The sequence below is a fragment of the Flavobacterium branchiophilum NBRC 15030 = ATCC 35035 genome, assembly GCF_002217205.1.
Classification (GTDB): Bacteria; Bacteroidota; Bacteroidia; order Flavobacteriales; family Flavobacteriaceae; genus Flavobacterium; species Flavobacterium branchiophilum.
On the sequence record NZ_MUGT01000006.1, the window covers coordinates 1 to 57338 of the forward strand.

A 57338-nucleotide genomic window follows, 5' to 3' on the forward strand; every position below is an offset into this window, starting at 1 on the left:
ACTCGATATTTTTATTTATAATCAATTGATTGACAGATGCCAATGTTTTTTTAATGGTTTTGACAATATTATTTTTGGATAAATATATTTTTTGTTTACCCGTTTCAAATTTTTCCAAATCCAATATTTTATCAATCAATCTATTCAAACGATCAGATTCTGAAATGATGTTTTGCAAAAATTGTTTTCTTACTTCCTCTGGTACATCATCATCGTCATGCAAAATTTCGCTGGCTGCTCTTATGGCTGTTATGGGGGTTCGCAATTCGTGTGTTACAGTATCTAAAAATTCGTCTTTTTGAATGTCTTTGTTAATCAATTCTTGATTGGCAATTTTCAACTGATTGGAAATTTTAGTCAATTCATTTGAAGCTTCAATCAATTTTTTGTTTACTATAATATTTTCCTTGGACTCTTCCAATATATTCAAAACCTCTGTAAAGGAAATTTTATCTTCTTTGACAACGCTTGATATCAATATTCTGGCCGAGGCAGTTCCAATGTGTCCTGTTAGTAAATTTTCGGCAAATTTAATAAAACGAGCATCGGCCATAGTTTCGCCTTTATTGATGTTGTACTTTACATTAAAAATGCTTAATGCCCTTTTGGTTCTTTCTACACCCAAAAAACGTTCTAAAACTTTCTGAATATCAGATATATAAGCGGTTCCTTTCCAAATAAATGCATCTTCGTGGTTTGATATATAACGGTTGATATCTACAAACATTTCGGCATAATTTCGTTCTCTATAATTGCCTTTAAAACTTACAGAAATGGCTAAATAGCTCAATATATTAAAGAAAAAACTCCAAAATACTGCATGTGGGATAGGATCTAAATAATTTAACCCAAACAATTGAAATGGTTTTAACAAAGCAATACTCCAAGGCCCATCCTGAATAAAGTGACTCGTTGATTTTGAAATGCCAATGGTGTATGGTACAATTAAGGTATAAACACATATTAAAAAACCTAAAAGAATACCTATTATGGCACCTTTTTGAGAACCTCTTCGCCAAAACAAAGCTCCAAAAAAAGAAGGAGCTAGTTGTGCAATAATTACAAACGATACCAATCCGATTGATACCAACGAATAATCAACAATATAAAACCTATAAATGATATAGGCTAGTATTATTAACGAAAAAATACCTACTTTTCTACTGATGATAATTCGTTGATTGTTTTTGTCTTGCGATACATTTTCTAGCGATCCTATAAAACCATAAGGAATTAAAAGATTGTTTGTAAGCATAGTTGAAAGTGCAATTGACGAGACAATAATCATTGAAATAGCCGCAGAAAAACCACCCAAAAAAACCAATATAGTTAAAATATTGTTGTTAAAATGTTGTGGGATAAGCAACGAAAATGTATCAGAGTTGAACCCTTTGCCTTCAAATAAAATGTTGCCTCCCCAAGCAATTGGAAAAACAAAAATATTAAACAATAGCAAGTACAAAGGAAACAACCAAATGGCAGTTTTGATGTGAGATTCTTTATTGTTTTCGACAATTGTAGTTTGGAATTGTCTGGGCAACAAAAAAATGGCAAACATAGAAAGAACACACAAGAAAAACCAATTGATTGCGTTGGATAGTCCTCCAATTGTGTTTTTTTTATCAAAATTTTTAAGAACGGAAGCTTTGATGTAAATGTCTTCAAAGCCATCATATACAAAATAGGTTACATAAATACCTATGATTAAAAAAAAGACCAATTTCAAAATAGATTCCATGGCCACGGCCGTTACAATACCACGACGTTTTTCGGAAGCATCCACATATCGAGTGCCATAATACGAAGCAAAAAGTGCCAAGGTTAGACAAACATAAGTGGTGGTATCACTAAATATCAATGAATTAGATTGTGTTTTGGTAACTATATGAAATGTTTCAGATATAGACTTGAGTTGCAATGATATGTATGGAAGAATTCCAACGATACATATCATGGTAACTAAAGCGCCAAGAAATCTGCTATTTCCATATCGTAACGAAATAAAATCGGCAACACTAGATATTTTATTTACTCTCGAAATTCGGATAATTTTTTTTAATACAATCAACCAAACAGGAACAATCATTATGGGACCCAAATAAATGGGTAAATAATTTAAACCCGAATTGGCAGCTACTCCAATACTTCCATAATATGTCCAAGCAGTACAATATACGGCAAGCGAAAAAGAATAGATATATGGATTGTTAGTCCATTTGGTTTGACTTCTTTTTTCTGCCCAATAAGCTATATAAAATAGAATAGACAGGTATAAAGCCAAAATAATTAAAAGGCCAAGGCTACTCATTGTATTTTTTGATAATTAAAAAAGTAAAACCAATAGAAAAGAGCCAAGCCGAAAAAATATAAATGATGACAACAGGAAAACCTAAAAAAGGTTTTGAACTGTCAAATAACAGTACAAGAGGCATATTCAATGCTAAAATAACGAGCACTGATAAAATAATGAGCTTTTGTTGGTGTCTTTTTTTCATTTATATTAAATAAAACAATCCCTACATTGCTGTAGAGATTGTTTTGTGATAAAAATTTATTCTTCTAAGTTGTTGTATTCTCCAGATAATGAGTACCATCCAAAGATTCCTAATCCACCAACAATAATTGGTGCCAATACAAAACTGTAGATAATTGCAGGAATCATGTCTTCTGGTTTTCCTGATTTGAATTTTGGAATTGCTTGATCAACTAATAAGAAGTAGGTAGCAGCTAATCCAAGGATAATCCATACGATGCCTAATAATTTTTTTATGGAGTTCATAATTTTTTAATTTTATAAGTTATAAATATTTTTTTGATTAGTTTTTATGAGCAGAACTTTTACCATCTACATAAATAACTCCGATTACAAAACATACAGCACCAATGATGATTGGGTACCAAAGTCCTTGTAAATATGGTTCGGCTACTGGCAATGCTTCACCAGCTGCAGTGGCTGCTTCGTTGGCTTTTGTAGCGGCTGCCACAAGAGATGTAGCTACTGCTGGCAATAATCCTCCAAAAATTCCATTTCCGATGTGATATGGTAATGACATAGAAGTGTAACGGATTTTTGCTGGGAACATTTCAACCAAGAAAGCTGCAGTTGGCCCGTAAACCATAGTTACTAAAAAGATTTGAATGAATACTAACCAAACCAAAGTCCATTTGTCTGAATCATTGATTTTAACAGTTTTTTTGGTAACTGCTTTTACTTTTCCATCATCGCCCAATTTGGCTTTTCCATTTTCTAAAGTTACAGTTTTAACTTCTTTATAAGTAGCGCCATCGGTAAACTCTTTTGTAGTTGTATAAACAGAATCCATTGCTTTGTCTTTGTTTTCTTTCAACTCAGCTAATTTAACTGTTTTTTCAACGATTTCAGTTTTGTTTTTGATGTTTGAAGTTTCGTACATCGCTCTATAAACAGGTCTGTATATTACCACAGCAATTAACATTCCTGTAAGCATCAACCATTTTCTTCCAATTTTATCAGATAACCATCCAAATACTACAAAGAAAGGAGTAGCCATCAAAATAGCATACATCATAATATCTCCAACTTGGTCTGATACACCCATTACTTTTTCGATGAAACTCATGGCATAAAATTGTCCAGTGTACCAAACAACACCTTGCCCCATAACGATTCCAAATAAAGCTAATAATACAAATTTGAAGTTCAATTTGTTACCAAAACTTTCTTTTAATGGATTTGTAGAAACTTTACCCTCTGCTTTTACTTTTGCAAACTCAGGAGATTCTCCCATGTTTTTACGAATCAAGTACGATACAAAAATCATTAAGATAGATACCCAAAACGGTACTCTCCAACCCCAATCTTCAAAAGCTTCTTTACTCATAGAGGCTTTGGTACTCATGATTACTAAAAGAGAGATAAACAATCCGATAGTAGCCGTAGTTTGAATCCAAGAAGTCCAATATCCTCTTTGACCTGTTCCAGCATGTTCTGCCACATAAGTAGCAGCACCACCATACTCTCCACCAAGAGCCAAACCTTGAAGCAAACGAAGGATTAATACTAATGTAGGAGCCATAAATCCAATAGTAGCATAACTAGGAATACATCCAATTAAGAAAGTAGCACCCCCCATTAACACTAATGTTACCATGAAAGTATATTTACGTCCAATCAAATCGCCTAAACGACCAAAGAACAATGCCCCAAACGGACGAACTACAAATCCAGCAGCAAATGTTGCTAGTGTTGATAAGAATCCCGCAGTTGGATTGTCTGTTGGGAAAAACTTAGTTGAAATAATAGTAGCTAAACTACCAAAGATGTAAAAATCATACCATTCGATCATGGTACCTACCGAAGATGCCCCGATTACTGACCACAAGGAGCTTTTTTTATTCTCTTCCATAATGTTAATGTATTTAATTTAATTTAGTTGGTTTATTTTTAATATTTTTATTAGAAAGTATATACACAAGATAACATAGTTCTAAAATTGCTTACTGATGTAGTAGCACCTGTTACTTTTCCAAAAGCATCTGAAGCGCCCCAATCTGCTGAAGTTAATTCTAATTCTGGTGAAATTCTAAATTTATTTTTCTTAAAATCTACTCTTCCAGAAAGTCTCCATACGTTATCTACCATTCTGGCACCGTTTACACCAATTCCTCTTCCATAAGCCACTGTTCCTGCGTTGTCTGCACCATTATTTTTTGTTGTACCAAAGAACAATCCTGGAGCCACAGATTTACCATTACTTGCAATATCAATCCAAAAAGCAGTTGCTTTTGTAGCTTCGTATGTTTCAATTCCATTAGTTGTAGAACCAATATATCCACCAAGCATTACCATATTGAACATGTTGCCACCAGATATTCCATAAGCTTTGATGGTAATTTTGTCGTTTGCATACTTTCCATATCCATAAAATGTAGTGCTATTGGCTTTTTTAGTAGTCATCATTTTACTTGTACCAGTTAAACCATTGTCGGTTCTTGGTTGTAATGATTTGTATTCAATACCAGCTCCTAAAAATAAGTTTTTATTTTTATATTGCAATTGTGCATTTAAAGATGGAAGTGCAGAATTGATAGATGCCGAGTTTTGTGTTCCAGGGCCAGAAATTGTAAATTCTCTTTCTTTATAAGCTGTAAACACAGCAGCAACATCTTTACTTAAACTTTGTTTCAATCTTACTTGTGATGCCCATCCAAAAGGATTAAACATAATTCCTGTACTAAAGTTAGCTACTCCAGGAAATACTTCAGGAATAAAAGTCGGATACCAAGTTTGACCCATTGTCAAAGAGGTTTTTTTCCAATCTAATTGAGCATACGCATGACGTAATCTTAATAAACCAACAGATGAAGAATTTGCAGCTGCATTTTCAAAGTTACCAAAGAAATCTCCTTCTAAAGTAGCACTCACTTTTGCTCCCCATACATCTGGTCCTTTGGCTTTTACTCCTAGTCTTGATACAACAGATAAAAAGTTTGATTGCCCAACAGCATTAGCGTCTTTACCATCTCCACCATTGATTGACTCGTCCAATGGATATAAATTCAAATGATCCTCTCTTACTTGAGCAGATTTTCGGGTATCCCAAATATAGTCTGTGCGAACAAATCCATACCAAGAAAGGCTATAATCATTTGCCGCAGGTGCAGCAGCTGTAGCAGCTGGAGCTGTTTGCGAAATTCCTTTTAGAGACGCTAAACCTGCTAAAAGTACTAAGTAACGTTTTTTCATTTTAAAAATTTTTAGTTATTGTTTTGGTTTGTTTTAACAGTGCCAAATTCAACATTTTTATTTATTAAAAAAAAAGATATATATTATTTTGTAAAATGATATAGTTAATCCTTGAAACGTTCCCATTTTATTAGCATAAACTTGTCCCCAAGCTCTGTAATAATCATCCCCGCACCAGACAATTGTTCCTTCTTTTTGATGAATTCAACCAACTCTGTATGGTTAAATATCTTATAAGTGGGGTGGTAGTTGCCATGAGACGGTTTTTTGATCTTAAAAGCCTTTACCCAATTGCTTATCGTAACGTGTGAAACCCCTATAATACGCTCAATTTCACGGTAACTAAGCCCCTCCAAATAGAGTTGTAACGATTTTGTAACATAGTAATCATCTATCTTTTTTCCTAGTTTATTTACTGTAAAATAATAATTACACTTTTTGCATAAGTACCTTTGTTTGCTATTAATTACACCACTTTTAGACAACGTAGTGTTTTGACATTTTGGGCAGGCTAAAATCTCCATGTATATAAATTTTGCATAAATATATTAATTTTGCAAATATACAAAAATAATATTCTCAATGATTTAATTTTATTTTTATTGAACAATTAATTTTTTGTGCTTTTTATTGAATATTGTTAAATAATTTTGCAAAAATATCAAATTACATCGTTTATGACGTTCCTTTATTAACAATAATTGATTTTTATGCAATATTTTTTAAATCCTTATTTTTTTTCATTTTATTTTTATTATCAAAAATTAATTCGACTATTCATTTCATTTTTATCAACCGAAATCGTTTGAATTGTTGCAATTATTTAAAAAACATCTTTATATTTGTTGTTACAATAATATATTTTATGGAAAAAATTTTTGATAACACCCAAGTTGCCTTTGCACTAAAGAGTGATACAGCACTCGAAAGAGCTTATTTTTTATTCAAAATGATCGACAGCCAACCACTAGTTCGCATTGGAACTGCTGTAACAAACTTTGCCTTAAAAGCAAATTTACCCGTAGAAGGTTTGATTAGAGCCACCGTTTTTGACCATTTTTGTGGTGGAGTAAATGAAAATGATTGTTTGCCCGTTGTCGATAAAATGTATGCTAAAGGAGTTTCATCTGTTTTAGATTATTCTGTTGAAGGCAAAGAAGACGAACAGCATTTTGACGATGCCATGAATATGACCCTCAAAATCATTTCTTTTGCCCAAGAAAAAAAATCCATCCCATTTGCCGTTTTTAAACCAACAGGCTTTGGAAAATTTGAATTATATGAAAAAAAAGGGGCCAATATTCCTTTTTCTGACGAAGAAAGTGCGGCATGGGATAGGGTAGAAGCCCGTTTTCAAAAAGTTTGTCAGGCCGCATTTGATCATGATGTTGCTCTATTGATTGATGGTGAAGAATCCTGGATGCAAGATGCTGCAGATGCATTGGTCGAAAAAATGATGGTACAATTCAATAAAAATAAAGCATTGATATTCAATACTTTACAAATGTACCGTTGGGATAGAATGGATTATTTAAAACAATTACACGAAAAAGCAAAAACACACCATTTTCATATAGGTATGAAACTCGTTCGAGGTGCTTATATGGAAAAAGAAATCCAACGTGCTTTAGACCATCAATATCCATCGCCAATTTGCAGCTCAAAAGAAGCCACAGACCAAAATTATGATGCAGCAGTTGCTTACATGATGGCACATTTGGATACGATGGCTATTTTTGCAGGCACCCACAACGAAATTTCGTCCTATAAATTAATGGATTTGATGCAACAAAACAACATTCCAAGCCAATCTACAAAAATTTGGTTTGGACAATTGTATGGTATGAGCGATAATATTTCTTATAATTTAGCTGCAAATGGCTATCATGTAGCAAAATATTTGCCTTTTGGCCCCGTAAAAGATGTTATGCCCTATCTGATCAGACGGGCAGAAGAAAATACATCGGTGGCAGGTCAAACCAGTCGTGAATTGAATTTAATTAAAACAGAACGCAATAGGCGTAAAAAATAAACACCAACAATTATAGAGCCTTTGTATATCAAAGGCTTTTTTATTGTAAATTTCTGTTGTTTCTTTGTGATTTATTCTGAATTATCAAAATATGCAATTTTCTACCAAAATACAAATCCAGCCCAATACTTTTCAAATAGAGTATCACTCCAACTTGTTATTGTTGGGGTCTTGTTTTGCTCAAAATATAGCTCAACAATTAGATTTTTATAAATTCAAATCGGTTTGTAATCCATTCGGCATAATTTTCAATCCCATTTCAATTCAAAATTTATTAGAAAGAGCGATCAATAATGTAGAATTTACAGAAAATGATGTGTTTTTTCAAAATGATTGTTGGCATTGTTATGAAATACATTCGGAACTAAATCATCCAAATGCCATGGATTTTTTAAAAAATTGTAACCAAAAACTATTGGATTTGAAAAACCAAGTGCAATTTGCAAATCATATAGTAATTACTTATGGCACATCATGGGTATATCAATTGAAAGAAACAGCCACTGTGGTTGCCAATTGTCATAAAATGCCTCAACAACTTTTTGAAAAAAAAATATTATCCATTGCAGATATAGCACAAAGCATTCATAAAACATTAGAAATGATCCGTTTTTTAAATCCTAATTGTAATTTTATATTTACAATATCGCCTGTTAGGCATTTGAAAGATGGATTTATCGAAAATCAAATCAGTAAATCGCATTTAATTGCTGCCTTGCACCAGGTATTGTTTGAAACAAACAACCCCAAAAACTATTATTTTCCAGCATTTGAAATCCTTTTGGATGAGTTGCGGGATTATAGATTTTATGCAAATGACATGCTGCATCCCAATGAATTAGCTATTGAATATATTTGGAATCATTTTGTAAATACTTGTATATCAAAAAGTTGTGAAAAAACGATGCAACAAGTATATAAAATTCAAAAAGGCTTATTTCATAAACCATTTAATATCAATTCTGAATCGCATCAAAATTTTTTAAAGAAATTATCATCCGAAATCAAACAATTGCAAACAATATACGGATTTATTGATTTTGAAATGACATCAAATAAAAAAATAGTGTAAATTTGCAAAATTAATAATCAGATAAAATAATCCCAATGACCAAATTTATACTAAAATTTACATTAATGCTAGTTTTTATTACACCAAAATACTTTGCACAAGGTTCTGGAGACCAGGGTGTTACGAGTATGGGGTCGATAGTACCATCCAATAGTTTTCAAAATGACGAGCATTTTGTAAGTGTCGATTTAGGCTATGCAACAGGTAAGAACAATGTAACATTAATTAGCCAATCATTTACATATTCAAACAATTTTCAAGAAAATTTTGCTACACAATTCAGACTAAAAACAAGCTATACATCTGGTGTTTTGGCAAAAGTATTTACTTTGAACGAGATCAATTTTAATAGTGATTATCATTTGAATAAAAATGGTGATTTTATTAGCGATATTAATTTTGGAACGCTTATTACTTTGAACTTTGCCAAAAAAGAAGTAGAAAACCCAGCTAATGGTAAAAAAACCATTTTGCCTATGGAATACCAAGGGAATAGAGGTACATTAGACATTTTTGTGGGTTATACATTTGCAAATGACTATTTTAATGCCAGTTTTGGATACATTCAGCCTTTGACTATTAGAAATCGAAATTATTTTTTTCCAAGCTATTGGGGACTTGGGTTGGATAAAAATAATCCTGAAGATCAAGCCATAGTTTCAAATTATTATCACGCTACAAACGAAATTAAATATTCTAGCGATTTTTATACCAGATTAGGATATAAAGTCATCAATACTAGCGACATGTTTTTGAACTTGGGTATTACTGGTTTTTATAGACTGAGAAATGATCGGTACAACAATACAAATAATGGAACCAATCCCTATTATCCAGGAAATGGCTACCACGATGTTGAAGGCACAAAAGGTTTATCAGCAAATGGGGTGGTTCAATTTAATTATCAATTGAAAGATCAAATAGAAATTAGAGTATATGCTGGTGTACCAATTGTAAAGAAAGATTTATATACTGATAGTTTAGAGCGAAAATTTTTCATCACTCCTTCATTGATTTGGAAGTTGAATTAAAAAAAAGATTTGCCTTAAAATTATATCGAAAAAAGAATATTTATTTGATACTAATAACTTTATTATATACGTTCAATAGCGTTAGGGATAGCAGTGGAAATCCTTTTTTGCCCCTCTTTTTGGGGCAAAAAAGATTATNNCCTTGGGGAACGCCCCAAAATATAATAGATAAGACGTACTGAATTTTTGAATGTTTGGCAAAAAAAAATCCCAATTTTACATAAAAATTGGGATTTTTTTTTAAATGTCTTTATTCTTGCATGGTATGATAAACGTTCATAACATCATCATCTTCTTCTATTTTTTCTATAAGTTTTTCTACGTCAGCAATTTGATCTTCTGTCAATTCTTTTGTAATTTGAGGAATTCTTTCAAAACCAGAAGATAAAATTTCTATTTTTCGGTTTTCCAGTTCTTTTTGAATGGCTCCAAAACTTTCAAACGGGGCATAAATCAAAATACCATCTTCGTCTTCAAATACTTCTTCTGCACCAAAGTCAATTAATTCTAATTCTAATTCTTCGGGATCTAAATTATCTTTAGGCACTCTAAAATTGCAAGTATGATCAAACATAAATTCAACGGAGCCTTGAGTTCCCAGTGTTCCATTACATTTATTAAAATAGCTTCGAATATTGGCTACAGTTCTATTATTATTGTCAGAGGCGGTTTCAATTAATAATGCAATACCGTGTGGAGCATATCCTTCAAAAAGAATTTCTTTATAATTGGCAGTATCCTTGTTGCTGGCATTTTTAATGGCTCTTTCTACATTGTCTTTTGGCATGTTTGCCGCTTTTGCATTTTGAATAACGGCTCGTAATCTGGAATTGGCATCAGGATTTGGCCCACCTTCTTTAACGGCCATCACTATGTCTTTTCCAATTCTTGTAAATGTTTTGGCCATTGCAGACCAACGTTTCATTTTTCTACCTTTTCTAAATTCAAACGCTCTTCCCATCTTGTGTTATACTATGTATTTTATTATAAATTATTTTAATGTTAATCTAAAGGAGTGTATTTATCTATAAATGATTTTTGATTTTCTTCCCAGCTTTGTTTGATCACTTTTCTTTGCACATTGATTCTGGAATTCAAACTGTTGTAATTTGTAATCGAAGTATTTAATTTTTTTAATAAATCATTATACATGAGGATATCAGTTTGTGTTTTATTTTTTATTTTTGTTTTAAAAATATTATCGTAATCTGTAAAATTTTTATAATTTGTAATATATTCATTAATAGTTGGGAGCAACATTTTAATTTCATTATCATACATGGTTACAATGTTCAATACGGTTTTTTTCAGTGTACTGTCATTTTTATAATCGCCAATGTTGTTTAATTTTACTTTAGCATCTTCCACATATTTTTTGAAAATGTCAGCATTTTTACGATATTCTTCATAATTTTTACTGTCAAAATCGGAAGTCATTTGACTTTCAGTAATATTACATTTAAAAAATATAAGATATAATGATTTTGAATAATCAAAAAATTCATTAGATTCGGCAAGTTTTTTACCTACTTCAGAATTGTTTTTAATAATTTTTAGGCCATGATTTTGAGCAAATATTTTTTGCTCTTCATTTAGTTTTGCTACTTCAGCTGACATTTTCTTTTTAAAAATATTTTCGGCCTCAATATAGGTTTCCATATTTTTTAATGAAAGTGTAGAAGCAGGATATGTATTTATCAATTCACCATAATCATTTTTGATATACAATTGAATATTATTCAAATAAATTAATAATTTGTCTCTAAAAGTAACGTCTCCTTCAAAACCTCTGTCTAAATTTTTAATTTTGATTTTGATACCCTCTAAACTTCTTACAAATGAAAGTCTTTCTTTTTCAATCCGATCATGGTTTAGTGTAGCCAATGTTTTGTTCAATTGCCAAGTGTGCATGGCTACTACTTGTTGAATTTCTCCTATTCTATTCAAATAAACCGTGGGGTTTTTATAATCTTGTCCCAAACAAGATATGGTAAAGTTAATAAATAAGGCAATAAAAAGTACTACTTGTTTCATAATAAGTGTTTTTTAATTTTAAGATTAACATAACGTAACAGAACTTTAGATTTGAATTATTTTATTATTATTGACTTTCTATTATTTTTAAAAAAGGTAGTTTAACTACTTTTGCTAAAACATTGTTTTTTCTAATTTTAATAAAAATTTCATGACCTATTGTGCTATTTTGTGAGGTTACATATCCTAATCCAATGCCTTTATTCAGAGATGGCGACATTGTTCCCGAGGTTACAATTCCTATTTGATTGCCTTGTGCATCTACAATTTCATAATCATGTCTTGGAACTGCTCTTTCTTGCATTTCAAATGCAATTAACTTTTTTGAAACTCCTTGTTCTTTTTGTAATTTTAATGCTTCTGAATTGATGAATTTTTTATTAAATTTTGTAATCCATCCTAATCCTGCTTCTAATGGCGAAGTGGTGTCGTTGATGTCGTTGCCATACAAGCAAAAACCCATTTCTAATCTTAAAGTATCGCGTGCTGCTAACCCAATTGGTTTGATATTGAAAGGTTTTCCTGCCTCAAATACTTTTTTCCAAATGGTTTCTACTTCTGAATTTTTGCAATATATTTCAAATCCACCAGCTCCCGTATAACCCGTTGCCGAAATCATGATATTTTCAAATCCTGCAAAATCTGCTATTTGAAAGTGATAATAGGCAATTTGAGACAAATCAACACTCGTCAAACACTGTATGGCTTCTATGGTTTTTGGTCCTTGAATGGCCAATAATGAATAGTCGTCTGATGCGTTTACCATTTTGGCATCCATATCATTATGACTGGATATCCAATTCCAATCTTTTTCTATATTAGACGCATTTACAACCAATAAATAGGATTCATCTGCTATTTTATATACCAACAAATCATCTACTATACCGCCCGTTTCATTTGGCATACACGAATATTGTACTCGTCCGTTTGTAAGTACAGCAGCATCGTTTGAGGTAACTTTTTGAATTAAATCTAAAGCATTTTTTCCTGTTATCAAAAATTCACCCATGTGAGACACATCAAATACACCAACTCCATTTCTTACAATTTCGTGCTCTGCATTGACTCCTTCATACAATATAGGCATATTAAATCCAGCAAATGGAAGCATTTTTGCACCTAAAGCTTCATGTATAGTTGTTAAAGCAGTATTTTTCATAAATGTATCTTTATTCGTTATAGGTTGTTTTTTTATATTCACTTTTTATTGTGCCAACAGTTTTTTGTGCTATTTGGGTCCAAAAAAAACTTTTTTTTTAACTTTTCAAAAATATTATTTATTTTTAAATAAGAGGTTTTTTTTTGTTAAATTTTAAACTTTTTTTTTAATTTCAAATACCTAAAAACTAAGGTTGAATTTTTTTGCAAAATTATCGAATTTTAATCAATTATTTAAAAATATGGATTTTTTTTTTTAATAATCAATTTTAATATATTTTATTAAGAAATCATTAATCAAACACCTATTTTTGTGTGTTATAAATCTAAGAAATTTTTCAAATCGTTGTATGTTCTTATTGGTGTTTTTACTTTTTCCTTGTTCAATACGCTTTCAATTTGTTCAGGTATGTCTAACTTGGTATTTAATATGGGTTCTACAACATCTAAAAATTTGATTGGATGTGCTGTTTCTAAAAAGATTCCAATTGCTCCTTCATGATTGGGCATTTCTTTTTTCAAACCTAAATAACCTACAGCACCATGTGGTTCTGCAACATAACCTGTTTTACTATAAATGTCCTTTAAAATTTGCGCTGTTTCTAAATCATTATAGGAAAAAGATGAAAAATCTTTTGAAAATTCATTCAAATCATGTTGGTACATTTCTTGGATTCTAACAAAATTGCTTGGATTACCAACATCCATTGCATTTGACATTGTAGCTTTGGATGGCTTTGGGTTGTAAATGCCTGTGGATAAATATTCGGGCACTGTGTCGTTTATATTGGTAGCCGCAACAAAATGTTTGATTGGCAATCCTAATTTTTTGGCCATGATACCTGCACAAATATTGCCAAAATTGCCACTAGGACATGAAAAAACCATTTGCTTGCCCATAGATTTTAACTGTTTGTAAGCAAAAAAGAAGTAAAACATTTGTGGCAACCAACGTGCAATATTAATCGAATTGGCCGAAGTTAAGTTATGGTGGGCCAAGGTGTCGTCTAAAAAGGCTTTTTTTACCATGTCCTGACAATCGTCAAAAACACCTGCCACTTCTAACGCCTGAATGTTTTGTCCCAAGGTAGTCAATTGTCGTTCCTGAATGTCGCTTACTTTTCCCGAAGGATACAAAATCACTACTTTTACGCCATCTACACCCAAAAAACCACTTGCAACAGCTCCACCTGTATCGCCCGATGTGGCTACTAAAACTGTATTTTTTGAGTTGGCATTATTTTTATTAAAATAGCCTATACATCTCGACATGAATCGGGCACCAACATCTTTGAAAGCCATAGTTGGCCCATGATAGAGTTCTAATGAATAAATACCTTCTTCTACTTTTACAGTTGGAAAATCAAAACACAATGTTTCTTTGATAATTTGTTTCAAATCCATTTCAGGAATTTCGTCACCAACAAATTGCCTTATAACTTCAAAAGCTATGGTTTCGTTAGACAAATTTTCTATATTTTCAAAAAAAGTAGTCGATAATGGGGTAATTTTTTCAGGAAAATACAACCCTTTGTCTGGTGCAAGTCCTTGTATAACAGCTTCTTGAAAACTTACTTGGGCTGCTTGTCTATTTAAGCTATAATATTTCATTGTAAAAAATAATTTGTGTTAGTTGTGTTTATTCAATTATAGTAACGCCTGCCGCATTGATTTTGGATACATGAATTTCAAACGGAATGGTAGTTTTTTCAAAAATTGTTTGCATGCCATAGGCTACTTTTTGAGCCGTGTCAAATCCTTTGCTTAAGGCAAAAATTGAGGGGCCAGAGCCAGAAATACCAGCTCCTAAAGCTCCGTTATCGAGAGATAATTTTTTAACCTCTTCAAAATTTGGAATAAATTTACCTCTCAACGGTTCTACTACAACATCGTGTAATGAACGGCTAATGAGTTCATAATCAGAGGTGTACAATCCAGCAATTAATCCTCCAACATTGCCCCATTGTGTAATGGCACTTTTTAAGGAAATCATGGGTTGTAATACGGCCCTCATTTCAGAGGTTTTTAATTCTATTTGAGGATGGATGACCGTAGCCCATAACTCATTTGGACTATCTATCCGAATGACATCTAGTGGGTTATAACCCCGAACAAGGGTAAATCCACCCAAAACACATGGTGCAACATTATCGGCATGTTCGCTACCACTAGCCACTGCCTCGCCTTTCATTCCAAAATCTACCAATTGGTGTTTGGTAAACGGCCTACCCAAAAGTTCATTTATTCCAAAAACGGCTCCTGCTGCACTAGCAGAGCTACTTCCAATACCGCTTCCTGCTTTTATTTTTTTATAAATTTCAATTTCAAAACCAAAAGCTACATCTACGGCATTATAGATAGCCAATGCTGCTACTCCAGCCACATTTTTTTCTGTTTCTAGTGGCAATTGTGCCCCTTCTATTTTTGAAATTTTAATGCCCTTTGCTGTGGTTTTTCGGATAACCATTTCGTCGCCAATGTTTTCTAAACAAAGTCCTAATACATCAAACCCACATGATAAATTGGCTATGGTAGCAGGGCAAAATATTTTTATTTCATTCATAATGGAATATATTTTATAGCATGTTATATTATTATTTTATTTTTAAATCCTTCATTAATAATGTATTATACTTTATAATTACATTAATTATGTTGCATTTATAAATAAAATACCATACTAATTGATTGATATAACGATTTTCTATTTCATAAATTAGGAATAGAAAACCATTATTTTTTACTTACATATTTTTATTCTGCAAAAAAAAACAAATTTTTTCAAAAAACACAATATTATATTTAAAATTAATTTGTAATTTTTCTTACGTAAAATATTGTGTTTTTGGATGTTAATTTTTTCTAATATACTATTTTTACAATTTTTTATTACCTTATCTATTACCAATTCTAATGACATCTGCAAATATTCCAGATGCCGTAACGGCTGCCCCAGCTCCAGCTCCTTTTATCAACAAAGGTTGTTCGACATAACGGTCTGTAAAAAATAACACAATATTGTCTTTGCCTTCCAAATTATAAAATGGATGATCTGAAGGTATTAATTGTAATCCGACATTTGCTTTTCCGTTTTCAAATTGGGCTACATACTTTAATCGACAGTTTTTTGAAACAGCATTTTTATAAATATTTTGAAAATGCTCGTTATTTTTTATTAATGTTTCAAAAAATTGTTCATTTGAGGTAGTTGCTAAACATTCTTGTGGAATAAACGATTCGTTTGCAATGTCTTCAATTTCCATTTGATAACCACTTTCTCTAATTAAAATTAGAATTTTTCGGGCCACATCTACTCCGCTCAAATCAATTTTTGGATCGGGCTCTGTAAAACCCTGAACACCAGCTTCTTTTACAACTTCATGAAATGGGTTATTCTCATTAAAATGATTAAAGATAAAATTCAAACTTCCCGACAATACTGCCTGAATCTTGTGTACTTTATCGCCCGAAGCTATCAAGTTTTTTAGTGTATCTATTATTGGTAAACCTGCACCCACATTGGTTTCAAACAAAAATGGGGCATTAAATTTTCGAGACAATGTTTTGAGTTCGTTGTAGTTTTGATATTGAGACGAACAAGCAATTTTATTGCAAGTAACTACAGCAATATTTTTTTTCAAATAATCCTTATAGGTTTGAGCTATGGCAGCATTGGCAGTAATGTCCACAAAAATACTGTTTCTAAAGTTCAAGTTTTTTACTCGTTCAATAAATACTTCTTGATTTGCTATTTCGCCTTTTTGTAAACTATTTTGCCAATCTTTTAAAGCAATACCTTCTTCGTCAAAAAGCATTTTTCGAGAATTTGACAAGGCAATAACTCTCAAATTAATTCTAAGATTTTCTTTTAAAAATTTCTTTTGTTGTCTTATTTGTTCTATAAATTTTTCACCAACATTGCCAACTCCCATCACAAAAAGGTTTAATTGTTTGGCATTATCTTCAAAAAAAGTTTCATGGATTGCGTTTAGTGCTTTTTTTACATCTTTTTCCTCAATTACAACAGAGATATTTCTTTCAGAAGCTCCTTGTGCAATGGCTCTAATGTTTACATTATTTTTGCCAAGAGTGCTAAACATTTTGCCACTAATACCTTGATGGTTTTTCATGTTTTCGCCAACAAGTGCCATGATACATAAATTTTGTTCTACCAAACAAGGGTTGATTTTATGTTGGTTGATTTCAATTTCAAAGGCTTTATTGATGGCTATTTCGGCTTTTTGAGCATCATTATTTAAAATTCCAATACAAATAGAATGTTCTGAAGACGCTTGAGTAATAAAAATGACATTTACATTTTCATGGGACAAAACTTCAAATAAACGTTTAGACGAGCCAGAAACTCCAATCATTCCTGGGCCTTCCAAAGTTAATAAACTGATGCCATCTATGTGCGAAATTCCTTTAATTGGATTTTCATTTTCTGCAGCTTTCAAAGTAATTAATGTTCCAGCAGCTTCTGGATCGAAAGTGTTTTTAATCCAAATTGGAATGTTTTTTTTCAAAACAGGCTGAATAGTTGGCGGATACAAGACTTTGGCCCCAAAATGTGATAATTCCATAGCTTCTTGATAGGAAATGGTATCGATGGGTTTGGCTTGCTTGACTATTTTTGGATTGGCAGTAAACATACCATTTACATCTGTCCAAATTTCTAATTCAGCAGCATGTATGGCACCCGCTATGATGGCTGCGGTATAATCTGAACCTCCTCTGCCTAAAGTTGTTGCAAATCCATCTACAGACGAGGCAATAAAACCGGGCATTAAAGTAATGTTAGCATTTGATTCCTTAAAATAGGATGCTATTAATGGATTTGTAATGTCAAAATCAACGGCTGCTTTACCAAAATGGTTGTTGGTTTTTATAAGCTCGCGACTGTCTTTGAAAGTGGCATTATTTTGACGTTGTTGTAATGATTTTGCAATGATTTGAGATGAAAATAATTCGCCAAATCCTAAAATTGTATCCGCTGTTTTAGCAGATAATTCACCAAGGAGGTAACAACCGTCTAAAAGGGTTTTAAGATGTGATATGTTATTTTGAATGAGCTCTAATAGCGCTTGTTGTGCCTCTTTGTCAATCAAATTCAAAATGGCTTCTTGGTGTTTTTGTAAAATTTGTTCTACAATTTTTTCGTAATCTTTATTATTAGCAGAGGCCAATTGTGCCGATTGTACTAACAAGTCTGTAACACCACTTAAAGCAGAAACTACTACGACCAATCGGTCATTTTCCGATTTTTTTTCTACAATATCAAGGGCTAAATTTATATTTGTTGCGTTTGCTACGGATGTACCGCCAAATTTTAAAACTTTCATTTTATTTTTTTATATAAAGGATTTATTAAGTATATCATACTGTCGAATTGATTTTTTCGTTTGTTGAAAAAATACATAAAATGGATTATATGATGAATTTATACCCCTAATGGGGTAATAATAATTGTTGTAGCAATAATGGCAACCAAAATAGTGGCTGCATTATAAGAAGTAAAAAAGTTGCTACAAAAGTTCATTTCTAGGATATCAAAATTGATGAAGCAAAAATAGGGTTTAATTTTTGTTTTCAAAAACTTTCACTTTACTTTTGCGAATATATTAAAATTGATTGGTTATAAAGTAGTTATTTTAAGTTTATGTAAATTTAACTCCTTAATAAATATAGAAATCGAAAATATTTTTAAATATAATTAACATATTATTTGTTTATTTGGATAGATTTATGGAATTTTGGACTTTAATTCAATCAAAAAAATGGACAACACACATTATATTTCATCCGAAATACTAACGCTTCAAACAATTCAGGATCTGGTATTGGAATCAAAAAAAATAGCATTGTCTGAAGAGGCCGCTTTTCAAATAAAAAAGTGTAGAACCTACTTGGACGAAAAAATGGCTCAAAATACAGCCCCAATTTATGGGATCAACACGGGTTTTGGTTCGTTGTGTAATGTGAAAATTTCAGAAGAAAATTTAACAAAATTACAAGAAAATTTAGTTAAATCACATGCTTGTGGCACGGGAGATCCTGTTCCAACTGAAATTGTTAAAATCATGTTGTTTTTAAAAATTCAATCCTTAAGTTATGGACATTCGGGGGTGCAGCTTCAAACCGTTGAAAGATTAATTGATTTTTATAATCATGATATTTTGCCCGTAATTTATACCCTTGGTTCACTTGGTGCCTCTGGCGATTTGGCTCCTTTGGCTCATTTAGCATTACCACTTTTGGGCGAAGGCGAAGTGGTTTTTCAAGGTCAAAAAACACCAGCTGCCACGGTGTTGCATCATTTTGGTTGGCAACCTATTGTTTTGCAATCAAAAGAAGGGTTGGCTTTGTTAAACGGGACCCAATTTATGAGTGCTTATGGTATATATTTAACTTTAAAGTCAATAAAAATGGCTTATTTGGCCGATTTGATTGGCACGATTTCCCTTGAAGCTTTTGACGGACGAATAGACCCTTTCAATGAATTGATCCATTTGGTTAGGCCACATAAAGGACAAATTGTTACGGCAAACCGTATCCTTGCATTTTTAGAAGGAAGTGAGATAATTGCTCAAGAGAAAAATCATGTCCAAGATCCATATTCTTTTAGATGTATGCCCCAAGTACATGGAGCTTCAAAAGATGTAGTTGATTATTGTAAGAAAGTTTTTAAAACGGAGATTAACGCTGTTACAGACAATCCAAACATTTTTGTCGATCAGGATCAAATTATTTCAGGAGGCAATTTTCATGGACAACCATTGGCTTTAGCACTTGATTTTTTGGCTATTGCATTGTCTGAATTAGGAAGTATTTCTGAAAGACGAATATTTCAATTAGTGTCTGGATTAAGAGGTTTGCCTTCTTTTCTTGTAAGTAATCCTGGATTAAATTCAGGGTTTATGATTCCGCAATATACCGCTGCAAGCATTGCAAGTCAAAACAAACAATTGGCAACTCCAGCCAGTATAGACAGTATTGTATCGTCAAACGGGCAGGAAGACCACGTGAGTATGGGGGCAAATGCTGCCACCAAGGCTTTCAAAATCATGCAAAATTTAGAACGAATTTTAGCCATCGAATTGATGAACGCTTCTCAGGCTCTGACTTTTAGACACCCTTTAAAATCGTCTGGTTTTATTGAAATGTTTGTAAAATCATTTAGAGAAGTTGTGCCAATTGTTGAGCAAGATAGGATATTGCATTATGATATTGAAAATGCAATAGCTTTTTTGAATAGTTTTCAAATAGATGATTTGGATTTGTAAAATGGAAATTTTTTAAGAAAATTTACACATAAAAAACGCACTCGATTACGTTATGGTATCGAAAAGGACATTGCTATATGTATATGTAAGTTTATTTTAATTAAAATTAATGTAAGTATTTACGTGATTAATTTCTATTATAACATTGCAAACGGAAACTATATCTATAGAGGCCATATCAAAATATTAAAACGGGAATAAAGTGCTATTGGCATCGAAAGTGGAACTTTGGATGTCCTGTAGGAAGCAATTTATTTTGTCAAATATTTTAAAATATAATTTATAATGTTTTTATTAAATACAATAATTATTTATTAATTTAAAAATAAAACACTATTTTCTTAATATTTTATCCAATGATTTTCCTTTGGCTAATTCATCAACAAGTTTATCTAAATACCGAACTTTTTGAACTAATGGGCTTGCAATGTCTTCTATTTTATAGCCACAAATAACCCCTTTGATAAGTTTTGCATTTGGATTTAGCACTGCATGATCAAAAAAAGTTTCAAAATTAATGTTGTTTTTTACGTGCTGTTGTATGCTATTTTCATCAAAACCAGTAAGCCAAGTAATGATGTGGTCCAAGTCTTTTTTGGTTTGGTTTTTCTTTTCAATTTTTGCTACATATAGCGGATAAACTTTTGCAAATGTCATTTTTGCTATGCGTTCTTCTTGTTTTTTTAAATCAACCATATTTTTTTATTTAATATATTTCTAATGTATTAATAAATTTTAGATCACTTTTATGGTGAAAATATAAAAATTTATTTTAGTCTAAATCATATCTAAAGTGATAAATTATTAACTAATAATGATAAAAAAATTAAGTTTTTTCATCATATTAAGCTGTTACTTATTGTTTTTTTGTAATAATTTGTTAATCAAAACAATTTGGCCTAAATGATAATAACTATGCTCTATAACCCCTTCAATATTTCGGATCATACTTCCATATTGATCGTCAAAAAATGGTTGTTCAAATACACTTTCATCTAAATTTTCAACTAAAACGGAAAATTTTTCGGCATGATCTAAAAATATTCTTATCATATTATTCCAATCAGCATCAGATTGTATGGGCGGACAATCAAAACTAAAAGCATCGCTGATTTCAATTTTTCCGCTGTCAAATGCATTTAACAATCCTTCTAAATAATAATTAATATGAAATATTAATGCCGCAATGGTATTGAAATTGTCTAATTTTTGTGTTGCCTGTTGCCAATTGGTATGTTCCAATTGCGATTTAAAATTGGTATTGGCTATCCAATGTCCGTCTAAATAAACCGCTCGAAGTCGATCTGATAAATAGGTACTTAATTTCATCTTTTTTGTATAAATTATATTATAAATAAATAAATTTATGGTTTAATTATTTAATTTTTTGTATTGTAAATTATTAACATAATGTTGTTTTTTACTTTTTTAAACACATATTATTCAAATTATTTGGTATGAAAAATATATTTAATTAATAAATTGATATTTTTTTTAAACAAAATTACAAATAATGTCTTAATTAAAAAAAAGGATAGGGTCTTTTGAAATCATGCTAAAGATTAAAAAAAGCGTCTATACAGGAAAAAAATAAAAATTTTATTTTAAATGTCCTTTGCTATTGAATTATTTGTTTTAAAAAATTGAAATATTATATAATTTTTAATAATTTTGCAATATACCCACCGAGGTCTTGTATTTTGAATTAAAATTTATAAACTATGAACTTTAAAAAAATAGTATTTGTATGTATTTTATTAATATTAAATTTTATTAATATTTCTTATTCACAAGAAAAGAATTTAAAAAATATCAAAAAACTTACTTTTGGTGGCGATAATGCAGAAGCGTATTTTAGCCCGGATAGTCAAAAACTAACCCTACAAGTTACCAATACTACAATTGGAGCTGTTTGTGATCAAATTTATTTACTGGATTTACAACAAAAAAACCTTAATACCAATAGTTTGCAACGCATTTCAAACGGCAAAGGAAGGACTACTTGTTCTTATTTTATGCCCGATGGCAAACATATATTATATGCTTCTACCCACGGAGTTTCAGAGCAATGTCCTGCACCACCAAAGGCTAAAGATGGTAAATACCTTTGGGCTGTATATCCTGAATTTGATATTTATATTGCTGATTTACAAGGAAATATAGTTAAACAATTGACCAACTCTCCAGGATATGATGCGGAAGCTGTGGTGTCGCCCGATGGAAAAAAAATAGCATTTACAAGCATTAGAAGTGGTGATTTGGAATTATGGACCATGAATATTGATGGATCAAATTTAAAACAAATCACAAACGGTTTAGGATACGATGGAGGCAGTTTTTTTTCGCATGATAGTAAAAAACTCGTTTTTAGATCATCAAGACCCAAAACAACCCAAGAAATAGAAGAGTATAAATCGTTGTTGAGCGAAAATGTAGTAGCACCTACAGAAATGGAAATTTATACTTGTAATGTTGATGGCTCTGATTTGAAGCAAATTACACATTTAGGCAAAGCCAATTGGGCTCCATTTTTTCATCCATCAGACAAAAAAATAATATTTTCTTCCAACCATCATGCCACAAGAGGTTATGATTTTCAGTTGTATATGATAGACACAAATGGCGAAAATTTAAAACAAATTACTTTTGAAAGCGAGTTTAATGCCTTTCCTATGTTTTCGCCCGATGGTAAAAAGTTGGTATTTTCGAGCAATAGACAACAAGACAAACCCAGAGAAACCAACGTTTTTATTGCAGATTGGGTAGAAACAGACGTTATGGAACAAGTAAATAGCACAAATGTAAAATCACACATCAGTTATTTAGCTTCCGACGCCTTGAAGGGAAGATTGACGGGGTCGAAGGAAGAAGCAATTGCGGCACAATATTTAGCAAAAGAGTTTAAAAAAATAGGTTTAAAACCATTGAAAGACAAGTCTTATAGTCAAAAATTTCATTATAAGTTCAATACAAATCCACACGACACATCAGTATCAAATGGTCAAGAAATTATAGGACAAAATGTCATAGGCTATTTAGACAATCATGCCTCCAAAACAATTATCATTGGAGCACATTATGATCATTTAGGTTTAAATGAACACCATCATTCTACCAAAGCCAATTCAGAAGGCGAAATTCACAACGGGGCAGATGACAATGCGTCTGGAGTAGCTGGAGTTTTGGAATTGGCCAGAATACTAGCTTCCAATGCTACTCAAGAACAAGCCAATTTTGTATTTGTTTTATTTTCTGGAGAAGAAGACGGGTTGATGGGTTCTAAACATTTTGCGGAACAAGTTAAAAATAATTATCCAAATTGTGTTTCGATGCTTAATTTGGACATGATTGGAAGGCTTAATGCTAAAAAAGAACTTACAATTGGAGGAACGGGTACTAGTCCTTTGTATAAAAGTATAATCGAAAAAAATAAACCAGCGGGATTTCATATCACTTTAGACGAAAGCGGCGTAGGGCCATCAGATCATACCTCTTTTTATCTGAAGGATATTCCAGTTTTATTTTTCTTTACGGGTACTCATGAAGACTATCACAAGCCAAGTGACGACGAAGACAAAATCAATTATTTTGGGGTATCGACTATTATCGACTATGTTTTTAGAATTTCGGATATGTTAGCAAATACACCTGAAATTCCATTTACTAAAACGAAATTAAATGCAGGAAAAACAACCGCAAAATATAAAGTAACACTAGGCGTTATGCCAGATTATACAGACCATGGCGATGGACTTCATATAGACGGGGTTACAGATGGCAGACCTGCCCAATTGGCAGGTATTTTGACTGGAGATGTCATTACAAAAATAGGTACTTGCGAAATAAAAGAAGTATATAGTTATATGGAATGTTTGGCATTATATAATGCAGGAGATGAAGTAAGTGTTACTGTTAAAAGAGGTATAGAAATAAAAACTTTTCTTGTAAAATTTTAATTTAATTAAGTTTTTTTTAAATTAAAATAGCATACACAATTTTATTAATCAAACAGTTTTTAGTAATACAAATTTGGGAAAATTCAAAATATTAAAAGATAGAAAGCAAAAGCATGTTTGAATAAGGAATGGTTTTTGTATATTTGTCTTAAATTAAATCAAATCACATCAAGAAATAAATTATCATGGATGAAAACTTTTCGCCTAGAGTAAAAGACGTTATTGAAATTAGTCAAAGTGAAGCTTTACGCTTGCGTCATGATTTTGTTGGAACAGAACATTTCATGCTTGGAATATTGCATATTGGAGCAGGAAAAGCGGTTGAAATTTTAAAAAATTTAGATGTTGATTTAGAAATTTTAAAACATAAGTTTGAAATTTTAAGTCCGGCAAATCCAATTTTTGAAACAAATTTGAATAAAAAATTACACTTAACCCGCCAGGCCGAGCGTGCTTTGAAAACTACCTATTTAGAAGCAAAAGTTTTTCAGAGTTCATCCATCAATACAGCCCATTTATTGTTATGTATTTTAAGAAATGATGGAGATGCCACCACAAAATTACTCAATCGAATGAATATCGATTATGATGCAGCAAAAGAACAATATATCAATATGACCCCAAAACAAGAAGAATTTTTAGAAAATTTACCTCAAAATGATGCTTTTGGCGACAACATTGGAAACGATGACAACAGCCGTGAAGCTAATTTTAATAATCCAGTATCTAGAACCAATAAAAAATCGAAAACCCCTGTTTTAGATAATTTTGGAAGAGATTTAACCGAAATGGCAGAAGATGGCAAATTAGACCCAGTTGTTGGTCGTGAAAAAGAAATCGAAAGAGTGTCTCAAATTTTAAGCCGTCGTAAAAAAAACAACCCGTTATTGATTGGTGAACCTGGAGTAGGTAAATCTGCAATTGCCGAAGGTTTGGCATTGCGAATTATTCAAAAAAAGGTATCTCGAATTTTGTTCAACAAGCGTGTAGTAACACTAGATTTGGCAACACTTGTAGCAGGAACAAAATACCGAGGCCAATTTGAAGAGCGTATGAAAGCAGTAATGAACGAACTTGAAAAAAATGATGATATTATTTTGTTTATAGACGAAATTCATACCATTGTTGGAGCTGGTGGAGCCGCAGGATCATTGGATGCTTCTAATATGTTTAAACCTGCTTTGGCTCGTGGCGAAATTCAATGTATTGGTGCTACTACCCTTGATGAATACCGACAATATATTGAAAAAGATGGTGCTTTGGAAAGACGTTTTCAAAAAGTAATTGTAGAACCTACAACTGTGCCAGAAACGATTACAATATTGAACAACATCAAAAACAAATACGAAGACCACCACAATGTAACTTATACGTCTGAAGCTATCGAAGCATGTGTAAAATTAACAGACCGTTATATGTCTGAAAGGTTTTTGCCAGACAAAGCGATTGATGCACTAGACGAGGCAGGATCGAGAGTGCACATAACAAACATAGAAGTGCCAAAACAAATAATTGATTTTGAACGTCAATTAGAAGACATCAAGGTATTGAAAAATGAAGTCGTGAAAAAACAGAAGTATGAAGAAGCAGCACGATTGAGAGACGACGAAAAAAGAATTGAAAAAGAATTGGCTATTGCTCAAGAACAATGGGAAACGGATGCCAAAAATAATAAAATTGTAGTTACAGAAGATAATGTAGCAGATGTAGTATCCATGATGACAGGTATTCCTGTAAACAGAATAGCCCAAACAGAAAGTAACAAATTAGCCAAATTACCAGAACTCATACAAGGTAAGGTAATTGGACAGGATGATGCTGTCATGAAAATTGCACGGTCTATTCAACGCAATAGAGCAGGACTTAAAGACCCAAACAAACCCATTGGATCGTTCATCTTTTTAGGACAAACAGGTGTTGGAAAAACACAATTGGCCAAAGTGATTGCCCGTGAATTATTTGATGCAGACGATGCTTTAATCAGAATCGATATGAGCGAATATATGGAAAAATTTGCCATCTCTCGATTAATTGGTGCTCCTCCAGGCTATGTTGGCTATGAAGAAGGTGGTCAATTGACAGAAAAAGTGAGAAGAAAACCATATTGTGTAGTACTTTTGGACGAAATTGAAAAAGCCCATCCAGATGTGTTTAATATGATGCTCCAAGTACTCGATGATGGATATTTGACCGACAGTTTAGGGCGAAAAATTGATTTTAGAAATACCATTATTATCATGACTTCTAATATTGGTGCCAGACAATTGAAAGATTTTGGACAAGGCGTTGGTTTTGGTACGGCAGCCAAAATTTCACAAGCCGATGACAATTCTAAAAGCATCATAGAAAATGCACTAAAAAAAGCATTTGCACCTGAATTTTTAAATAGAATAGACGATGTCATTGTTTTTAACGCATTGGAAAAACATGATATAGATAAAATAATAGATATTGAATTGTCCAAATTATATGCTCGAATCAAAGATTTAGGCTATCAATTAACGCTGTCTGACAAAGCCAAGTCCTATATTGCCGAAAAAGGTTTTGACAAACAGTTTGGGGCCAGACCGCTTAAAAGAGCCATTCAAAAATATGTAGAAGACGCATTAGCTGAAGAAATCATTACCTCAAAAATAGACAGTGGCGACGACATTTTTATGGATTTAGACGAAGCCAATCAAACTTTGTTTGTTCAGGTACAAAAAGCAGAAGAACCTACTAATTAGTAGGTTTTTTGCTCAATAATCTTTACATAAATTTTTATTTTCATATTTATAATACTAAATTTGCCTTTTTAAAAAAAACAATAAACAATTAGCAATGGAAAACGGAATATATGCTAAATTCAACACTTCAAAAGGAAGTATTTTAGTAAAACTTACACATGATCTAACACCAGGAACAGTAGGCAATTTTGTTGCTTTGGCCGAAGGTAATTTAGAAAATAGCATCAAACCACAAGGTACAAAATATTATGATGGATTGAAATTTCATAGAGTCATTCCTGATTTTATGATTCAAGGCGGATGCCCTCAAGGTACTGGAACAGGCGGTCCTGGATACAAATTTGATGACGAATTTCATCTTACTTTGAAACACGATCAACCAGGTGTTTTGTCTATGGCAAATGCAGGCCCTGGCACCAATGGGTCTCAATTTTTTATAACCCATGTAGCAACACCTTGGTTAGATAACAAACATACCGTTTTTGGTCATGTAGTTGAAGGTCAGGATATTGTAGATGCAATTGCACAAGGTGATGTGTTGGAACAATTAGAAATTATTCGTCAAGGCGACGATGCCCAAAAGTGGAATGCTGTGGAAGCTTTTAGAGTTTTTGAAGGATCAAGAGCTAAAAGAGAAGCCCAATTGAGAGCAGAGGCTGAGGCTAAAATGGAAAAATTAGCCGCAGGTTTTGAAAAAACAGCAAGTGGTTTACGTTATCAAATGATTCAAAAAGGCTCTGGAAAAAAAGCCGAAAATGGCAAAACGGTTTCTGTTCATTATGCAGGTCAATTAGAAGACGGTAAAGTATTTGACAGTTCATATACTCGCAAAAAACCAATTGAATTTCCGCTGGGACGTGGACATGTTATTGAAGGTTGGGACGAAGGTATTGCCTTGTTGCAAGTTGGCGATAAAGCCCGATTTGTAATTCCTTCTCACCTTGGCTATGGTGCCAATGGAGCAGGGGGGGTAATTCCTCCAAATGCTACCCTTATTTTTGATGTAGAATTAATGGATGTTAAATAATAAATGTTGCTTATAAAACCTAATCATTTCTTGATTAGGTTTTTTTAGCTATATTTTAATTAAACTAACAAATAGCATTAATATTTTTTGAGCGTTGCCACAAGGGTCGGGCTATTCGTTCCAATCAACGTTCATTGAACTCCACAAGAAATGAAATATTGTGAAATAATCTTTTTTGAGGCAGAAAAAGCCTCAAAAAAGGATTTCCATTGCTATCCCTAACGCAAAAACACTGCTATAATGGAACTAACCTTTATCATTATAATAGGAGTGAAGCTTGAAGTCTTATAAATTAATTAACAATACCATTAAATTTTAATGTTGTTTGGTAAAATGAAATAAAGTAATGATTGTACTTAATATTTGTCAATTTTTAAAATTTTGACAAATATTACTGATGTAAATTAATGCTTAACCAAACGACATTGCTATATGAATGTTAAAATATTAAAATCAAATATATATATATGAAATTTATTAAAATAGTATTTTTACTTACGGTAATATTATTTTCATTTGAAGCATTTTCACAAGAAAAATATACCCTAAGTGGTATTGTTGCCGATGCTCAAAATAACGAAACTTTGATTGGTGTAAATGTAGTGGTCAATGCAAAATCTACTGCTGTTACCAACGAATATGGGTTTTACTCGATAACATTGCCCAAAGGAACATACAAAATAAGTATAAGTGCTATTGGCTATCAAACGATAGAGCAACAAATTGAGCTTACTCAAAACATCAAAAAGAATGTTGCATTGTTGCCAAGCGAAGAGGTTTTGAAAGAAGTAGTAGTTGCTGAAAAAACATCCACCAACACTCGAAAACCCGAAATGAGTGTCAATAAACTGACTATTGCAAACATCAAAAAAATGCCCGTGGTTATGGGCGAAGTAGATGTAATCAAATCATTATTGTTTTTGCCTGGTGTAACCAATGCGGGCGAGGGAGCCTCTGGATTTAATGTTAGGGGTGGGGGAGCAGATCAAAATTTAATCCTGCTAGACGAAGCAACCATCTATAATTCATCACATGTTTTTGGATTTTTTTCTGTTTTTAACCCTGATGCCATAAAGGATTTAAAATTGTATAAAGGAGGAATTCCTGCCCGTTTTGGCGGCAGAGCCTCGGCCGTTTTGGATATTTATCAAAAAGATGGCAACAGCAAAAAGTTTGAAATGAATGGAGGTATTGGCCTGATTACCAGTAGATTATTAGCCGAAGGCCCCATAGTAAAAGACAAAGGTTCTTTTTTAATTGGAGGTAGAGCGTCGTATGCACATTTGTTTTTGAAATTAGCAAACAATAAAAATGTAGCCTATTTTTATGATTTGAACACCAAATTAAATTACAAACTCGACAAAAACAACAGTTTGTATTTATCGGGCTACTTTGGTCGTGATGTTTTTTCGTTAAATCAATCATTTACAAATACTTATGGGAATGCTACTTTAAATTTGAGATGGAACCATTTATTTAATGATAAATTATTTTCAAATCTATCATTAATTTATAGTGATTATTATTATGGTTTAATACTAGATTTTATTGGATTCAATTGGGATTCTGGCATCAAAAATGTAAATGTTAAATACGATTTTAAATATTATTTATCAAATAAAACCAAATTTAATTTTGGAGCCAATGCTATTTATTATCATTTTAATCCAGGAACAATTGCTCCATCTGGCAGCAATTCGTTTATTAATTTCAGACAATTAGACAAAAAATACGCATTAGAACCAGCGGTATATTTTGATGCAGAGCAAAAAATCAATTCAAAGTTAGCCATTCAGTATGGATTACGCTATAGTATGTTTTATAGAATTGGTGCTTCCAAAGAAAATATTTACGCAAACGACAATCCTGTATTATATGATGCTAATTTGAAAATTTATCAAAAAGCAACTCCAATTGGTTCACAGGATTTTAGCAACAATCAAATCATGGCTTCTTTTAACAATTTAGAACCCCGATTTGCTGCTGCTTATGAAATCAACGACAACGAATCTGTTAAAGCAAGTTATAATAGAATGGTGCAATACTTACAACTGATTTCCAATACAGCATCGCCAACACCGCTAGATGTTTGGACACCAAGCGACCGTTATATACAGCCGCAACTAGCAGATCAAGTGGCAATTGGGTATTTCAAAAATTTTAAGGACGATGCTTATTCACTTGAGTTAGAAACTTTTTATAAGAAAATTAAAAATAGAATTGATTATATAGATGGTGCCGACTTGGTAGCAAATGAGGCATTAGAACAAGTGATTTTGAATGGTAAAATGCGATCTTATGGTTTGGAATTTTTAATACGAAAAAACACCGGTAAATTAAATGGTTGGTTGGCATATACTATATCAAAATCAGAACAACAAACTCCAGGAAGAACGGCAAGCGAAATAGGAATCAACATCGGCAATTGGTACAAATCAGCTTATGATAAACTGCATAATTTGGCTGTAACAGCTTCGTATAATTGGAACAAGAAATGGACTTTTGGTGCCAATTTTACATTGCAAAGCGGACAACCCGTAACCTATCCAAATGGACAATACCAATTTCAAGGCATTGTAGTGCCTAGTTATGGTGCCAGAAACGAAAATAGATTGCCTGCTTACCACCATTTGGATCTATCGGCTACACTCACTCCAAAATCGGCTAGTGTAAATATATGGAAAAGCGAATGGGTTTTTAGTATTTATAACGTATATGGACGAAAAAATACAGCTTCGATGAGTTTTAATCAAAATAGTGAAACCGGCAATAACGAGGCTGTAAGACTTTCTATTTTTGGAATTGTACCTTCTGTTTCGTATAATTTTAAATTTTAATTATTACTTTAATTATACCTTAAATTAGGATGATAAATATAAAAAAATAAGAATATTTTGTTTTAAATAAAATAATAATAAATATCATTAATTATGAAAAAAATATTTCTAAAAACGAGCATTTTGTTCAGTTTGTTTTGGTTGATTGGATGCCAAGATGTTGTTGATGTCAAATTGGATACTGCCACTCCAAAATTAGTAGTTGATGCTGTTATCAAGTGGCAAAAAGGCACTTCAGGAGCTACTCAAATGATTAAATTATCTACAACAAATGATTATTATAGCAATATTGTCCCTGTAGTTTCGGGAGCTACGGTGTATATAACTACAAGCAATGGAACAACCTTTAACTTTATTGAAACAAATGCTAATACGGGTGTGTATATATGTAATAATTTTGCACCAATTATAAATCAAAATTATCAATTGCATATCCTATATAAAGGCGAAACTTATTCTGCATCAGACAGGTTGATGGCAGCACCAAGTTTTAATACTAATGTAGAACAAATAGAAGTACCGGGATTTGGAGGTACAAATGTTATTCAAGTGAAATGTTTTTTTCAAGACAATCCTCTTGAAAATAATTATTATTTGACGGGCGTCAAACAAGATATTAAAGTAACAACGGATTATAGAGCCATAGACGACAAATTTTTTCAAGGCAATCAAATGTTTCGTTTTTATACCGATAAAGATTTGAAAACAGGCTCCATTTTGCAATACAGTTTGCAAGGTATTTCATTAGAATATTATAATTATATGAATAAATTGATAGAAGTTTCGGGTTCAAGTGGTGGTAGCCCTTTTAGTACACCTCCTGCTACTTTGAGGGGTAATATTACAAATCAAACCAACGAGTCAAACTATCCTTTAGGCTATTTTGCCTTGGGCGAAACTGATAATTTAACCTATACGGTTCAATAAAGTGATTTTTTTTATCAATATTTAACCTTTTTTTAAACTCTGAATTAATATTAATACATGTCCTCACACCACATCATCAAAGACGATCAAGAACCTGCATTAATCATTGCAAATGGGGCTTCGTGTAGTATGGAGTTGTTAGCACAATTATTAGAATGGTCGCCCAAAGTTATTGTGCTAGATGCTGCAATTGAGAGAGTTTTGAGTTTAGGTATAAAAATTGATGTATTATTAGGAGATTTTGATAGAAATTTTGACGCTAATTATTACCAAAATTTACAAGATAATATTACAATAATTTCAACACCTGATCAAAATAAAACCGATTTAGAAAAAGCATTTGACTATTTGATAGCAGCACAATTTACGGCTGTAAATGTGGTTTGGGCAACAGGTAAAAGAGCAGATCATAATTTTACAAATATATCTAATATTGTAAGGTATAGAGAATATCTTAAAATTGTGATTTTGGACGATTATTCCAAAATATTTTTATTGCCCAAACAGTTTAAAAAATGGTATCCCAAAGACAGCATTATTTCATTAATTCCCATTGGAGTTGTAAAAGGAATTCATACACAAAATTTATTTTATTCCCTTCAAGACGACACGCTAATTTTAGGCTATCGGGCAGGAAATAGCAATCATGTAGCATCAGATGGCATCGTAACCATCAGTCATTCCGAAGGAGATTTACTCTTGATGGAATGTACTGATTGATAAAAAGAATGTTAATTTTTTCATACAAATTCAATTCATTGACAAATTCATTCCTTTTCGTATTACATTTGCAAAAAATATTTAACTAATGACAAACAAATTTACAGCCTTACAACAAAAGCTATCAATTCCACAAAAAATAAGTATAATACCACATCGCAACCCAGATGGCGATGCCATGGGATCTACATTGGCCATGTATCATTTTTTAAAAAAATGGGGACACGACGTATATTTGATTGCTCCAAACCGTTTTCCTGATTTTTTAGCCTGGATGCCTGGTGCAGATGCGGTACTGATTTATGAAGAAAACAAAGAATTTACTTCAAATATATTAAATACTTCGGATGTTATATTTACGTTAGATTTTAATGCGTTTCACCGAACGGGCGATATGGAACAGGTTTTGAAAACATTACAAGCCGTTTTTGTAATGATAGACCACCACCAAACACCAGATGACTATGCTGAATTTACATTTTCGGATACCAGTAAAGGTTCTACGTGCGAAATGGTGTATGATTTTATTGTAGGTTTAAATCAAAAACATTTTTTAGATCAAATTATAGCTACATGTATTTATACTGGCATTTTGACAGATTCTGGCGGTTTTAAATTTCCAAAAACTACGGGTCGGACACATCAAATTGTAGCAGAATTGATAGATTTAGGTGCAGACAATACACAAATTCCGGTACTATTATTTGATAACAATTCGTATGATAGACTACAATTATTAGGTAGAGCTTTGCAAAAAATGATTGTTTTGCCAGAGCTAAAAACAGCTTATTTTGTACTTTCACATCAAGATTTGAAAGCCTTTAATTATGTAAAAGGAGATACAGAAGGCATTGTCAATTATGGTTTGTCTATCAAAGGCATACATTTTTCGGCCATTTTTATAGAACAACAAGACGAAAGTTTGATAAAAATTTCATTTAGAAGTCAAGGTAGTTTTGATGTCAATCAATTTGCTCGACAATATTTTGATGGTGGCGGGCACATCAATGCTGCAGGTGGCAAATCGGTACTTCCATTAAACGAAACCATCCAACGATTTATAGCTATTGTTCAAAATATGTAATTTGCCAGATTCATTTTTGTAAATTTCATTTCAAAAGTGTATTTTTGTTCTGTTGAAGTTGAAATCAATAATCAAAAATGGGATTTATAATGTTGTTACACTAGCAAAAAAAGCGTTTAAATGTATGATACAGAATACCCTTTATAAATAAAATAAAAAAAAGATGAGTTTAAAAAAAGTCCTAATTTGTGCCATAACTAGTTGTTTATTTATCAATTGTTCCCAACAGCAGCAGGCCAGAAAACCCGTATCGCAATCGTCTGGAACTTTTATGAAAGAATCCGCAGAACGAAACAAAAAGTTAATTGCTCAAGAAGAAAGTGCCATTGCCCAACTGATAAAAGCCGATACAGCATCTCATTACATAGCCTCTTCAAAAGGGTATTGGTATGCTTATGAAAATCAAAATACAAAGGATACTCTCAAGCCAAAAAGGGGTAATGTTGCTATTTTTGATTATGAAATTAAACAATTGAATGGGGCAGTTATTTATTCTAAAAACGAATTACAAACCCAAAATTATCTTGTGGATAAACAAAATATCATGATGGGACTTCGAGACGGAATCAAATTAATGCACAAAAACGAAACGGTTAAATTTATTTTTCCATCACATATTGCTTTTGGATACCATGGCGATAATCATAAAATTGGTAGTAATCAGCCATTAATTTGTACTGTTACTCTAAATGACATTAAATAATTATCAATTATAAAATTGGAAATACAAAAAAATACAAAAAAAATACAAAAATATGAAAAAAATAGGATTATTATTATGTTTAACAATTGCTTTATTTTCTTGTAAAGAAGAACACAAAAATTTGAAAGATGGACTGTATGCTGAAATCATTACCAGCAAAGGTACCATTTTATTAGACTTGAATTATCAAAAAGCTCCTGTTACCGTGGCAAATTTTGTAACTTTGGCCGAAGGTAAAAACACTTTTGTAAACGGAGATCGCAAGGGAAAACCATTTTTTGATGGACTTTTGTTTCATCGTGTGATTCCTAATTTTATGATACAAGGTGGAGACCCCGATGGCACTGGTGCAGGAGGCACAGGATATAGTTTTAAAGACGAATTTTGTGATTTGAAATTTGATAAAGAAGGTATTTTGGCTATGGCAAACTCTGGACCTGCAACCAATAGTTCACAGTTTTTTATAACTCATGTTCCAACACCTTGGCTCGACAACAAGCATACCATTTTTGGACAAGTAATAGAAAATGGGATGGAAGTTGTAAATAAAATAGTTGCAAATGATGTTATTTCTAGAGTAAGTATTATAAGAGTGGGCGAGTCTGCTAAAAAATTTGATGCAGTAAAAGTTTTTAGTGATTATTTTGCTTCAGAAACCCAATTGAAAAAAAGCAATACCGAAAATGCTAAAATCAGTCAAATAGAAAAAGTAAACTATTTTAAATCCTTAAAAGCAAAAGCCATCAAAACAAGTTCGGGATTATCATATTGTATCATTCAAAAAGGAACAGGCAAAAAACCAAATAATGGAGCAACAGTTTATGTAGATTATGCAGGTTTTTTAGAAGATGGAACCCTTTTTGATACAAGTATGGAAAGTGCCGCAAAAGAAAATGGAAAGTTTGATCAAGGTCGTGCCGATGCCCATCAGTACCTTCCTTTTGAATGTATTGCGGGTAATTATCCATTTATACCTGGATTTAACGAAGGGGTTTCAAAAATGAATTTTGGCGATAAATGGGTCTTATTTATTCCAGCTAATTTAGGCTATGGCGAGGCAGGTGCAGGAAATGTTATTCCTCCAAATGCCAATATTATTTTTGAAGTACAATTAAAAGAAAACAAATAATCCAGCAGATAAGTTGCCCTGAATTTAGGTATATATTAAAATAATAATAACATAAAAAACACCAAAATATGAAAAACAAATTTTTATTAGCCCTATTATTTTTAGGGTTTGCAGGACTACAAGCTCAAAACAAAATCAAACCAGGTCCAAAAAAAGCAGCACCTACACAAGGAGTAGCAAAAAAAGCGGTAATGCCTTCAAAAACAACAAACCAAGGAATTTTTGCAGAAATAGAAACCTCCAAAGGTAAAATAGTAGTTCAACTCGAATTTACAAAAACCCCTATTACAGTTGCCAGTTTTATCTCTTTGGCCGAAGGAAAAAATGAATATGTAACAACACCCAATGTCAAAAACAAACCTTTTTATGATGGATTAAAATTTCATAGAGTCATCAAAGATTTTATGATTCAAGGGGGCGACCCTCTAGGCAATGGCTCTGGTGGACCAGGTTACAGCTTTAAAGACGAAATAACCGATGCCAAATTTGACAAAGCAGGTATTTTGGCCATGGCCAATTCAGGCCCCGCTACAAACGGGTCACAGTTTTTTATTACACACAAAGACACTCCTTGGCTTACGGGCAAACACACCATTTTTGGTTATGTAACCAGCGGACAAAACGTTGTAAATAACATAGCACAAGACGATGTCATCAAAAAAATAACCATCAAACGCAAAGGAATAGCTGCCACCAAATTTGATGCCTCAAAAGTATTTGCCGCTTATTACGCAGGAAAAGCAGAAGAAGACAAAAAACAAGCAGCCATACAAGAAGTAGCCCGAATAAAGAAAGCAGAAGCCGACATGGCCGCCAAAAAATTGTACCTTGAACAATATGGAGCTGTTTTGGCACAAAAAGCCATGGCCTTAAAAGCCATAAAAGCCACTGCAGCTACCTCCGAGTCGGGGCTTCAATATGTAATTAAAAAAGATGCCGCAGCCAAAAAACCAACAACAGGTACCAATGTTTATGTATATTATGCGGGCTATTTAGAAGACGGCACCCTGTTTGACAGTAACTACGAAGCCGTAACCAAAGAGTTTGGCACCTTCGACCAAAACAGAGCCAATCAAAACGGCTACCAACCTTTTCCTTTTCAATATGGCAACAAACAAGGCCTGATATCAGGTTTTATAGAAGCCATTGAGTTGCTCAACTACAACGACAAAGCCACCATTTTTATCCCGTCAAAATTAGCTTATGGCGAAAGAGGAGCAGGAAACATTATTCCGCCAAATTCAAACATCATTTTTGAACTAGAAATAGTTGAAACACCCCCAACAAAATAACCTTACACCAAAATAAAACACAAAACCTTTGTCTATTTTTCAACAAAAAATGACAAAGGTTTTTTTAGTTTGTATCCATCAAGTTAAAAGCCATAAGCTATTTAGTACACTACCACTTTTTTAGGACAGTATCAAACAAACACCAAAACCATTAGGGCATGCCGGCAAAAAAAAGAAAGCCCCCACGCCCCAAACCCTTTAGGCGGGGCTTCCTTTTTTTGCCGTCGGGCTATCACGAGCACATGGTGCCTTGCTCTATCCCTCATGCGGGCAACCTCCAACAGACAGTCTCCACTCACGATTTTTTTTTTAAAACTTCTTACTTTTCATTTTCCCACTTCTAATTTCTTGTTTCTAACTTCTTGCTTCTAACTTCATGTGAACCAAGAGTAACCCTGAACATACAGCAACAAACTGCTGGCACTTTTTTGAAAAAAATATGTTGTAATGATACGTTTGTTTTACGATAATATTTATTCATGTGGCTTTTTTATAAAAAAGTTGCATAGTATTTTTTTTGTTTGTACTTTTGTGAAGTGGATATAGAATGTTAAAAACGCAATAACTTTCGTATATCTACTAGTTAGCGGTAATTTTACAAAAACAGAATTATGGAAAAATTAAAGAATTTTATAGAAAAATACAAATTTTTACTGATTATATTGACTTTTATTTCTACAGTCCTAGTAATAAAAAAAGATTATTTAGAAACAGTAGTATTCAAATCTTCTGTTATGAAAAATGATATAGATATTTACAAAGAAAACTGCAATTTTGATTTTGAATATTTATTGATTGGCTCTCAAAACATTGTATATAGTTTATCAAACAAATTAATAACTGATAAGGATGACAAAGCACTAGAATTGTCAAGTTTAGTTAACAAAAGGTTTATTAAAAATGAAATATATAAAGAATATGTAGAATTTGATGGATTTTTAAATAATCAAAGTGATGTTTCAAACGTTTGTCTTTATCTTCTTAGTATTAAACAAAATGGTACTGTAAAAGCAAGAAATGTTATTGTAGAACTTGATGAAATCCAAACAGAAAAAGGGTTTAATTCAACCAAAACAAGTTTTTTGAACTCATTGCATAAAAGTTCTAAAAAGAAGAAATATATTAATATTGGAGATATGAATAATATAAGTGGTGTATTAATTCCTATTTTTTTTATCTACCAAACTAAAGAAACAGTTGAAAAAGAAATAAATTCAATGAATAATCTAGGTGAAGATTATGGTCTTGATTTTGAGTCATTTGATAAAACTAATAAAACTTTATTATTACCTACAAAAATATTTTTTATAAATGATCTAAATAATGAGAAACAATATTTAAATATTAGAAAAATGTTAGACTATTCACAGTTTGAATTAATAAATATTGCCACTAAAGGTTAAAAAACTGCAACTAACCGCATATTTATGAAATGGCGGGTTTAGTGCTAAATTAAAACTTTGTGCATCAAAGAAAGTGTAGTGCTAAAATGAAACATCGGTTTTCAAAAGCCGCCACTTCATAAATATGCAAAACGTTGGCAGCAAGTGTAAAGCGACAGCAAAAAACCACCAAAATTTTACTAAAAACAAATTGTAAACAATATTTTTTACCATTAAATGGTAAAATTTAAAAATCATTTTGTATCTTTGCACATAATAAAAGACGAAAAATGTTACTATCATTCAAAATAAAAAATTTTTTATCATATAAAGATGAAAATCAATTGCTTATGACCTCAGTAAAGTCGTTTAAGGAATTGAAAAAGGATAATTTATTTAAAGAGAGAGAGTTTGAAATTCTAAAGACAGCGGCAATATATGGCTCAAATGGAGGTGGAAAAAGCAACTTCATAAAAGCTATGGGTACAATGGGTAGTATAATTCATAATTCTTTTGCTGAATCTTTGAAAAAAGAAGAAGATAGAAAACTACCTATTGATTATTATTTTAAACTAAACAACGAAACTATAAACTCTCCAATTGAATTTGAAGTAGTATTTATAAAAAATTCTTTTGTTTATAGATATGGCTTTCAGATAAAAGGTTACGATATTGTCAAAGAGTGGTTGTTTCAAAAAAAAGAAGTTGAAACTAATTTGTTTATGCGTGAACTTAACGAGTTCAAAATAAATAATACTAGTTTTGCAGAAGGAAACGAATACAAGAAAAAAGTTAATCAGAATATTTTATTTATCAGTTATTTAGCTCAAAATAACACAAAAGTTGCATCTGAAATATTTAATTGGTTTAACGATTTATATGTTGTTAATGCAATTGTTAATACGCATTACGAAAAAGTAACTAAAGAACTTTTAAAAAGTGACCCGAAATTTAAAATTTGGTTATCTTACGCTGTTAATTTTTTAAATATTTCTAATGTTGATATTGACAGTCAAAATAACATAATTACTTATCATAACAAATTCGACAATGACAATTTATTAATTGGAACTATACCGTTTGAATTGGAAATGAATGAAAGTGAGGGCACAAAAAAACTCATTTATATTTTAGGTGCTATTTACGATACTTTACAAAATGGTAGGGTTTTATTTGTAGATGAGTTAGATTCAAAATTACATCCAAATTTAACGAAGAAATTAATCAGATTTTTTCACGAATTCAACAAAAAGAATGCACAATTTATTTTTACTTTACACGACTCTAACTTACTTGACAAGGATATATTTAGACGTGACCAAATATGGTTTGTTGATAAAAATAAACTAGGTTCCTCAGAATTGTATTCTCTTTCTGACTTTGATGCAACAGTTGTTAGGAATACTTCTGACTACAGAAAAAAATACCTTGATTTAACTTTTGGAGCGGCTAATTCATTAGATGTTACCAACCAATTAATTGATCTAATGTATGGCTAATCTGAATCGTAAAAGAGGTCATCGTTCTGCAGTTGAACCTAAAAAAATATTAATTTCGTTTTGTTTTTCAAAAATAGACAAAACTCAAGGTCAAACCATTGAAGAATGGGAACAACTTGGTTTATTATCTACTTTCATTGTAAAGTCACAGCAAATTTCTAATATGGAATACCAACAGGCTCTTGCTCAGCAGTTAATAAAGCAATATACAAAAGTTGGGTTTCCAGAAAATTCTGAATTTATAGAACCTAAACACGTTACCCCTACTTATTGGGCAGTTATACATATAACACAAAACAGCAAGGAAGTTGTAGTAGGTTATCTTGATGAAAACAATGTGTTCTATATTATTTTCTTAGACAAGGAACATAAATTTTGGCCAACTGACATTCAAAGTAGAGGAAAAAATAAACGATGATAACACCAGCTGCCAACAAGGTATTTGCAAAAAAGCGGGTTAAGTGCTTTATCAAAGTTCTGTAATTATTTATTAACTTTGTTGCTTAATCGAAGGAAAGTGTATTTTAAACCGCTTCTTCGCAAATACCCAACCGTTAGGCACAATATTACCCGAAAAAACGAAAAACAACATAAATGGCAAAACGAACAACAAATCCACAACAAATTGAACCGACAATTTTAGTAAAATCAAAATCAACATTCAAAAATGAAATTGAAGATAGAATAAACAAAGGTGAAGAAATTTTAAAAAGCACAATTCAATCCGAATCTGACTTTATAAATATCAAAAAGGAATACTCTTTATGGACAGATTATAATCTTGAATTACTTAAACAATCATTTAATATTCCAACAAACGAATATAGAAAAAGCTATGATAATGCTGGAGAATGGAATGGTTTTATGGTTGTTTCAACAATGGATTCTAGAACCAGTATTGGCGAAGAAGTTCAAAAATTTACTAGTAAATTTAAAACCAAAATTGATAATTTATCAAAGCTATATCAAAAAATTGATTTGCTTAAATCTAGCGAACCCGAAATACAACAAATTGAAAGTGCCAAAGTTGAGTTAGATATGAATCAAGTGTTCATAGTTCACGGACACGACGAATTAGCACAATCCGAAACCGCAAGGTTTGTTTCAAAATTAGGGTTTGAACCAATAATTCTTCACGAACAAGCAAGTTCAGGAAAAACTATAATTGAAAAAATTGAAGAATATACAAATGTTGGTTTTGGTATTGTTCTTTATACTCCTTGCGATTTAGGAGCAAAAAAAGGAGATGAAGAACATTTAAAAAGTAGAGCAAGACAAAATGTTGTATTTGAACACGGATATTTAATTGGCAAAATCGGAAGAGAAAATGTATGTGCATTAGTAAAAGGAAATATAGAAACACCAAATGACATATCAGGCGTTGTTTATGTTTCAATGGACGGAAATTGGAAATTAGATTTAGCCAAAGAATTGAGAAATAGCGGTTATAAAGTAGATATGAATTTAGTAATTTAACAATAAATACTGTGCCTAACAGCAGTTTGCAGAAATGGCGGGTTTAGAGCTAAAAGTAAACTTTGTGCATCAAAGAAAGTTAAGTGCTAAAATGAAGCATCAGTTTTCAAAAACCGCCACTTCATAAATATGTAAAACGTTATGTGCCATATTAGAAAAAACCGACAAAACTATGCTAGCAGTTCATTGGACACCAGTAGGTAAGACAAAAAATATTCTAAAAAACGGAATTACAAAATCAAAGAAAGGACTTTACTGCTTTCCTTTGACAGGACACAAATCATTGGATAAATGGTGGATTTATTTTTTTAATCAATGTAGTGTTAGGCAAAGAAAAAAATACAATGGTGTTGTTTTTAGAATTAAACAAAGTGATTTGCCTGCATATTTTGGACATTGGATAAGTGCAACAAATAAAGACAACTTCAAAAAAGAAATAACGAATTTAAAAGAACTTGGAAAAGAGTTCAAACAAACAATTATATGGAGACTTGGTGAAGAACTTGCAGAAAAAGAAAATATTGGAAAAGACATTTTTGATCACGAAAAAAGGACAGAACTATATTTAGAACTCGTTGAAAAGGAACTTGAAAAAAATCCAAGTGTTTTAAATGAAAAACTAAATGACCTTGATTTTATGACTTATTCACTAGAAGACTATCAAATTGTATTATCTAATTCAATTACAGCAGACAGAATAATAAAATTAATTCCTCAAGGTGATGAATTTGGACGCATAACAAGACTAAAGAAAAAATACGGCACATAACAGCTAGCCTCTCGTTGCGGCTGAAAGACGTGCAATGAATTGTAATCAACGAATACCTATAAAAAATATAGTTAATTAGTTAAACTCGTGTTGAACGTAAACAATTACATTCAAACCCCTTATGGGTTTATCGAAAAGTTTTTTGTTTGCATTTCAAGAGAATTTAGTTCCTCTTTTTTTATGAAAATTTGTAAATAAATGCTATTTTATTTCAATTTTTTTTATTATTTTTGGAAAATATTTAACGGCAGTTTTTTCACAGACTTACGTTAGTGGCTAGTTTGCCAAAAAAACGCATAAAACAGAAATTATTATTTTTTCCTATCTGCATTTTTTTCCTCATGAGCATTGTCCCAAACAGTTTTACAAATGGATAGAAATAACGATGTTTACTATGTTTTTTGTAAAGTAAATGGAATTCCACTAAATTTCATATTTAATATGGGGTCATCTGATGTGTCTATATCTTTGACGGAAGCATCATTTATGATAAGAATGGATTTCTTAAAAATGAAGATCTCGGAAAGAATGTATATTATAGAGTCGCAAATGGAACTTCTGCTAAAGGAACAAAACTAAACATTACAGAAATTGAACTTGGAGGCTAAAAGTTATTTAATATACAAGCATCCATAGTTCATGAAACAAATGCACCACACCTCTGTGGTTGTTTTTATATAAAAAAACATGATTAAAAATTAAAACCAATTTGTGTGATACTGTCCAAAAAATTATTCTTAAATTCGTAAGTTTAAAAATTGACGCATCATTTGTTATAAAATGCTATAATCAAATCATGTAAAGATTAATTTTGAAACTAATTAAAATGAAGAATCAATTTAAAATAACATCAAAACTAAACCCAACCGAACAAATGATTGAAGTTTTGGGTTTTATTCTCTTATTGGCTTATTGTAGTACAATTTATATTTCATATCATAAATTACCAGCTAAAATCCCAATTCATTATAATATAAAAGGCGAAATAGACCATTATGGTTCAAAAAATACAATCTTTATATTGCCATTTATAGCTATTTTACTATATATTTTGCCTTTAATTTTAAATAAAAAAAATAAGGATAAAGATTTAGATACTTTTGAAAATGATGTAAATATTGATAAATTAGTAAGATTTGTTAAAATAATAATCATCATTATATTTTTTTCAATTGATTATTTTACAATTGAATCAGCCTTGGGAAAATCACAAGGGCTTGGTAAGTGGTTTTTGATGATAATGTGTGGGATTTTATTAATTCCTATTGTATATTTTGGTTATAAAAGCTATTTAAAATTCAAATAAAAAAGAATTTAATTGTTAAATAAAATATTATTGTAATAATAATTTTTAATTATTAAAAAAATAACTTTCAAAAAAAGTATTTTCCATTCGTTAAAAACATAAAAATGAATAAGTTCATGAATTTGATACATAAAACAAACAATACATTCATTTTGTACCCTATATATTTTCTTTTCTTTTTTTTACATCATTTGGCTATATCGCAAGTAAAAAAAAATAATTACCCTAATTTTGATGAAAATGCTAATTGTATCAAAAAAAGGCATATCAAATTTGACGATCGAAAAAAAATTTTCCCATACAACATGGCAGTTGAAATTTTAATTGTTTCATTTCAAAATAAAAATAAAAATGAATTCGTGGGTAAGGAAATGATTAATTATTTTAATTCAATAAAAGTAGCTCAAGAAATAATTAACGAGAATGATTTTTTGGAATTAAAATATCTAACTAGTAAACAAATTGAGGCACTTACAGATGTTATTTTTAATTATGGATACCAATCAAAATTTTATAGTATTGAGGATATGAAATGTTATAATCCAAGAAATGCTATCTTATTTTTAGACAAAAATAAGATAATAATTGGTTATATTGAAATTTGTTTCAGTTGCAAGCATCTAAGATCTAGTAACGTAAATATTAATTTTGGCACATATTGCAAACAAAAATTTGATATAATTAAAAAAATTTTTGAAGAAAGTGGTATAAAATATGGAATTACGGAAGAAGAATAATTATAATAAAATATATAAAACGATGTTCAAAAAAATAGCAAGTTATTTATTTCCAATCAAAGTTTGGGAAGAACGTTCAGCAATTAGCAAAACACTCGAGGTTACTTGGAACAATGGCACATTGGTTTTAGATTCAAAAAATGCTAATTATTCTTATGGTAGTTTGCAAAGGATTTTAAAAAAAGGATTGAAAGTAATTGGTTATCAAACGATTCATGAAATGAATCAAATTTTGTTGTTGGGCGTTGCAGGGGGCTCAGTCATTAAAACGTTGGTGGACGAAGTGGGGTATAAGGGTTGCATTACGGGCGTAGAAATAGATGAAAAAGTGATTCAATTATCTGAAAAATATTTTAAATTAAGCCAATACCATAATTTAAAACTCGAATTGGCCGATGCGTCTGTATTTATACAAAAAAAACAATGGTCTTATGATTTGATTATCATTGATGTTTTTCATGATTTGGAAATGCCTTCTTTTTTATTTGAACATCAATTTTGGAATAATGTAAAAGACGCCTTAAATAGCAACGGATATGTAGTGTTCAACACCATTGTTTTGCATGACATACATCAAAAAAGGAACCAATCCTTAGCCAATTATTGGGAACAACATTTTGAGCCAATTCAAAAAATAGCAAAGCTCGAAAAGTACAATGAATTGTTTATTTTAAAGAAAAAATTTAATAATTGATAGCTCATTTGATACCTTTTTTTGATTTACCTTTGCCTTTCAAAACAAATTCAAATGAAAATACTTTTGTTAGAAGACGACTTTGTGTTGTCTAAATTAATCGTTGATTTTTTTAACCAAAAAAATTTTAATTGCGATCCTTATTATGATGGAAGTTTGTTGATTCAAAAATATAAATCAGAAAAATACGATTTAATTGTTTTGGATATTAATGTACCCGGCAAGAATGGAATAGCCGTTTGCAAAGCTATTAGAGAGCAAGATAAGAAAACACCTATTATTATGCTTACTGCATTTAGCGAAATTGAGGATAAATTAGCTTCGTTTGAAAACGGAGCAGATGATTATTTAATTAAACCTTTTCATTTTGATGAACTCTTTGCAAGAGTCAATTCGTTATTAAGAAGAAAAGAAGTACCACAAACTGAACAAAAACTTAAACTTATTGATGATTTAGAAATAAATATTTCTGAAATGAAAGTTTTTAGAAATAAAATAGAGGTTAAACTTACACCAAAAGAATATAATTTATTATTAATTTTGGCCAATGCGGAAGGTAAAGTAGTAACAAAGCAAATAATTGCCGATAAACTTTGGGATTACCACATTGAAACTAATCAGAATACAATTGAAGTTTATATTAATTTTTTAAGAAAAAAAATTGATAAAGACCATAAAATTAAATTAATACATACTAAAATTGGATATGGATATTATTTAAAAATTGAAGAATGAATTTAAAAAATCGAATTTCGTTTTTAGTAAGTTGGTTGTTTACAGTATTATTTAGGCTAGCATCTACTTTTATTTTTGTATTGTATTCCAATTTTCGAAAAGAAGAATTTAGAGATAGGCTCGAAATCAGGGCTTTATCTAGTATAAAATTGTTGATGAATGTCAAAGAAGTAGATCATGAATTGATGAAAACTATTGACGAAAATTCGATAAATAGTTTGTATGACGAGCGCACTTTGATATTTGACAGCCATCTAAAATTGATTTTTAGTAATATTGAAGGGAAAACCATCAAATGGTCTATTAATGATTTGAATTATCTAAAAAAGCACAAATCATTTTTTAAAAAGAAAGGTGAATATGAATATTTTGGTGTTAATTATAAGACAAATACAACAAATTATTATGTATTGATTTCGGCAACAGATAAATTTGGCGCTAGAAAAGTGGATTATTTGCGGTATGTGTTACTTATATCTTATCTAGTTTTTACGGTAGTTTGTTGGTTTTTAACTTCCTTTATGGTTAAAAAAGCCATTAACCCATTATGGGAGTTTCATCAAAATATAAAAAATATCAACGAAAATAATTTAGATACAAGACTATTGGTTTCCAAGAAAAAAACTCAAAATGAAATAGATTTATTAGCTACTGAATTTAATTTTATGATGGATAGGATTCAGCTGTCTTATCAAAAACAAAAAGAATTTACTGCTCACGCATCACACGAGTTGCGAACGCCTTTGTCTAGGGTAACATCGCAGCTCGAGAATAGAATTTCAAATAATGAATTTTTGCAAAAAGACACTACTTTTTTGAAAACTATTCTTAATGATGTTAATCAAATTACAGAATTGATTCATTCATTATTGATACTTTCAAAATTAGATACCAATAAAAGTAACAACTTGGATTTTTGTAGAATAGATGAAATATTGTATGCATCGATTGAAAAAACCAACAAAATGTACCCCAATTTTAGCATTTCGTTAGATATGGTAGAAAGTACTAATTTAGAACAATTTTTGGAAATTAAGGGTAATAAATCACTTTTGGAAATTGCATTAATTAATATTTTGAAAAATGCCTGTATTTATTCTACAAACAAACAAGCTTTTGTGAAAATTGAAACCATCGAAAACGAGTTGATTGTATCGGTTTCCAATTATGGTAAAACATTAAATTCCGACGAGCAAAAACAACTTTTTACGCCATTTATGCGTGGTGCCAATTCAAATGGCACAAATGGTTTTGGACTTGGATTACGAATTGTAAAACGTATTTTGCACCTCCATCATGCCGATGTTTATTATCGGTCGCCTTCGGATAATTGTAATGTTTTTGACATAAAATTTTATTTTTAAGTTTTTTTTAAGTCTCATTTTAAGGAAGTTTAAAGTACAATATGTAAACCTTTGTATGCTAAAAAAAATAAGCAAACAAAATGAAAAAATATTGGATTTTACTTTTTATGATATGGGGTAAAACAGTGGTTTTTGCCCAAAAAAATTATACATTGCAGGATTGTGAGGGGCTATTTTTGAAAAATAACCTTATATTATTGGCATCTCATTTCAATATTGAGGCATCTAAAGCCATGACAATGCAAGCCAAGATATGGGACAATCCCGTAATTTCTGGTGATTTGAATGTATATAATCCCGAAGCTCAAAAATATTGGGACGTTGGAACACAAGGAGCAAAATCTTTTGGAATATCTCAAATTATTTATTTGGGTGGTAAAAAACGAAATGAAGTTAAATTATCCAAAATCAACGAACAAATAGCCGAGTTGGAATTTGCAGATTTGTTAAGAAATTTAAAATTTCAATTGCGAAACAGTTTTTTTGATGTTTATTATAACAATAAAACATTAGAAACTACTGAAAAACAAATGGTTAAACTCAAAGAATTGATAAATTCCTATGATGTACAAACGCAAAAAGGAAATGTAGCTTTGAAAGAGTTGGTTCGATTAGAGGCTTTGTATTTGAATTTTAAAAATGAACGTTTGGATTTGATAGAACAAAACTTAGAAGCTCAATCCAATTTAAGATTGTTACTTTCTGAAAATGAGGATGTTATTCCTGTTTTGAATCCTTCAGATGTTGATAAATATAATAAAGACTTAATTTTTGATGCTACACATTTAGAAAAACAAGCATTTGAAAACCGACCTGATTATTTGATTAAACAAAAAGAGATTGAAGCCAACGAATTGAATATCAAATTTCAAAAATCATTAGCCATTCCCGATATAACATTAGGAGCTTCTTATACCCAAAGAGGCGGGGCGTTTGACAATCAAAAAAACGTCAATTTCTCGATTCCTTTACCACTTTGGAATAAAAATAAAGGGAATATCCAACTTTCTAAAACCATTTTAGAACAATCAAAAGCCGAAATAACTGCATTAGACTTTCAATTGAAAAATGAAATTACATCCAGTTGGAAAGAATGGCACGAAGCCAAAAGCAACTTTATGGAATTGAAACCCACAATTTATCAAGATTTAGAATTGGTGTATAAAGGAATTTTAGATAATTTCCAAAAAAGGAATATAAGTTTGTTAGAATTTACTGATTTTATGGAAAGTTTCAATCAAGCTAACATCCAATATAACGACATGAAGAAAAAAGTGGTTATTACAGGCGAAAAGTTAAATAATACTGTGAACAAAGAATTGTTTTAAATTAAAAAAAATGAAAAATACTATTTTTATCCTATTAGCAACAGTTACATTGATGGTAAGTTGCAAAAAAGAAGTTGAAAAAACAGAAGTGGCATCGGCATTTGTATTAAGCGATAGTATGTTGAAAACCACCACAACAGCATTGGCAACTACTCAGGATTTGAAAAATGAATTGAGTTTTTATGGTAAAATAACTGCCGATAATAATAAAGCAATAGATGTTTATCCTCTTGTTGGTGGAAATGTGTTGCGTGTACATGTAGAATTAGGTGATTACGTACACAAAGGACAGGTTTTAGCTGTAATAAAAAGTGCAGATATTGCCGATTTTGAAAAGCAAATGACCGATGCCAAAACCGATTTGGTAGTGGCAAAAAATAATTTGAAAGTAGTTCAAGAACTTTTTGAAGGAAAATTAAACGCCGAAAGAGATGTTTTAGAAGCTAAAAGTCAAGTAGATAAAGCCCTTTCTCAATTACATCGCATTCAAGAAACATATCAAATATACAGTATCAAGTCAGGGTCGTTATATGAAGTGAAAGCTCCAATAAGTGGTTTTATTATTCAGAAAAATATCAATCAAGATATGCTTTTGAGAAACGACCGTAGCGATAACATCTTTGATATAGCTGAAATAAGTAACGTTTGGGCCATTGCCAATGTTAATGAAGGTGATATAGAAAAAGTAAAATTGGGTCAATCAGCTTCTGTAACAACGTTGAGTTACCCTGACAAAGTTTTTTCGGGCAAAATAGATAAAATTTTCAACGTTATAGACCCTCAAACAAAAGCAATGAATGCTAGAGTAATTTTAGATAACAAAGGATTTTTATTGAAGCCAGACATGAATGCAACCATCAAATTATCTTTTTCTGAAGGTCAAAAGATGATTGCTGTGCCAAGTTCGGCTATTGTTTTTGATAAAAGTAAAAATTTTGTTATGATTTTTAAAGACCGAAACAATATCGAAACCCGACAAGTTGAAGTTTATAGACAAGTTGGCGATGTAACATATATTACGAGTGGTTTATCTGAAAACGAAAAAGTAATCACAGCCAATCAATTATTTATTTACGATGCTTTAAACGACTAACATGAAAATCAAAATTACTTTTTTATTAACATGTTTTGGCTGTTTTGCAAGTATCTTGGCCCAGCAACAACAGGACAGTATTGAAGGGTACAGTTTGAAATTTCAAATGACTTCTATATACCAATGGCACCCAGAATTTGCGGCAAAATACAGCGGACAAAACAGTATGTTGTCTGAAGAGCAAAGGGCTTTGTCGCTTACTTCTACATTGTTTTTGGATGTACCTCTTTGGAAAGGGGCAACATTTACATTCAATCCTGAAATGTCTGGCGGCGAAGGACTATCCACTGCAAAAGGTCTTGGTGGTTTTCCAAATGGCGAAACGTTTAGAATTGGCGATCATAAACCTGTTGTGTATATGGCCAGAATGCTAATCGAACAAGCATTTGAATTTAAAAATAAGGCACGCTTAACAGTGGTTTTTGGAAAATTTGGTTTGGCCGATTATTTTGATACCAATACTTATTCGCACGACCCTCGAACCCAATTTTTAAATTGGTCTCTCATGACGCACGGAGCTTGGGACTATGCAGCCAATACACGTGGTTATACAGATGGATTATATGCCAATTACCAATGGCACCAATGGCAATTTAGGACTTCTATTTCGGCATTGCCAACCAATGCAAATGGACCCAATTTGTATTTTAGTTTTGACAAATCGTATGCTATCAATACTGAAATAGAAAGAATAGTAGTTTTTAAAAATAATGATTGGGGGGTAATAAAGTGCATTGGTTACCGAAATTTAGCAAATATGGGCAGCTACCAACAAGCAAATAATGTTGGACAAACCCCCGATATAACCGCTGTAAGACAAGAAGGTAGAACCAAGTATGGTATAGGGCTTAATGCTGAATACACCCATCAAGAGTCGTGGGGCATTTTTGGAAGAGCCAGCTATAATGATGGCAAAAACGAAACTTGGGCTTTTACGGAAATAGATCAATCTGCCTCTATTGGTTTAAGTATCAAAGGTAAAAATTGGAATAGAAATCAAGATTTTGCTGGAATTGCTTTGGTTGCCAATGGATTGTCCAAAGTACATCAAGAATACCAACGACTAGGAGGAAACGGATTTATGATTGGAGATGGAACTATAAATTATGGAAGCGAGAAAATATTAGAAGCATTTTATGCTTTTGCGGTTCCAAAGTCTAATATTACTTTAACTCCTGATTATCAGTTTGCTATCAATCCAGGTTACAATAAAGACAGAGGACCAATTTCTTTTTTAGCCTTGAGGTTTCATGTTGAATTTTAAGAAAAAAAATATTATTTATATTAATATATAATAAAATAATTGCAAAAAAATGAATAAATTTATTAGAGGCATTATCGCTTTTTCATTAAAAAATAAAGCATTTACCTTTTTTTGGGTAGGATTGCTTACACTTTCGGGCTTTATTGCCTTTAAAAATATGCCTATTGAGGCTTTTCCAGATGTTACCAATACTCAAATCATTATTGTAAATCAATGGAACGGCAGAAGTGCCGAAGAAATAGAACGATTTGTTACTTCGCCTATTGAAATTGCCATGAACTCCGTACAGAAAAAAACGTCTGTTCGAAGTATCACCATGTTTGGACTTTCTGTAATTAAAATTATTTTTGACGACGGCGTAGATGATGCATTTGCCAGACAGCAAGTAAATAATTTATTAAAAAACGTTACTTTACCCGAAGGAGTAGAAGTAGATGTGCAGCCCCCTTATGGACCAACAGGAGAAATTTTTAGATATGTTTTGAAAAGTAAAAACAGAGATTCAAAAGATTTACTTACCATTCAATCTTGGACAATAGATAGACAATTGAGAGCCGTTCCTGGTGTTGCAGATTTGGTTGCTTTTGGCGGACAAGAAAAAACTTATGAAATCGGTGTCGATCCCGTAAAATTATCCAAATACAATATTACTCCTTTGCAAGTTTATAAAGCGGTGAGCGAAAGTAATTTGAACGTTGGGGGAGATGTTATCGAAAAAAACGGTCAGGCTTATGTAGTAAGAGGTGTTGGATTATTAAAAAGTATTTCGGATATAGAAAATATTATTGTTGATGATGCCAATGGAAATCCAATTCTAGTAAAAAATTTGGCAAATGTTATAGAAAGTGCCATGCCAAGAGTTGGACAGGTGGGACTAAACGATAATGATGATATTGTTGAAGGCATCATTGTGATGCGAAAAGGCGAAAATGCTAAAGAAGTTTTGGCATTAGTTAAAGCTAAAATTGAACAATTAAACAATGGTATATTGCCAAGTGATGTAAAAATGGAAACTTTTTATGACAGAGATCGCTTGATGAATTTTACTACAGAAACTGTGATGCACAATTTATTTGAAGGCATAATATTGGTAACCTGTATTGTATTTTTATTTATGGCCGATTGGAGAACTACTTTTACGGTTTCCATCGTTATTCCGTTGTCGTTGTTATTTGCTTTTTTATGCTTAAAAATGATGGGAATGAGTGCCAATTTGCTTAGTTTGGGTGCTGTCGATTTCGGTATTATTATTGATGGTGCCGTTGTGATGGTTGAAGGATTGTTTGTTGTTTTAGATCATAAAGCCCATGCCGTTGGTATGGAAAAATACAACAAATTGGCTATTGGAAGCATGATTAAAAAAACAGGAACCGAAATGGGAAAATCCATTTTCTTTTCTAAATTAATTATCATTACGGCACTTTTGCCAATATTCTCTTTTCAAAAAGTTGAAGGCAAAATGTTTTCGCCTTTGGCTTATACTCTAGGTTTTGCTTTGATGGGAGCCTTAATTTTTACTTTAACATTAGTTCCCGTATTATCTCATATTTTATTAAATAAAAATGTAGTCGAAAAAAACAATCCTTTTGTTAATTTTTGGGATAAAATAGTTGGCAAAGGTTTTCAATGGACTTTCAAACATAAAGTCAAATCTTTGGTTATTTCTTTGGCAATAATGGTACTTGTATTTTTTTCGGCAGGTTTTCTTGGCACCGAATTTTTACCTCAATTAAACGAAGGTGCCTTGTGGGTAGAAGCTAAACTGCCAATGAGTTCGAGCTTAAATCAAACCGTAAAAACAACGGCTATTTTACGTAAAGATTTACAATCTTTTCCTGAAGTAATAGGTGTGCTTTCGCAAGTCGGAAGAAGTAATGACGGAACTGATCCTAGTGGGTTTTATTACGTTCAAATGCAAGTCAATTTAAAACCAAAAGAAGAATGGACACGTAACATTTCTATGGATGAATTAGTAGATCAAATGGACAAAAAGCTGAAAGTACATCAAGGCATTGGCTACAATTATTCGCAGCCTATCATTGATAATGTAGCAGAAGCTGTTGCAGGAATTAATGCGTCTAATGCCGTTAAAATTTATGGAGACGATTTAGATAAACTAGACGAATTGGCCAATAAAGTAATTGACAAAATAAAAAATGTGCCTGGTATCAAAGATGTGGGGATTCTGCGTAATGTGGGACAGCCAGAGTTGAGTGTTGTTTTGGACAGACAAAAAATGGCTGCTTATGGTGTTACTCTTGCCGATGCTCAAGCTGTTTTGGAACTTGCTTTTGGCGGAAAAACTGCAACAGAAAAGTTTGAAGGCGAAAAAAAGTTTGCAGTTAGAGTTCGATTTGGAAAAGAATACAGAAAAGATGAAAAAGATATTGCCGATTTGAAAGTACCAACTTTAAGTGGAGCTAAAATTCCAATTAAAGAAATTTGTGATATCAAAAACATTACAGGCCCCGCTTTTATATACAGAGACAATACCAAACGTTTTATCGGAGTAAAATTTTCTGTTCGAGACCGTGATTTAGGTAGTACTATTGCCGAAGCACAATCAAAGGTGGACAAATTAAAGTTACCAACAGGTTACACCGTTGGTTGGACTGGAGAATTTGAAAACCAAGTTCGAGCCAGTGCCCGTTTAGGCCAAGTGGTACCTATTAGTTTAATTGGTATTTTTGTCTTGCTCTTTATCTTGTTTGGCAACATCAAAGATTCGTTATTGGTTTTAGCAAATGTGCCTTTTGCTATCATTGGTGGTATTATTGCATTGCATCTTACAGGTATGAATTTTGGAATTTCGGCAGGGGTAGGATTCATAGCTTTGTTGGGTATTTGTATTCAAAATGGTGTGATTCTGATTACAGAGTTTCACAATAATCTAAAAGCCAAACATACACTAGACGAATCCATATATCTGGGCGTAAAATCCAGAACAAGAGCAGTAGTTATGACTGCATTAATGGCTTCTATCGGTTTGATGCCAGCAGCAATTTCGTCGGGAATTGGCTCCGAATCGCAAAAGCCTTTGGCTATTGTAATCATTGGCGGATTGGTTACTGCAACAGTTTTGACTTTATTGGTTTTCCCTATTATATTCTGGATTTTTAACAGAAAAAAACATGCTCCAATAGAGTAAGGTTAAGTATTTATGATAATTTAGTTAGTAGAAAAACTGTTCTTGTAAAGGAACAGTTTTTTTTTGAAAAATAGATCCTGCTCCCTTCAATTCATTTTACACACTTTTTTGGAGTGTTTGGCATAAATCAAACAACAACTATAATTCTTATATTTTGGGCGTTCCCCAAGGGTCGGGCTATCCATTGCAAACAACGTTCATCGAACTCCAAAATAAATATAATATTGTGAACCAATAATCCCTTTTTGTTTTTTCTTTAAAAAACAAAAAAGGATTTCCACTACTATCCCTAACGAAAAATACGGTAAAAAACAACATTCAGCTATTTTTTTTATATTTCAAAAATTCAAATCTACTACAACGTTTGCATCATCACTCAAAATTAAAATATTACGCATAAAACCCCTTCATTATTGAAAACTTATTAACGAAAACGTTTGAATTTTGATGAATATCTAAAAATAATTAAAAATACGTTCGTAAAATGATTCATGTTTGTTAATTTTACAACTTTAAAATTCAAAATATGTCAAATACAATTAAAAAGATAGGCGTTTTAACATCGGGTGGAGATTCACCAGGCATGAATGCTGCCATCCGATCGGTTGTTAGAACTTGTGCATTTCATGATATTGAATGTATTGGAATATACAGAGGCTATCAAGGTATGATTGAAGGCGATTTTAAAGAAATGGGACCTCGTTCTGTAAACAACATCGTAAACAAAGGGGGTACTATATTAAAATCTGCACGCTCAAAAGAATTTATGACCGTTGAAGGACGAAAAAAAGCGTATGACCACCTCAAAGCCGCAGGTGTTGATGCCCTTGTTGTAATTGGTGGCGATGGAAGTTTTACAGGGGCCGAAGTTTTTAATGCAGAATATGGCTTTCCTGTAATGGGAATTCCAGGAACTATCGACAATGATATTTTTGGAACCAGCCATACTTTAGGATACGACACCGCACTCAACACCGTTATCGAAGTAATCGACAAAATTAGAGATACAGCAAGTTCTCATAACCGTTTGTTTTTTGTCGAAGTTATGGGTAGAGATGCTGGCCATATTGCCCTAAATGCAGGTATTGGAGCTGGTGCCGAAGAAATACTTATTCCAGAAGAAGACTTAGGGCTAGAAAGGCTTTTAGAATCGCTACGCAAAAGTAAAGCCTCAGGAAAATCTTCGAGCATAGTAGTTATTGCCGAAGGCGACAAAATTGGAAAAAATGTTTTTGAACTCAAAGACTATGTCGAAGAAAATTTACCAGAATACGATGTAAGAGTTTCTGTACTCGGACACATGCAACGTGGCGGGTCGCCTTCGTGTTTTGATAGAGTCTTAGCCTCCAGACTGGGTGTCAAAGCTGTAGAATCCTTAATAGAAGGCAAATCAAACTTTATGGTGGGCATACTTTGCGACGCCGTTTGCCTAACGCCGCTCGAACAAGCCATCAAAGGACATTGCGAAATAGATAGAGAACTCCTTCGAGTATCAGACATCATGTCCACGTAATAAAATTAAAAACAAAATTGTAACGCAAACCTATAAACTAAAAAAAATGTCAAAAGTAAAATTAGGAATCAACGGTTTTGGCCGTATCGGACGTATCGTTTTCAGAGAAACTTTCAACAGAGACAATGTTGAAGTAGTAGCCATCAACGATTTATTAGAAGTAGATCACTTGGCTTATTTATTAAAATATGATTCAGTACACGGTCGATTTGCAGGAAAAGTTGAAGTAATAGACGGCAAACTTTTTGTAAACGACAAACACATCAGAATCACTGCCGAAAGAGACCCTGCCAACCTCAAATGGGACGAAGTAGGTGTAGATGTAGTAGCAGAATGTACAGGATTTTTTACAACAAAAGATACTGCCGCTGCCCACATTACTGGAGGTGCCAAAAAAGTAATCATTTCGGCCCCTTCTGCAGACGCTCCAATGTTTGTAATGGGCGTAAACCATACTACTGCAACCGCTCAAGATTTAGTAGTTTCAAACGCCTCTTGTACTACCAACTGCTTGGCTCCTTTAGCAAAAGTGATACACGACAATTTCGAAATAGTAGAAGGTTTGATGACAACAGTACATGCCACAACATCTACACAAATGACCAACGATGGTCCTTCTCGAAAAGATTTCCGTGGCGGTCGTTCTGCCTTGGTAAACATGATTCCTTCTAGCACAGGTGCTGCAAAAGCAGTAGGAAAAGTAATACCAGCACTCGATGGCAAACTTACTGGAATGTCTATGAGAGTACCCACCGCAGACGTATCTGTAGTAGATTTGACCGTAAAATTGGCCAAAGAAACTTCATACTCAGAAATCATGGCCGTACTAAAAAAAGCGTCTGAAACTACCATGAAAGGCATTTTGGGTTATACAAACGACGACGTAGTATCTCAAGATTTTGTTTCAGACTCTAGAACCTCTATCGTGGACGAAAAAGCAGGAATAGGACTCAACTCTACCTTTTTCAAAATCGTATCTTGGTACGACAACGAATACGGTTATTCTAGCAAATTAATCGATTTGGCAGTACACATTGCCGCAATACAATAACAATACAAAACAACAACAACCCGTTGATTATGAATCATTTGACGGGTTGTTTTTTTATTTGGAGCCAATCCCGCTATTCGCTATATCTTTTCTTTTTTTAAAGAAAAAAAAGAAAAGGATGCCGCTACTATCGGGGCTAAAAACCAATACTAGCAACAAACCAAAAAACAAGACAAACCAAAAATTAGTTTTCTACTAACTAAAAACTTAAAAAACAAAATTATGAAATTACTTGTAGATAGTGGCTCAACAAAAGCTGATTGGATAGCCATAGACGAAAACGGAAAGGTATTATACACCACCCAAACCCTCGGACTAAACCCCGAAGTTTTAGAAAAAGAAGAAATCATCCACCGACTCAATGACAAATTTGATATACTTCAAAACAAAGACAAAGCCTCGGCACTCTATTTTTATGGTGCAGGATGTGGCACCGATAGAATGAAAAACTTTTTGTCAGAAGTTTTTCAGGACTACTTTACAAACGCATCAGTACACGTGTACGAAGATACTTATGCAGCAGTTTTTGCAACCACCCCAAAAGACGAAAAAGCCATTGTAAGCATCCTTGGAACAGGATCCAATTGCAGCTATTTTGATGGCAAAATATTGCATCAAAAAGTACAATCGCTAGGCTATATTGCCATGGACGATTGTAGCGGAAACCGTTTTGGAAGACACCTCTTAAGAGGCTATTTCTTCAATAAAATGCCCACCGAATTGGCCAAAGAATTTGAAGAAGAATACAACGTAGATGCCGATTACGTAAAACACAATTTGTACAAAGAACCCAACCCCAACGCTTATTTGGCCACTTTTGCCAAATTTTTAATCAGAAACAAAGAAACAGATTTTTGCAAAAAATACATCAACCTAGAACTTGAAGATTTTGTAGAAAACTACATCATGCAATTCGACAATTGCAGAGAAGTACCTGTGCATTTTGTAGGATCAATAGCTTTCTACTTGAAAGACGAATTGGCAGAAATGCTTCACAAACACGGAATAAAATTAGGAACAGTATTAAGAAGACCCATAGACGGTTTGATCCAATACCACGTTTTGAATAAATAAATGTTATATTTTTTTTTTGAGGGCAAACACTTTTACTAAAGGTTTGCCCTTTTTTTTGCACCCAACAAACCCATACGGCTTCAAACTAAAAATCTGTTTCAAATGGGGCCTGCCGTATAATTCAACCTAAATTTATTCCAAATATATTTATAAAATTGTCCAAAGA

Annotated in this window: 45 protein-coding genes; 31 read left to right on the forward strand and 14 right to left on the reverse strand. The window is 32.0% G+C overall.

Going from position 1 to position 57338, the window contains the following annotated elements; translation table 11 throughout:
- From B0A58_RS00835 to B0A58_RS00860, 6 genes are all read right to left on the reverse strand, one after another.
- On the reverse strand, nucleotides 1-2308 hold a 2308-nt coding region (locus B0A58_RS00835; RefSeq protein ID WP_106408023.1), incomplete at its 3' end, for a histidine kinase dimerization/phospho-acceptor domain-containing protein.
- Complete coding sequence (locus B0A58_RS00840; protein ID WP_014084311.1) at nucleotides 2301-2495, reverse strand: hypothetical protein; 195 nt, start codon at nucleotides 2493-2495, stop codon at nucleotides 2301-2303. The genes B0A58_RS00835 and B0A58_RS00840, both read right to left, overlap by 8 nt.
- Nucleotides 2496-2551: 56 nt before the next feature.
- Entirely contained in the window at nucleotides 2552-2779 is a 228-nt protein-coding gene (locus tag B0A58_RS00845) for a DUF6814 family protein (RefSeq protein WP_014084310.1), read from the reverse strand.
- 37 nt (nucleotides 2780-2816) lie between these two features.
- Nucleotides 2817-4385, reverse strand: coding sequence for an MFS transporter (locus tag B0A58_RS00850; RefSeq protein WP_089079471.1), 1569 nt, complete (start codon nucleotides 4383-4385; stop codon nucleotides 2817-2819).
- A gap of 50 nt (nucleotides 4386-4435) precedes the next feature.
- Nucleotides 4436-5725 carry a hypothetical protein gene (locus tag B0A58_RS00855; protein WP_089079472.1) on the reverse strand — a complete coding sequence of 430 codons (1290 nt, stop codon included), beginning with the start codon at nucleotides 5723-5725 and terminating at the stop codon, nucleotides 4436-4438.
- A 104-nt stretch (nucleotides 5726-5829) separates the two neighbouring features.
- Nucleotides 5830-6249, reverse strand: a complete 420-nt coding sequence (locus B0A58_RS00860; RefSeq protein WP_014084307.1) for an IS1/IS1595 family N-terminal zinc-binding domain-containing protein — start codon at nucleotides 6247-6249, stop codon at nucleotides 5830-5832.
- 341 nt (nucleotides 6250-6590) lie between these two features.
- On the opposite strand from B0A58_RS00860, the gene B0A58_RS00865 reads away from it, so the two are divergent.
- The 3 genes from B0A58_RS00865 to B0A58_RS00875 all read left to right on the forward strand — a co-directional run bounded on the left by B0A58_RS00865 (nucleotide 6591) and on the right by B0A58_RS00875 (nucleotide 9860).
- On the forward strand, nucleotides 6591-7757 hold the full coding sequence (locus B0A58_RS00865) for a proline dehydrogenase family protein (protein ID WP_089079509.1): 1167 nt from the start codon (nucleotides 6591-6593) through the stop codon (nucleotides 7755-7757).
- Between the two features lie 91 nt (nucleotides 7758-7848).
- Nucleotides 7849-8829: a GSCFA domain-containing protein gene (locus B0A58_RS00870; protein ID WP_089079473.1), complete on the forward strand. Its 981-nt coding sequence runs from the start codon at nucleotides 7849-7851 to the stop codon at nucleotides 8827-8829.
- Between the two features lie 35 nt (nucleotides 8830-8864).
- Nucleotides 8865-9860: a hypothetical protein gene (locus tag B0A58_RS00875; protein WP_089079474.1), complete on the forward strand. Its 996-nt coding sequence runs from the start codon at nucleotides 8865-8867 to the stop codon at nucleotides 9858-9860.
- Between the two features lie 250 nt (nucleotides 9861-10110).
- Here the strand turns inward: B0A58_RS00875 and B0A58_RS00885 are convergent, their stop codons facing one another.
- The 6 genes from B0A58_RS00885 to thrA all read right to left on the reverse strand — a co-directional run bounded on the left by B0A58_RS00885 (nucleotide 10111) and on the right by thrA (nucleotide 18397).
- A complete protein-coding gene (locus B0A58_RS00885; RefSeq protein WP_014084303.1) occupies nucleotides 10111-10821 on the reverse strand; it encodes a YebC/PmpR family DNA-binding transcriptional regulator in 711 nt (236 codons plus the stop codon).
- Between the two features lie 41 nt (nucleotides 10822-10862).
- Nucleotides 10863-11894 (reverse strand): LIC11966 family surface protein, encoded by a 1032-nt coding sequence (locus B0A58_RS00890; protein WP_089079476.1) that lies wholly within the window; start codon nucleotides 11892-11894, stop codon nucleotides 10863-10865.
- 67 nt (nucleotides 11895-11961) lie between these two features.
- Nucleotides 11962-13056, reverse strand: a complete 1095-nt coding sequence (gcvT, locus tag B0A58_RS00895; RefSeq protein WP_089079510.1) for a glycine cleavage system aminomethyltransferase GcvT — start codon at nucleotides 13054-13056, stop codon at nucleotides 11962-11964.
- A 317-nt stretch (nucleotides 13057-13373) separates the two neighbouring features.
- The gene (thrC, locus tag B0A58_RS00900; protein ID WP_089079477.1) at nucleotides 13374-14666 is read right to left on the reverse strand and encodes a threonine synthase; all 1293 of its coding nucleotides are present in this window, start codon (nucleotides 14664-14666) and stop codon (nucleotides 13374-13376) included.
- Between the two features lie 28 nt (nucleotides 14667-14694).
- Nucleotides 14695-15618, reverse strand: coding sequence for a homoserine kinase (locus tag B0A58_RS00905; RefSeq protein ID WP_089079478.1), 924 nt, complete (start codon nucleotides 15616-15618; stop codon nucleotides 14695-14697).
- 331 nt (nucleotides 15619-15949) lie between these two features.
- Complete coding sequence (thrA, locus tag B0A58_RS00915) at nucleotides 15950-18397, reverse strand: bifunctional aspartate kinase/homoserine dehydrogenase I (protein WP_089079480.1); 2448 nt, start codon at nucleotides 18395-18397, stop codon at nucleotides 15950-15952.
- A gap of 435 nt (nucleotides 18398-18832) precedes the next feature.
- On the opposite strand from thrA, the gene hutH reads away from it, so the two are divergent.
- The gene (gene hutH, locus B0A58_RS00920) at nucleotides 18833-20338 is read left to right on the forward strand and encodes a histidine ammonia-lyase (RefSeq protein WP_014084297.1); all 1506 of its coding nucleotides are present in this window, start codon (nucleotides 18833-18835) and stop codon (nucleotides 20336-20338) included.
- A 333-nt stretch (nucleotides 20339-20671) separates the two neighbouring features.
- Here the strand turns inward: hutH and B0A58_RS00925 are convergent, their stop codons facing one another.
- Both B0A58_RS00925 and B0A58_RS00930 read right to left on the reverse strand, forming a co-directional pair.
- Nucleotides 20672-21034, reverse strand: a complete 363-nt coding sequence (locus B0A58_RS00925) for a DUF2200 domain-containing protein (protein WP_089079481.1) — start codon at nucleotides 21032-21034, stop codon at nucleotides 20672-20674.
- Nucleotides 21035-21190: 156 nt separating this feature from the next.
- Nucleotides 21191-21667, reverse strand: a complete 477-nt coding sequence (locus tag B0A58_RS00930) for a DinB family protein (RefSeq protein WP_089079482.1) — start codon at nucleotides 21665-21667, stop codon at nucleotides 21191-21193.
- Nucleotides 21668-22059: 392 nt separating this feature from the next.
- On the opposite strand from B0A58_RS00930, the gene B0A58_RS00935 reads away from it, so the two are divergent.
- The 27 genes from B0A58_RS00935 to B0A58_RS01075 all read left to right on the forward strand — a co-directional run bounded on the left by B0A58_RS00935 (nucleotide 22060) and on the right by B0A58_RS01075 (nucleotide 57172).
- Nucleotides 22060-24294 carry a M20/M25/M40 family metallo-hydrolase gene (locus B0A58_RS00935; protein ID WP_089079483.1) on the forward strand — a complete coding sequence of 745 codons (2235 nt, stop codon included), beginning with the start codon at nucleotides 22060-22062 and terminating at the stop codon, nucleotides 24292-24294.
- A gap of 185 nt (nucleotides 24295-24479) precedes the next feature.
- Nucleotides 24480-27020 carry an ATP-dependent Clp protease ATP-binding subunit gene (locus B0A58_RS00940; RefSeq protein ID WP_089079484.1) on the forward strand — a complete coding sequence of 847 codons (2541 nt, stop codon included), beginning with the start codon at nucleotides 24480-24482 and terminating at the stop codon, nucleotides 27018-27020.
- Nucleotides 27021-27114: 94 nt separating this feature from the next.
- Nucleotides 27115-28047, forward strand: a complete 933-nt coding sequence (locus B0A58_RS00945; protein WP_089079485.1) for a peptidylprolyl isomerase — start codon at nucleotides 27115-27117, stop codon at nucleotides 28045-28047.
- A gap of 467 nt (nucleotides 28048-28514) precedes the next feature.
- Nucleotides 28515-30884 (forward strand): TonB-dependent receptor, encoded by a 2370-nt coding sequence (locus B0A58_RS00950; protein ID WP_089079486.1) that lies wholly within the window; start codon nucleotides 28515-28517, stop codon nucleotides 30882-30884.
- A gap of 93 nt (nucleotides 30885-30977) precedes the next feature.
- The gene (locus tag B0A58_RS00955; protein WP_089079487.1) at nucleotides 30978-31811 is read left to right on the forward strand and encodes a DUF4249 domain-containing protein; all 834 of its coding nucleotides are present in this window, start codon (nucleotides 30978-30980) and stop codon (nucleotides 31809-31811) included.
- A 57-nt stretch (nucleotides 31812-31868) separates the two neighbouring features.
- Entirely contained in the window at nucleotides 31869-32531 is a 663-nt protein-coding gene (locus B0A58_RS00960) for a thiamine diphosphokinase (protein ID WP_089079488.1), read from the forward strand.
- A gap of 88 nt (nucleotides 32532-32619) precedes the next feature.
- Nucleotides 32620-33615 carry a DHH family phosphoesterase gene (locus tag B0A58_RS00965; RefSeq protein WP_089079489.1) on the forward strand — a complete coding sequence of 332 codons (996 nt, stop codon included), beginning with the start codon at nucleotides 32620-32622 and terminating at the stop codon, nucleotides 33613-33615.
- 163 nt (nucleotides 33616-33778) lie between these two features.
- Nucleotides 33779-34318, forward strand: coding sequence for a gliding motility-associated peptidyl-prolyl isomerase GldI (gene gldI / locus B0A58_RS00970; RefSeq protein ID WP_089079490.1), 540 nt, complete (start codon nucleotides 33779-33781; stop codon nucleotides 34316-34318).
- 52 nt (nucleotides 34319-34370) lie between these two features.
- The gene (locus B0A58_RS00975; RefSeq protein WP_089079491.1) at nucleotides 34371-35447 is read left to right on the forward strand and encodes a peptidylprolyl isomerase; all 1077 of its coding nucleotides are present in this window, start codon (nucleotides 34371-34373) and stop codon (nucleotides 35445-35447) included.
- Between the two features lie 68 nt (nucleotides 35448-35515).
- A complete protein-coding gene (locus tag B0A58_RS00980; protein WP_089079492.1) occupies nucleotides 35516-36739 on the forward strand; it encodes a peptidylprolyl isomerase in 1224 nt (407 codons plus the stop codon).
- A gap of 611 nt (nucleotides 36740-37350) precedes the next feature.
- Nucleotides 37351-38142 (forward strand): hypothetical protein, encoded by a 792-nt coding sequence (locus B0A58_RS00985; RefSeq protein ID WP_089079493.1) that lies wholly within the window; start codon nucleotides 37351-37353, stop codon nucleotides 38140-38142.
- Nucleotides 38143-38471: 329 nt separating this feature from the next.
- On the forward strand, nucleotides 38472-39620 hold the full coding sequence (locus B0A58_RS00995; RefSeq protein ID WP_243389424.1) for an AAA family ATPase: 1149 nt from the start codon (nucleotides 38472-38474) through the stop codon (nucleotides 39618-39620).
- Nucleotides 39613-40038: a hypothetical protein gene (locus B0A58_RS01000; RefSeq protein ID WP_089079496.1), complete on the forward strand. Its 426-nt coding sequence runs from the start codon at nucleotides 39613-39615 to the stop codon at nucleotides 40036-40038. Before B0A58_RS00995 ends, B0A58_RS01000 begins: the two co-directional genes overlap by 8 nt.
- 176 nt (nucleotides 40039-40214) lie before the next feature.
- The gene (locus B0A58_RS01005) at nucleotides 40215-41096 is read left to right on the forward strand and encodes a TIR domain-containing protein (RefSeq protein WP_243389425.1); all 882 of its coding nucleotides are present in this window, start codon (nucleotides 40215-40217) and stop codon (nucleotides 41094-41096) included.
- Nucleotides 41097-41268: 172 nt separating this feature from the next.
- Nucleotides 41269-41865 (forward strand): hypothetical protein, encoded by a 597-nt coding sequence (locus tag B0A58_RS01010; protein WP_089079497.1) that lies wholly within the window; start codon nucleotides 41269-41271, stop codon nucleotides 41863-41865.
- Between the two features lie 826 nt (nucleotides 41866-42691).
- Nucleotides 42692-43171: a DUF1648 domain-containing protein gene (locus B0A58_RS01020; RefSeq protein WP_089079499.1), complete on the forward strand. Its 480-nt coding sequence runs from the start codon at nucleotides 42692-42694 to the stop codon at nucleotides 43169-43171.
- Nucleotides 43172-43476: 305 nt separating this feature from the next.
- Nucleotides 43477-43908 carry a hypothetical protein gene (locus B0A58_RS01025; RefSeq protein ID WP_133063048.1) on the forward strand — a complete coding sequence of 144 codons (432 nt, stop codon included), beginning with the start codon at nucleotides 43477-43479 and terminating at the stop codon, nucleotides 43906-43908.
- The gene (locus B0A58_RS01030; RefSeq protein ID WP_307725760.1) at nucleotides 43886-44602 is read left to right on the forward strand and encodes a spermidine synthase; all 717 of its coding nucleotides are present in this window, start codon (nucleotides 43886-43888) and stop codon (nucleotides 44600-44602) included. The genes B0A58_RS01025 and B0A58_RS01030 overlap by 23 nt, the downstream gene beginning before the upstream one ends.
- Nucleotides 44603-44656: 54 nt before the next feature.
- Nucleotides 44657-45337, forward strand: a complete 681-nt coding sequence (locus B0A58_RS01035; RefSeq protein ID WP_089079502.1) for a response regulator transcription factor — start codon at nucleotides 44657-44659, stop codon at nucleotides 45335-45337.
- Nucleotides 45334-46701: a HAMP domain-containing sensor histidine kinase gene (locus B0A58_RS01040; protein WP_089079503.1), complete on the forward strand. Its 1368-nt coding sequence runs from the start codon at nucleotides 45334-45336 to the stop codon at nucleotides 46699-46701. Before B0A58_RS01035 ends, B0A58_RS01040 begins: the two co-directional genes overlap by 4 nt.
- Before the next feature lie 80 nt (nucleotides 46702-46781).
- Nucleotides 46782-48029 carry a TolC family protein gene (locus B0A58_RS01045; RefSeq protein ID WP_089079504.1) on the forward strand — a complete coding sequence of 416 codons (1248 nt, stop codon included), beginning with the start codon at nucleotides 46782-46784 and terminating at the stop codon, nucleotides 48027-48029.
- A 10-nt stretch (nucleotides 48030-48039) separates the two neighbouring features.
- Complete coding sequence (locus B0A58_RS01050) at nucleotides 48040-49122, forward strand: efflux RND transporter periplasmic adaptor subunit (protein WP_089079505.1); 1083 nt, start codon at nucleotides 48040-48042, stop codon at nucleotides 49120-49122.
- Nucleotide 49123: 1 nt separating this feature from the next.
- A complete protein-coding gene (locus B0A58_RS01055) occupies nucleotides 49124-50386 on the forward strand; it encodes a carbohydrate porin (protein WP_089079506.1) in 1263 nt (420 codons plus the stop codon).
- 49 nt (nucleotides 50387-50435) lie between these two features.
- Entirely contained in the window at nucleotides 50436-53534 is a 3099-nt protein-coding gene (locus B0A58_RS01060; protein ID WP_089079507.1) for an efflux RND transporter permease subunit, read from the forward strand.
- A 526-nt stretch (nucleotides 53535-54060) separates the two neighbouring features.
- Nucleotides 54061-55047: a 6-phosphofructokinase gene (pfkA, locus tag B0A58_RS01065; RefSeq protein ID WP_014084275.1), complete on the forward strand. Its 987-nt coding sequence runs from the start codon at nucleotides 54061-54063 to the stop codon at nucleotides 55045-55047.
- A 46-nt stretch (nucleotides 55048-55093) separates the two neighbouring features.
- Nucleotides 55094-56098 (forward strand): type I glyceraldehyde-3-phosphate dehydrogenase, encoded by a 1005-nt coding sequence (gene gap / locus B0A58_RS01070; RefSeq protein ID WP_014084274.1) that lies wholly within the window; start codon nucleotides 55094-55096, stop codon nucleotides 56096-56098.
- Between the two features lie 222 nt (nucleotides 56099-56320).
- A complete protein-coding gene (locus B0A58_RS01075) occupies nucleotides 56321-57172 on the forward strand; it encodes an N-acetylglucosamine kinase (protein WP_089079508.1) in 852 nt (283 codons plus the stop codon).
- Nucleotides 57173-57338 lie beyond the last annotated feature (166 nt).

Excerpts from the sequence above, each read along its gene's own strand:
- B0A58_RS01020 (WP_089079499.1), top strand. The coding sequence starts at position 42,692 with ATGAAGAATCAATTTAAAATAACATCAAAACTAAACCCAACCGAACAA.
- B0A58_RS00960 (WP_089079488.1), top strand. The coding sequence starts at position 31,869 with ATGTCCTCACACCACATCATCAAAGACGATCAAGAACCTGCATTAATC.
- B0A58_RS00925 (WP_089079481.1), bottom strand. The coding sequence starts at position 21,034 with ATGGTTGATTTAAAAAAACAAGAAGAACGCATAGCAAAAATGACATTT.
- B0A58_RS01025 (WP_133063048.1), top strand. The coding sequence starts at position 43,477 with ATGGCAGTTGAAATTTTAATTGTTTCATTTCAAAATAAAAATAAAAAT.
- B0A58_RS00980 (WP_089079492.1), top strand. The coding sequence starts at position 35,516 with ATGAAAAACAAATTTTTATTAGCCCTATTATTTTTAGGGTTTGCAGGA.
- B0A58_RS00905 (WP_089079478.1), bottom strand. The coding sequence starts at position 15,618 with ATGAATGAAATAAAAATATTTTGCCCTGCTACCATAGCCAATTTATCA.
- thrC (WP_089079477.1), bottom strand. The coding sequence starts at position 14,666 with ATGAAATATTATAGCTTAAATAGACAAGCAGCCCAAGTAAGTTTTCAA.
- gcvT (WP_089079510.1), bottom strand. The coding sequence starts at position 13,056 with ATGAAAAATACTGCTTTAACAACTATACATGAAGCTTTAGGTGCAAAA.
- pfkA (WP_014084275.1), top strand. The coding sequence starts at position 54,061 with ATGTCAAATACAATTAAAAAGATAGGCGTTTTAACATCGGGTGGAGAT.
- B0A58_RS00950 (WP_089079486.1), top strand. The coding sequence starts at position 28,515 with ATGAAATTTATTAAAATAGTATTTTTACTTACGGTAATATTATTTTCA.
- B0A58_RS01010 (WP_089079497.1), top strand. The coding sequence starts at position 41,269 with ATGCTAGCAGTTCATTGGACACCAGTAGGTAAGACAAAAAATATTCTA.
- B0A58_RS00845 (WP_014084310.1), bottom strand. The coding sequence starts at position 2,779 with ATGAACTCCATAAAAAAATTATTAGGCATCGTATGGATTATCCTTGGA.
- gap (WP_014084274.1), top strand. The coding sequence starts at position 55,094 with ATGTCAAAAGTAAAATTAGGAATCAACGGTTTTGGCCGTATCGGACGT.
- B0A58_RS00965 (WP_089079489.1), top strand. The coding sequence starts at position 32,620 with ATGACAAACAAATTTACAGCCTTACAACAAAAGCTATCAATTCCACAA.
- B0A58_RS00840 (WP_014084311.1), bottom strand. The coding sequence starts at position 2,495 with ATGAAAAAAAGACACCAACAAAAGCTCATTATTTTATCAGTGCTCGTT.
- B0A58_RS00870 (WP_089079473.1), top strand. The coding sequence starts at position 7,849 with ATGCAATTTTCTACCAAAATACAAATCCAGCCCAATACTTTTCAAATA.
- B0A58_RS01060 (WP_089079507.1), top strand. The coding sequence starts at position 50,436 with ATGAATAAATTTATTAGAGGCATTATCGCTTTTTCATTAAAAAATAAA.
- B0A58_RS00940 (WP_089079484.1), top strand. The coding sequence starts at position 24,480 with ATGGATGAAAACTTTTCGCCTAGAGTAAAAGACGTTATTGAAATTAGT.
- B0A58_RS00985 (WP_089079493.1), top strand. The coding sequence starts at position 37,351 with ATGGAAAAATTAAAGAATTTTATAGAAAAATACAAATTTTTACTGATT.
- B0A58_RS00975 (WP_089079491.1), top strand. The coding sequence starts at position 34,371 with ATGAAAAAAATAGGATTATTATTATGTTTAACAATTGCTTTATTTTCT.
- B0A58_RS01000 (WP_089079496.1), top strand. The coding sequence starts at position 39,613 with ATGGCTAATCTGAATCGTAAAAGAGGTCATCGTTCTGCAGTTGAACCT.
- B0A58_RS01045 (WP_089079504.1), top strand. The coding sequence starts at position 46,782 with ATGAAAAAATATTGGATTTTACTTTTTATGATATGGGGTAAAACAGTG.
- gldI (WP_089079490.1), top strand. The coding sequence starts at position 33,779 with ATGAGTTTAAAAAAAGTCCTAATTTGTGCCATAACTAGTTGTTTATTT.
- B0A58_RS00945 (WP_089079485.1), top strand. The coding sequence starts at position 27,115 with ATGGAAAACGGAATATATGCTAAATTCAACACTTCAAAAGGAAGTATT.
- B0A58_RS01075 (WP_089079508.1), top strand. The coding sequence starts at position 56,321 with ATGAAATTACTTGTAGATAGTGGCTCAACAAAAGCTGATTGGATAGCC.
- hutH (WP_014084297.1), top strand. The coding sequence starts at position 18,833 with ATGGACAACACACATTATATTTCATCCGAAATACTAACGCTTCAAACA.
- B0A58_RS00935 (WP_089079483.1), top strand. The coding sequence starts at position 22,060 with ATGAACTTTAAAAAAATAGTATTTGTATGTATTTTATTAATATTAAAT.
- B0A58_RS00885 (WP_014084303.1), bottom strand. The coding sequence starts at position 10,821 with ATGGGAAGAGCGTTTGAATTTAGAAAAGGTAGAAAAATGAAACGTTGG.
- B0A58_RS01030 (WP_307725760.1), top strand. The coding sequence starts at position 43,886 with ATGGAATTACGGAAGAAGAATAATTATAATAAAATATATAAAACGATG.
- B0A58_RS00890 (WP_089079476.1), bottom strand. The coding sequence starts at position 11,894 with ATGAAACAAGTAGTACTTTTTATTGCCTTATTTATTAACTTTACCATA.
- B0A58_RS00850 (WP_089079471.1), bottom strand. The coding sequence starts at position 4,385 with ATGGAAGAGAATAAAAAAAGCTCCTTGTGGTCAGTAATCGGGGCATCT.
- B0A58_RS01035 (WP_089079502.1), top strand. The coding sequence starts at position 44,657 with ATGAAAATACTTTTGTTAGAAGACGACTTTGTGTTGTCTAAATTAATC.
- B0A58_RS00860 (WP_014084307.1), bottom strand. The coding sequence starts at position 6,249 with ATGGAGATTTTAGCCTGCCCAAAATGTCAAAACACTACGTTGTCTAAA.
- B0A58_RS01055 (WP_089079506.1), top strand. The coding sequence starts at position 49,124 with ATGAAAATCAAAATTACTTTTTTATTAACATGTTTTGGCTGTTTTGCA.
- B0A58_RS00875 (WP_089079474.1), top strand. The coding sequence starts at position 8,865 with ATGACCAAATTTATACTAAAATTTACATTAATGCTAGTTTTTATTACA.
- B0A58_RS00855 (WP_089079472.1), bottom strand. The coding sequence starts at position 5,725 with ATGAAAAAACGTTACTTAGTACTTTTAGCAGGTTTAGCGTCTCTAAAA.
- B0A58_RS00995 (WP_243389424.1), top strand. The coding sequence starts at position 38,472 with ATGACCTCAGTAAAGTCGTTTAAGGAATTGAAAAAGGATAATTTATTT.
- B0A58_RS01050 (WP_089079505.1), top strand. The coding sequence starts at position 48,040 with ATGAAAAATACTATTTTTATCCTATTAGCAACAGTTACATTGATGGTA.
- B0A58_RS00865 (WP_089079509.1), top strand. The coding sequence starts at position 6,591 with ATGGAAAAAATTTTTGATAACACCCAAGTTGCCTTTGCACTAAAGAGT.
- B0A58_RS01040 (WP_089079503.1), top strand. The coding sequence starts at position 45,334 with ATGAATTTAAAAAATCGAATTTCGTTTTTAGTAAGTTGGTTGTTTACA.
- B0A58_RS01005 (WP_243389425.1), top strand. The coding sequence starts at position 40,215 with ATGGCAAAACGAACAACAAATCCACAACAAATTGAACCGACAATTTTA.
- B0A58_RS00930 (WP_089079482.1), bottom strand. The coding sequence starts at position 21,667 with ATGAAATTAAGTACCTATTTATCAGATCGACTTCGAGCGGTTTATTTA.
- B0A58_RS00955 (WP_089079487.1), top strand. The coding sequence starts at position 30,978 with ATGAAAAAAATATTTCTAAAAACGAGCATTTTGTTCAGTTTGTTTTGG.
- thrA (WP_089079480.1), bottom strand. The coding sequence starts at position 18,397 with ATGAAAGTTTTAAAATTTGGCGGTACATCCGTAGCAAACGCAACAAAT.